At 61.4% G+C, this 57,671-nt stretch carries 51 protein-coding genes and 1 pseudogene (1 of these 52 running past the window's edge); 28 read left to right on the plus strand and 24 right to left on the minus strand.

Annotated elements, in window-relative coordinates:
* Positions 1-5: 5 nt before the first annotated feature.
* Positions 6-610, plus strand: a 605-nt coding sequence (locus tag ASE79_RS22085) for an IS110 family transposase (protein ID WP_416354526.1), incomplete at its 3' end; no start/stop codon positions are given.
* Between the two features lie 575 nt (positions 611-1,185).
* On the opposite strand, the gene ASE79_RS19575 is transcribed toward ASE79_RS22085, so the two are convergent.
* The 3 genes from ASE79_RS19575 to ASE79_RS19585 all read right to left on the minus strand — a co-directional run bounded on the left by ASE79_RS19575 (position 1,186) and on the right by ASE79_RS19585 (position 4,285).
* Positions 1,186-3,588, minus strand: a complete 2,403-nt coding sequence (locus ASE79_RS19575) for a TonB-dependent receptor (RefSeq protein ID WP_056420853.1) — start codon at positions 3,586-3,588, stop codon at positions 1,186-1,188.
* A 117-nt stretch (positions 3,589-3,705) separates the two neighbouring features.
* Positions 3,706-4,077, minus strand: coding sequence for a winged helix-turn-helix domain-containing protein (locus ASE79_RS19580; RefSeq protein WP_056420858.1), 372 nt, complete (start codon positions 4,075-4,077; stop codon positions 3,706-3,708).
* Position 4,078: 1 nt separating this feature from the next.
* Positions 4,079-4,285: a TOBE domain-containing protein gene (locus ASE79_RS19585; protein WP_056420994.1), complete on the minus strand. Its 207-nt coding sequence runs from the start codon at positions 4,283-4,285 to the stop codon at positions 4,079-4,081.
* A gap of 503 nt (positions 4,286-4,788) precedes the next feature.
* On the opposite strand from ASE79_RS19585, the gene ASE79_RS19590 reads away from it, so the two are divergent.
* Positions 4,789-6,501 (plus strand): restriction endonuclease, encoded by a 1,713-nt coding sequence (locus tag ASE79_RS19590; protein ID WP_056420862.1) that lies wholly within the window; start codon positions 4,789-4,791, stop codon positions 6,499-6,501.
* 450 nt (positions 6,502-6,951) lie between these two features.
* Here ASE79_RS19590 and ASE79_RS19595 read toward each other — a convergent pair whose 3' ends face one another.
* A complete protein-coding gene (locus ASE79_RS19595; RefSeq protein ID WP_082445477.1) occupies positions 6,952-8,010 on the minus strand; it encodes an alpha/beta fold hydrolase in 1,059 nt (352 codons plus the stop codon).
* Between the two features lie 209 nt (positions 8,011-8,219).
* On the opposite strand from ASE79_RS19595, the gene ASE79_RS20595 reads away from it, so the two are divergent.
* On the plus strand, positions 8,220-8,690 hold the full coding sequence (locus ASE79_RS20595) for a GFA family protein (protein ID WP_082445478.1): 471 nt from the start codon (positions 8,220-8,222) through the stop codon (positions 8,688-8,690).
* 742 nt (positions 8,691-9,432) lie between these two features.
* Here ASE79_RS20595 and ASE79_RS19600 read toward each other — a convergent pair.
* Entirely contained in the window at positions 9,433-10,482 is a 1,050-nt protein-coding gene (locus ASE79_RS19600) for an alpha/beta fold hydrolase (RefSeq protein WP_200910424.1), read from the minus strand.
* 201 nt (positions 10,483-10,683) lie between these two features.
* Between ASE79_RS19600 and ASE79_RS19605 the strand changes: the two genes are divergently transcribed.
* The gene (locus ASE79_RS19605) at positions 10,684-11,652 is read left to right on the plus strand and encodes a LysR family transcriptional regulator (RefSeq protein WP_056420869.1); all 969 of its coding nucleotides are present in this window, start codon (positions 10,684-10,686) and stop codon (positions 11,650-11,652) included.
* 560 nt (positions 11,653-12,212) lie between these two features.
* Here the strand turns inward: ASE79_RS19605 and ASE79_RS19610 are convergent.
* Complete coding sequence (locus tag ASE79_RS19610) at positions 12,213-13,046, minus strand: SDR family oxidoreductase (protein ID WP_056420870.1); 834 nt, start codon at positions 13,044-13,046, stop codon at positions 12,213-12,215.
* Positions 13,047-13,143: 97 nt separating this feature from the next.
* Here ASE79_RS19610 and ASE79_RS19615 point away from each other — a divergent pair, with 97 nt between their 5' ends.
* The gene (locus tag ASE79_RS19615; protein ID WP_056420873.1) at positions 13,144-14,037 is read left to right on the plus strand and encodes a LysR family transcriptional regulator; all 894 of its coding nucleotides are present in this window, start codon (positions 13,144-13,146) and stop codon (positions 14,035-14,037) included.
* A gap of 508 nt (positions 14,038-14,545) precedes the next feature.
* Here the strand turns inward: ASE79_RS19615 and ASE79_RS19620 are convergent.
* The 7 genes from ASE79_RS19620 to ASE79_RS19640 all read right to left on the minus strand — a co-directional run bounded on the left by ASE79_RS19620 (position 14,546) and on the right by ASE79_RS19640 (position 20,362).
* The gene (locus tag ASE79_RS19620) at positions 14,546-15,154 is read right to left on the minus strand and encodes a hypothetical protein (protein ID WP_056420874.1); all 609 of its coding nucleotides are present in this window, start codon (positions 15,152-15,154) and stop codon (positions 14,546-14,548) included.
* Between the two features lie 9 nt (positions 15,155-15,163).
* Positions 15,164-15,316 carry a hypothetical protein gene (locus ASE79_RS21345; RefSeq protein WP_162237078.1) on the minus strand — a complete coding sequence of 51 codons (153 nt, stop codon included), beginning with the start codon at positions 15,314-15,316 and terminating at the stop codon, positions 15,164-15,166.
* A 550-nt stretch (positions 15,317-15,866) separates the two neighbouring features.
* Positions 15,867-16,325, minus strand: coding sequence for a GNAT family N-acetyltransferase (locus ASE79_RS19625; protein WP_056420877.1), 459 nt, complete (start codon positions 16,323-16,325; stop codon positions 15,867-15,869).
* A gap of 571 nt (positions 16,326-16,896) precedes the next feature.
* Positions 16,897-17,433 (minus strand): GAF domain-containing protein, encoded by a 537-nt coding sequence (locus ASE79_RS19630; RefSeq protein WP_056420881.1) that lies wholly within the window; start codon positions 17,431-17,433, stop codon positions 16,897-16,899.
* 189 nt (positions 17,434-17,622) lie between these two features.
* Positions 17,623-17,835: a hypothetical protein gene (locus tag ASE79_RS21825; RefSeq protein ID WP_235517088.1), complete on the minus strand. Its 213-nt coding sequence runs from the start codon at positions 17,833-17,835 to the stop codon at positions 17,623-17,625.
* On the minus strand, positions 17,784-18,023 hold the full coding sequence (locus ASE79_RS21830) for a VOC family protein (RefSeq protein ID WP_235517089.1): 240 nt from the start codon (positions 18,021-18,023) through the stop codon (positions 17,784-17,786). Before ASE79_RS21830 ends, ASE79_RS21825 begins: the two co-directional genes overlap by 52 nt.
* Positions 18,020-20,362, minus strand: coding sequence for a PAS domain S-box protein (locus tag ASE79_RS19640; protein WP_235517090.1), 2,343 nt, complete (start codon positions 20,360-20,362; stop codon positions 18,020-18,022). Before ASE79_RS19640 ends, ASE79_RS21830 begins: the two co-directional genes overlap by 4 nt.
* 409 nt (positions 20,363-20,771) lie before the next feature.
* Here ASE79_RS19640 and ASE79_RS19645 point away from each other — a divergent pair, with 409 nt between their 5' ends.
* Entirely contained in the window at positions 20,772-21,173 is a 402-nt protein-coding gene (locus ASE79_RS19645; protein ID WP_056420887.1) for a BLUF domain-containing protein, read from the plus strand.
* 252 nt (positions 21,174-21,425) lie between these two features.
* Here the strand turns inward: ASE79_RS19645 and ASE79_RS19650 are convergent, their stop codons facing one another.
* Both ASE79_RS19650 and ASE79_RS19655 read right to left on the minus strand, forming a co-directional pair.
* Positions 21,426-22,406, minus strand: coding sequence for a PAS domain-containing protein (locus ASE79_RS19650; RefSeq protein WP_056420889.1), 981 nt, complete (start codon positions 22,404-22,406; stop codon positions 21,426-21,428).
* 132 nt (positions 22,407-22,538) lie between these two features.
* Positions 22,539-22,940, minus strand: a complete 402-nt coding sequence (locus ASE79_RS19655; protein ID WP_056420892.1) for a response regulator — start codon at positions 22,938-22,940, stop codon at positions 22,539-22,541.
* Between the two features lie 558 nt (positions 22,941-23,498).
* On the opposite strand from ASE79_RS19655, the pseudogene ASE79_RS22090 reads away from it, so the two are divergent.
* A pseudogene (locus ASE79_RS22090) lies at positions 23,499-23,630 on the plus strand (DUF6966 domain-containing protein); the annotation flags it as partial.
* A 193-nt stretch (positions 23,631-23,823) separates the two neighbouring features.
* Here ASE79_RS22090 and ASE79_RS19660 read toward each other — a convergent pair.
* A complete protein-coding gene (locus tag ASE79_RS19660; RefSeq protein ID WP_056420903.1) occupies positions 23,824-24,921 on the minus strand; it encodes a biotin carboxylase in 1,098 nt (365 codons plus the stop codon).
* Between the two features lie 151 nt (positions 24,922-25,072).
* On the minus strand, positions 25,073-25,621 hold the full coding sequence (locus ASE79_RS19665) for a TetR/AcrR family transcriptional regulator (RefSeq protein WP_056420904.1): 549 nt from the start codon (positions 25,619-25,621) through the stop codon (positions 25,073-25,075).
* Between the two features lie 71 nt (positions 25,622-25,692).
* On the opposite strand from ASE79_RS19665, the gene ASE79_RS19670 reads away from it, so the two are divergent.
* From ASE79_RS19670 to lysA, 11 genes are all read left to right on the plus strand, one after another.
* The gene (locus tag ASE79_RS19670) at positions 25,693-26,382 is read left to right on the plus strand and encodes a DUF1349 domain-containing protein (RefSeq protein WP_056420908.1); all 690 of its coding nucleotides are present in this window, start codon (positions 25,693-25,695) and stop codon (positions 26,380-26,382) included.
* A 2-nt stretch (positions 26,383-26,384) separates the two neighbouring features.
* Entirely contained in the window at positions 26,385-26,933 is a 549-nt protein-coding gene (locus tag ASE79_RS19675) for a sugar O-acetyltransferase (protein WP_056420915.1), read from the plus strand.
* A gap of 380 nt (positions 26,934-27,313) precedes the next feature.
* Entirely contained in the window at positions 27,314-27,649 is a 336-nt protein-coding gene (locus ASE79_RS19680; RefSeq protein WP_107959139.1) for a hypothetical protein, read from the plus strand.
* A gap of 26 nt (positions 27,650-27,675) precedes the next feature.
* Positions 27,676-28,275 (plus strand): hypothetical protein, encoded by a 600-nt coding sequence (locus ASE79_RS19685; protein WP_056420921.1) that lies wholly within the window; start codon positions 27,676-27,678, stop codon positions 28,273-28,275.
* 167 nt (positions 28,276-28,442) lie between these two features.
* Entirely contained in the window at positions 28,443-29,882 is a 1,440-nt protein-coding gene (locus tag ASE79_RS19690) for a hypothetical protein (protein WP_056420924.1), read from the plus strand.
* Between the two features lie 3 nt (positions 29,883-29,885).
* Positions 29,886-30,098, plus strand: a complete 213-nt coding sequence (locus ASE79_RS19695; RefSeq protein ID WP_056420927.1) for a hypothetical protein — start codon at positions 29,886-29,888, stop codon at positions 30,096-30,098.
* 390 nt (positions 30,099-30,488) lie between these two features.
* A complete protein-coding gene (locus ASE79_RS19700) occupies positions 30,489-31,052 on the plus strand; it encodes a hypothetical protein (RefSeq protein ID WP_056420929.1) in 564 nt (187 codons plus the stop codon).
* A gap of 343 nt (positions 31,053-31,395) precedes the next feature.
* A complete protein-coding gene (locus ASE79_RS19705; protein WP_056420932.1) occupies positions 31,396-31,659 on the plus strand; it encodes a hypothetical protein in 264 nt (87 codons plus the stop codon).
* Between the two features lie 14 nt (positions 31,660-31,673).
* Positions 31,674-32,189 carry a methyltransferase domain-containing protein gene (locus ASE79_RS19710; RefSeq protein WP_156359793.1) on the plus strand — a complete coding sequence of 172 codons (516 nt, stop codon included), beginning with the start codon at positions 31,674-31,676 and terminating at the stop codon, positions 32,187-32,189.
* Positions 32,186-32,449, plus strand: coding sequence for a hypothetical protein (locus ASE79_RS19715; RefSeq protein WP_056420934.1), 264 nt, complete (start codon positions 32,186-32,188; stop codon positions 32,447-32,449). Before ASE79_RS19710 ends, ASE79_RS19715 begins: the two co-directional genes overlap by 4 nt.
* Before the next feature lie 20 nt (positions 32,450-32,469).
* Positions 32,470-33,702: a diaminopimelate decarboxylase gene (gene lysA, locus ASE79_RS19720; protein ID WP_056420936.1), complete on the plus strand. Its 1,233-nt coding sequence runs from the start codon at positions 32,470-32,472 to the stop codon at positions 33,700-33,702.
* A 189-nt stretch (positions 33,703-33,891) separates the two neighbouring features.
* Here the strand turns inward: lysA and ASE79_RS19725 are convergent, their stop codons facing one another.
* The 3 genes from ASE79_RS19725 to ASE79_RS19735 form a co-directional block, all read right to left on the minus strand.
* Complete coding sequence (locus tag ASE79_RS19725) at positions 33,892-36,156, minus strand: sialidase family protein (RefSeq protein ID WP_235517091.1); 2,265 nt, start codon at positions 36,154-36,156, stop codon at positions 33,892-33,894.
* A 241-nt stretch (positions 36,157-36,397) separates the two neighbouring features.
* Positions 36,398-37,102, minus strand: a complete 705-nt coding sequence (locus ASE79_RS19730) for a hypothetical protein (RefSeq protein WP_156359794.1) — start codon at positions 37,100-37,102, stop codon at positions 36,398-36,400.
* 32 nt (positions 37,103-37,134) lie between these two features.
* On the minus strand, positions 37,135-38,232 hold the full coding sequence (locus ASE79_RS19735; RefSeq protein ID WP_056420946.1) for an alpha/beta fold hydrolase: 1,098 nt from the start codon (positions 38,230-38,232) through the stop codon (positions 37,135-37,137).
* Between the two features lie 261 nt (positions 38,233-38,493).
* Here ASE79_RS19735 and ASE79_RS19740 point away from each other — a divergent pair, with 261 nt between their 5' ends.
* Both ASE79_RS19740 and ASE79_RS19745 read left to right on the plus strand, forming a co-directional pair.
* Positions 38,494-38,868, plus strand: a complete 375-nt coding sequence (locus ASE79_RS19740; RefSeq protein WP_056420949.1) for a hypothetical protein — start codon at positions 38,494-38,496, stop codon at positions 38,866-38,868.
* A 172-nt stretch (positions 38,869-39,040) separates the two neighbouring features.
* Positions 39,041-39,631 carry a hypothetical protein gene (locus ASE79_RS19745; RefSeq protein ID WP_056420952.1) on the plus strand — a complete coding sequence of 197 codons (591 nt, stop codon included), beginning with the start codon at positions 39,041-39,043 and terminating at the stop codon, positions 39,629-39,631.
* Positions 39,632-39,797: 166 nt separating this feature from the next.
* On the opposite strand, the gene ASE79_RS19750 is transcribed toward ASE79_RS19745, so the two are convergent.
* Positions 39,798-40,415: a tyrosine-type recombinase/integrase gene (locus ASE79_RS19750; RefSeq protein WP_093401111.1), complete on the minus strand. Its 618-nt coding sequence runs from the start codon at positions 40,413-40,415 to the stop codon at positions 39,798-39,800.
* Between the two features lie 516 nt (positions 40,416-40,931).
* On the opposite strand from ASE79_RS19750, the gene ASE79_RS19755 reads away from it, so the two are divergent.
* The 5 genes from ASE79_RS19755 to ASE79_RS19775 are packed head-to-tail and all read left to right on the plus strand — an operon-like array spanning position 40,932 to position 48,357.
* Positions 40,932-43,160, plus strand: coding sequence for a polysaccharide lyase 6 family protein (locus ASE79_RS19755; RefSeq protein WP_082445481.1), 2,229 nt, complete (start codon positions 40,932-40,934; stop codon positions 43,158-43,160).
* A gap of 26 nt (positions 43,161-43,186) precedes the next feature.
* Positions 43,187-45,379: an alginate lyase family protein gene (locus tag ASE79_RS19760; protein WP_200910426.1), complete on the plus strand. Its 2,193-nt coding sequence runs from the start codon at positions 43,187-43,189 to the stop codon at positions 45,377-45,379.
* A gap of 1 nt (position 45,380) precedes the next feature.
* The gene (locus ASE79_RS19765; protein WP_055876797.1) at positions 45,381-46,721 is read left to right on the plus strand and encodes an MFS transporter; all 1,341 of its coding nucleotides are present in this window, start codon (positions 45,381-45,383) and stop codon (positions 46,719-46,721) included.
* Complete coding sequence (locus tag ASE79_RS19770) at positions 46,718-47,470, plus strand: SDR family NAD(P)-dependent oxidoreductase (RefSeq protein WP_056420966.1); 753 nt, start codon at positions 46,718-46,720, stop codon at positions 47,468-47,470. Before ASE79_RS19765 ends, ASE79_RS19770 begins: the two co-directional genes overlap by 4 nt.
* A 32-nt stretch (positions 47,471-47,502) precedes the next feature.
* Positions 47,503-48,357, plus strand: coding sequence for a rhamnogalacturonan acetylesterase (locus ASE79_RS19775; protein WP_056421009.1), 855 nt, complete (start codon positions 47,503-47,505; stop codon positions 48,355-48,357).
* Between the two features lie 5 nt (positions 48,358-48,362).
* Here the strand turns inward: ASE79_RS19775 and ASE79_RS19780 are convergent, their stop codons facing one another.
* Positions 48,363-49,403 carry a sugar kinase gene (locus ASE79_RS19780; protein WP_056420969.1) on the minus strand — a complete coding sequence of 347 codons (1,041 nt, stop codon included), beginning with the start codon at positions 49,401-49,403 and terminating at the stop codon, positions 48,363-48,365.
* A gap of 381 nt (positions 49,404-49,784) precedes the next feature.
* On the opposite strand from ASE79_RS19780, the gene ASE79_RS19785 reads away from it, so the two are divergent.
* Positions 49,785-52,493, plus strand: coding sequence for a TonB-dependent receptor (locus ASE79_RS19785; protein WP_200910427.1), 2,709 nt, complete (start codon positions 49,785-49,787; stop codon positions 52,491-52,493).
* 87 nt (positions 52,494-52,580) lie between these two features.
* Positions 52,581-53,327: a FadR/GntR family transcriptional regulator gene (locus tag ASE79_RS19790; protein ID WP_055876779.1), complete on the plus strand. Its 747-nt coding sequence runs from the start codon at positions 52,581-52,583 to the stop codon at positions 53,325-53,327.
* Positions 53,328-53,615: 288 nt separating this feature from the next.
* On the opposite strand, the gene ASE79_RS20600 is transcribed toward ASE79_RS19790, so the two are convergent.
* On the minus strand, positions 53,616-54,758 hold the full coding sequence (locus ASE79_RS20600) for an alpha/beta fold hydrolase (protein ID WP_162237080.1): 1,143 nt from the start codon (positions 54,756-54,758) through the stop codon (positions 53,616-53,618).
* A gap of 394 nt (positions 54,759-55,152) precedes the next feature.
* Positions 55,153-56,265 carry an alpha/beta hydrolase gene (locus ASE79_RS19795; protein WP_156359795.1) on the minus strand — a complete coding sequence of 371 codons (1,113 nt, stop codon included), beginning with the start codon at positions 56,263-56,265 and terminating at the stop codon, positions 55,153-55,155.
* Positions 56,266-56,700: 435 nt separating this feature from the next.
* Between ASE79_RS19795 and ASE79_RS19800 the strand changes: the two genes are divergently transcribed.
* Positions 56,701-57,671: the 5' portion of a hypothetical protein gene (locus ASE79_RS19800; protein WP_056420975.1), read on the plus strand. The gene runs 10 nt beyond the window's last position; the window shows 971 of its 981 coding nt (coding positions 1-971); the start codon lies at positions 56,701-56,703; the stop codon falls past the right edge of the window.

A 57,671-nucleotide genomic window follows, 5' to 3' on the forward strand; every position in this document is an offset into this window, starting at 1 on the left:
ACGCGATGCGGGCGCACTTGGCCGAATTCGGGATTGCAGCGCCGATTGGCAGAAACGGCATCGAGCAGCTCCTCGACGTGATCGCTGATCCTACCGATGAACGCGTACCGGCCGATGCGCGGTTCTGCCTGGAGATGCTGGCAGCCCAGTTGCGCATCGTAAAGGAGCAGATCCTCGAGAACGATCGTCGCATCCTGGCGAGCGCACGCGAGACCGAGCTTGGTCGCCGACTGATGGAGATACCCGGTGTGGGCCCGCTGCTCGCCAGCGCCATCGTCGCCACGGTTCCTGACCCCGCGATCTTCTGCTCGGGCCGCAACCTGGCTGCCTGGATAGGCTTGGTGCCGCGGCAGAACTCGAGCGGCGGAAAGGAGCGGCTGGGCAGCATCACGAAGGCGGGCCACCAATATCTGCGTCAGATGCTGATCGTCGGCGCTATGGCAGTCGTGCGCTATGCCGAGCGGCACGGGGCTAAGCGGCCCTGGCTTGTGCAACTGCTTGCCAGGCGGAAGACCAAGGTCGCCGCGGTCGCGCTCGCTAACAAGAACGCCCGCATGATCTGGGCGATGATGTCGCCGAGATCAAGGATCGCCACGAAATCACCCGCGGCNACGGGGCTAAGCGGCCCTGGCTTGTGCAACTGCTTGCCAGGCGGAAGACCAAGGTCGCCGCGGTCGCGCTCGCTAACAAGAACGCCCGCATGATCTGGGCGATGATGGCCAGCGGCGAGCGCTATCGCGAGCCGCAGATCGCGTAACAGGATACGGTGCGGGCGACCGCACCGGACGAGGTTGGGAAGGGCGGATAGGAGCTAATGCATCAAGCCGGTTGAACCGCCGGATCGGGAAAACCCACAAAGACCCAAGCACCTCGAGTGCGTGTTTGTGATCGGGACCCGAACCGCGCGAATGGCATTATGGCCAGCGGCGCTATGAGCCGCACTAACAGGTCGGACACATGGCCGCACCAACCAGCATTGCAACGCTACTGTTCAAGCTTGCCAACGGAGGGCCGTCCACACATGGGTCTGGCCGGAAGCCGTACGGCAGGGGGTGATCGCCCAATGTCCGACGCTCAGCTTGGCTTGTTGAGAGCCCAAAAGCAGTCATTCATTAATAGGGGGTGTTCCAGCTTTTTATCCCCGACTGGCAATTCAGAAAAAGCAATCGGAAACCGGGAGAACGATTATATCCGAAAGCGAACCGTTCCCCCGATCGTGCGCGGATCGCTCGGGGAGCCGAGAATGAGGCCAGAGTTGCCCGCTTGGATCGTCAGGTTCTGAATGTAATCGGCGTCGAGCAGATTGCGCGCCCAAATGATCACCTCAAGGCCATCGGCAAAGCGGTAGCCAATGTTGGCGTTGGTGAGATTATACCCGCGGATGTAGGTGAAGCGTGACAGGCTCGGATCACCGTTAAAGCCGCTGCGCGATGCGGTATCGACATGGACGAACGCCTCACCGTTCCCGACCGGTCGTATGTAATCTAGTCCAGCCGTGAGCGCGAAGCGCGGCAGCGAGGCGAGCCGGCGACCGGTGAGGCTGCACTGCGTCGTGGCCGCCGTTTGCACCTCAAGCGGACAAGGGCCGGCGGGATAATCGCTATATTTCCCGTCCGAATAGGCGAAGCTGGTGCGCGCGCTCAGCCCCGGCAGGAGGATCGCGGAGATATCAGCCTCGATCCCCTTTACGGTCACCTCGGAAATGTTCGAAAGATAGCCGCGCAGCTGCACCGTCTGGGTCAGCGAATTTTCGACAACGGTAGCCTGGAAGTCGTGAACCTTGGTGTAGAAGCCGTCGATGTTGAAGATTAGGCGGCGGTCGAACAGCGTGTTCTTGATGCCGATCTCATAGGTCTCGTTGCGTTCCGGTCGTACCACGGCGGTCGCCAACACCGGACGATTGGCGTTGTCGAGCGGGAGGCCGGACATGTTGATCCCGCCCGACTTGAAGCCACGCGCATAGCTCGCATAGGCCATCGTGTTCTCGGTCGCCTGCCACGCGATGTTGCCGCGCCCCGACAGGCTGCCGTCGCTATCGTGCGCCTCGTAGCTTTGCGGTCGGAGTACGCCGAACCGCGCGGTAACGAGCGCGGCGTTGGTCGTCGCGGGACCGCCGGAGACGGTGGTGTTGTAATAGCCGTCCTTTTCTTCCTGCGTATAGCGCAGGCCGAGCGTGGCGGTGACGGTCGGCACGATCCGCCAGTTGACCTCGCCGAACGCGGCGTAACTGAGGCTTCGGAAGTCTGTACGGCCGTCCTGCCCGTAACCGTCAAGCAGGTTGGATGGCACCGGCGTAGCGTTTGCGCCCGTCGTCGTGCCGATTAGATAGCGCGCCGCGGCCGGCCCATAGATGCTGATCGGGCGTCCGACGAGCCTCTGTCGGAAACCATACAGGCCCGCGACATAGGAGATCGGCCCGGAGCCATTCGAGGCCAGACGCAGTTCCTGGCTATACTGGTCCTGTCGCGAGGGAATGTGCTGCGATAGCTGGACGGGGATACCGGTATAGTCGCGGTCATTTTCCGCATCCCAGTTCCAGAACCGCCACGCGCTGACCGAGGTCAACGTCGCAAAGCCCAGGTTCCAATCGGTGATCGCGCTAACGCCGCCCTCGTTCGTATCGACGCCGAGCGGCCCATCGATGTCGGTGACGCGATCATACGGATTGGTGCTGGCCGGTGCATAGCCGAATTGGGCGGCAAGTCCGGCCGGCCCACCGAACTGGCGGTTGGCAGCGCGGAGACTTTGCCCGGCGCGCAGATAGACCTGCCCGCAGCAATAGGCCTGAAAGTTGGCGAAATCGGCAATCACCCGCATCTGGATCGTGTCGTCGGGCTTGAACAGCAACTGGCCGCGTACCGCCTGCGTGCCAAGCGTGTTGGTATCGCGACCGGTGCGAATGTTGTCGATAACCCCATCGCGCCGCGTCGATACGCCCGAGATGCGATAGGCGATGGTATCGGTGATAGGGCCGGAGACCCATCCTTTCGCCTGCACGAAATTGAGCTCGCCATAGGACAGTTCGGCAAAGCCTTCCTGTGTGAAAGTCGGTGCGCGCGTCGTGATGTTCAGCGCGCCGGCCGTCGTGTTCTTGCCGAACAGCGTGCCTTGTGGCCCACGCAGCTCCTCGACCTGCTCGATGTCAGCGAAGTCGAACGCTGCAGTTGCCGGCCGCGCATGATAGACCTGATCAACATAGAAGCCGACGCCTGGCTCCAGCCCGTCGTTCGCCTGGCTAACCGCGACCACACTCGAACCTAGGCCGCGGATCGTGAACGCGGTGTTGCGGGGATTGGCGGAGCTGTAATTGAGGCTCGGGATAAGCGTCGTCAGGCTCTGCGTGTTGAACGTATAGCTCTGATCGATGAGGTCGCCGCCCACCACGGACAGCGACGCGGGCACCGTTTGGGCGTTTTCAGTCCGGCGACGCGCGGTGACGATGACGTCAGGCAAGCCGTCGACGGTCGCGCTCTCAACAGGTTTGCCTTGGGCTGTATCGATCGGCGCCGTCGCCGACTGCGCAAGCGCTGGCGTGACGGAGACAGGCATTGCGGCAGCACAGAGCAAAACTGTGATACGCTTGGACATCGATGAAACCCCCTTCGCGCGGGGCTTGCCCGCTCATTATGTCCGGGCGTATATCGAGGCTGTATTCGCTCGTATATAGAGCGGTTTAAGAATTTGAGCTCCGTGGCGTAAAGTTGTTCAGGCGGGTGGGAGCGGCTGCGGCCGCAGGAAAGAACGCAGGCGTGCATAGGCCGGCTGCTCATTGATCGCAGCGGCGTGCTGCTCCATCTCGCGATAGGCGGCAATGACCTCGGCACCGGTTGGCGTCACCCGCGCACCACGCTCCCGCCCACCGCCGCGAAGAGTTTCGACGAGCGGCGGATCGAAGCACCGGTTCATCTCGTCCACAAGCACCCAGGCGCGGCGATAGCTCATGCCTAGAGCGTGGCCCGCAGCAGTGATTGATTCATGGGCGACGATCGCCTCGAGCAGATCCACCTTACCCGGACCAATGGCTGGCGTGTCGCCGCAGGCGATCTGTACCTTCAGCCAAAGCTGGCCGAGTTTCATCTTACTTGCCGATCATCACGTCACTGGCCTTGACGATAACCGTGACCGTCTCGCCTTCCGCGAGCCCGAGCTCCTTGATTGCCTCTTCGGTAATGTTGGCCGTGACGATCGTCCCGCTGCCAATGTCGACCTTGATTGATCCGTTGACGGCGCCGGGCGTGATACCGACGATGGTGCCGGAGATCTGGTTGCGAGCGCTAATCTTCATCGGTTGTCCCTCATGCAGGTGCGTCGACCACGACGCGTTGTCAGTCCTGTACCCGCTACCGTCATTGATCGCCAAGGTGCGTTCATATCGCGAGGATGAACGAGCGTCCGATGTTGGGAAGCCAGGGAAAGGGCATGAGCGTCCGCTTCTGGGTCTCACTGCGGGAGGGGGCCAGGTGAGTAGCTGCCAAAAGGCCAGACCGCCTCGTCGATGCTCTCGGGAAAGGTGATGGACCGGTGGCGTGCTGCCGACCACCACCTGCTCGACCAACTGCAGATGCGGCTGGCCGATCGATCATCAGGCAACGCATTGTCAGTCTGCTGTGAGGCTGACTCACGGTGAGCAGCACGGCAAGCACCGAGGTAACTTAGGGGCAGCGTAGCGTGGGGGCCGACCGAAATGAACGGCCTTTCCGCTCATTAATTGCGAGCCGACTTGCCGCCGACCGCGCGTCGTGCTCGACTCTCAAGGACAGCGCGGAGACGCCGAGGGGAACTGCCGAAATGACCGACATCACATTGCATTCGCCGAACCTAGATAAGCTCGAAATCGGCAATCTCAGCGCCAAGTTTAGCGCTCGCGGCGACCGGATCCTGCGCTACTATATCGACATTCGGCACAAGACGATGAACCTGCACCGCGAGCTTGGTGCGCCGGAGCTGTTCATTCTCCAGAGCAAAGTTGACGCCCTGTTAGCCGACTGGGACGAGAAGCTGGTCGCGTTCGAGACGAAAAGGCTTTTCCAGACCGGCAAGGGCGCGGCCGACGACATGACCGCCGATGCCATCCGCGACCAGGAACGCATAAGCCGCATCCTCGCTCACACGCTGACCATCGATGACGCCATTGACTGGGAGACGCTGAAGGACCGCAGCGAATACCCGATGCCGTCCCGCTTCCCGGAACCGCAGCCTACCACAGTACCCCGCCCGGAACCCGCCTACGAGGCGTTGCAGATCGGCTTGGTTGATCGGTTGCTCGGCAAGCGCCGCCATCTCGAGGAGCAGGCCGAGACGCGCAACGCCCGCGCCGGCGAGGAGTGGCGGCGGTCGGAAACGGAGCGCGAGGCGCTGCACGCGGTCGCGATGACGAACTGGGAAGCGCGGGAGGCCGCTTTCTGGGCCGAGCACCACGGCGCCAAGGCCGAGCACCTATCCGCGCAGGCCGCTTCCCACTCCAAGGTCGACGCGCTGCGCGACGCGGTCGCCGACCGCGATCCCGATGCTGTCATCGAACACGCATCGCTGGTGTTGGAGAACTCGGACTACGGTGGCCTGTTCGAGAAGTCCTACGAGGTTCAATATCGGTCGGACGACCGCCTGCTGCTGCTGGCCTACGACCTTCCCGCCCCAGACCGGCTGCCGCAAACGAAGTCGGTTAAATTCGTGAAGGCCACCGGCGAGCTGGTCGAGACGAAGATCGCCGAGCGCGACCGCAAGGCCAACTTCGACAGCGCCTGCCACCAGATATGTCTCAGAACCATCCACGAGCTGTTCGAGGCCGACGTCGACGGCAATGTCGATGCGGTTCTTTTCAACGGCATGGTCGAGTCCGTGGATCCGGCCACCGGGCTCCAGCGGCGATCATGCATCCTGTCGGTCCTCGCCAAGCGCGACGATTTCTGCCGCATCGACCTCGCCCGCGTCGATCCCAAGGCGTGCTTCAAGGCGCTTAAGGGCGTCTCTGCCGCCAGCCTCTCCGCGCTCGCGCCCGTCCCACCTGTCATTGAGATGGACCGCGAGGACCGCCGCTTCATCGAAGCCCGCGAGGTCGGCTCCACCCTCAACCAGGGAACCAATCTCGCCTCCATATCGTGGGATGACTTCGAGCACCTCGTCCGCGAGCTGTTCGAGAAGGAATTTCTGAGCCGCGGCGGCGAGGTGAAGGTCACCCAGTCCTCCAGCGACGGCGGCGTCGACGCCATCGCCTTCGACCCCGACCCGATCAGCGGCGGCAAGATCGTCATCCAGGCCAAGCGCTACACCCGCACGGTTGGCGTCGCCGCGGTCCGCGACCTCTACGGCACGGTGATGAACGAGGGCGCGTCGCGCGGCATCTTGGTCACCACCTCCGATTATGGCCCCGATGCCTACCGCTTCGCCAGCGACAAGCCGCTGGCACTGCTTAACGGCGCTAACGTGCTGCACCTGCTTGAGAAGCACGGCTATCAGGCCAGCATCGACGTTGCCGGCGCACGCGCCGCGCGGTTTCAATGAGGTAGCCGCCGATGGGTGCAGCGAAGGACGACAGATCACACCAGCACCATGCTTGAACACTTCAACGGCGGTCCTTCACAAACCAGCTGTGAAGCAACGTGGGTCCTGCTTCAGCCGATGAACGAACGGCCGTAGCTGGGAGACGAAAAATGCGGCTTGAGTGTCGTCTTGTGGGTCTGGCCGACCGCCGTAGGGCAGGGGACTGTTCGCCCAATGCTAGCCGCCAAGGCAATTCCCGTTTTCCCGTGCCTGGTAGGCAATTTCGGAAAACTAAATCGGGAACAGATTTCGAGAAAATGGCTCGTTCAGCGGTTGTGGCAACAACATCAATCTCCGTTTTCCCGTTCTACCTTCCTTTTCGGTAAGCTCACATGGCATTTAGAAACACGACTATTGTCGGACTATCATGCGTGCGCGAGGCATGTTGCCGAGTACGTATCTATTTCGCCTTTACTGTTTGAGAAGGCGTTGGGGGAGCCAATCGTTTATTAGATCAAGAGTGGCAGGATCAGATATAGGCCATCCTTGATAGTCCCTCTTTCCGGATGCCGTTAAAACAAGCGGTTTGAAACCGTGTTCGACGTTGGGCATCTCGACGATCGTAGCATCGTTGTTCTTGCTCAAGGCGCGCCTCGCCTCCGGTATGCTAAGCGCGCTGGATACGACCGTGTCGTCTGCCGCATAAATCGCCAGAACTGGGGCACGAACCTGCGAAAGAATCTGACTGGCGGCAACGGTGTATAGGGATGACGTTGCCGGATCGGCCAATGTTTTCACCGCACCTTCGGCCTGATCCCGCTTCCATCCACCGGCGACAAACGACTGGACCAACGACATACGACCACCAGCGATAGTTTCACGGGACGCAGTTGTCGTAAGTGCATTGAGATAGAAGCGCGTAGCACCGACGACGTCCTCGACAGCCTTCGATTCCATCCCAGAAGTCGCCAGTTTTAGCCGCATCGCATCGAGGAACATCACCCCGCGCTCTCCCGCCGGGGCGGCCAGCGCGACAACAGCGGCAATAGGCGGGTTCTCGACAGCAAGCGCCGGCCCGATCACTGCCCCTTGGCTCAACCCCAATATCGCAATGCGATCTTTGTCGATGAGGTCACCGCGCGATCGCAGATAGGCAAGCGCCGCACGGGCATCGCGTTGCGCGGGTTCCATAGCATCATCGAATGTACCCGTAGATTGCCCTACACCTCGTTTGTCGAAGCTGAGCGTCACTATCCCCTTCGCATGTAGCCTTGCTTCCAACAGCGGATAAATGCCGTGAGGTGAAGCGCCGCCTCCGCCTAGCAGCAACACCGCAGGCTTGCGCGTCTCGCCAGAACGCGGGACATGCAATTCGCCAGCAAGCATGACCCCCGGTTCGGATTTGATACGCACCTGCTCCGCTTGTATTAAAGCCGCTGGGGAAGCATCGGCGTGTGCGTGTACCGGCCCGGAAAGAATCAGGTATAAACTTGCAGAAACGAAGATGTGCGCGCGTCCTTTACTAGTCATGATGGCTCCTCTCCTATTCTATTATGGTCGCCATGATACGACCCGATCGGCATCCCGGAAACACCATCGTTTTTGCCAAAGGCGGTGCCACGCTATGTCGGCTATCGCCATCGCCGTTCCCGTAAGCGGACATTCCGCTTTCCTGCCCATCTCGGCCGTTCCGCTGCTGCACCGTTGCGAATGTTTAGCTAATATGAAATCATCAAGCCATGATGATCAGTACCGGCGGATGTCAGTGCGGAGCGGTGCGGTTCCGGGTTGAGGGCGAACTCGAAGAAGCCTCCATCTGCCATTGTCGAATGTGCCAGAAGGCAACTGGCGGACTGTTCGGACCCTACGTCGGAGCTCCCTTCAGTGCAGTGAGCTGGACCCGTGGCCGGCCCGGTTATTTTCAGAGTTCAAATAAGGTGCGTCGTGGATTTTGCCGGGATTGTGGCACGCCCCTCACCTTCGAGTACGGTGAGGGGAACATCAGTTTCGCGCTCGGTGCCATGGATAAACCGAACTTAGTCAAGCTGTGCGAGCAGCTTGCTTCTCCTGAGCGCATCGCGGACTTTGAGGCGTTGGCAAATCTTCCGGAACACCCAATAGATGAGCCGCGAGCCGCCGCGCACTTGGCCGGAATTATATCATTCCAGCACCCTGATTTTGATACCGCAGATTGGCCGCCAAAGAGATAAGCGGGGGTCCGCTTTCCTCGGATCCGGTCCCTAAAGCGGACGGTCCGCTTTCCTTCCCTTACCGGACACTAAGTCGTTCGGTCATGTGCGATTGCTGCGATCGCACGTGCGGCATTGCGGTAGTGGACGATCGCTCGGTCAATCAGCTCCGCCGAGAGCCCCGGCGACGTAACGCAGGCGAGCATAATACAGTCGCAGGCCAACCGTGTCGCGGAGGTGGCTCGTTCACGATACGCGTCAGATATGGACAGCGCGGGGGGATCGGTGGCGACTGATCCGGCCGACGGGACGGTTGGATACCTTAGCATGGCCGCGATATCGGCGTTTACGCTTAAGGAAGTGCTGATACCATCCGCCAAACGGTTAAAAACGCGCAATAATTAATGGCGAACAACATAAAGAGCCCAAGAGCGGTGCTTCCGTTTCCCTCCCAATTATCGCCGTTCAGCGGTCCGATATGTAAAACCCCAGTTGAATCACGACTGCACGACAAACAGGTGTTTTCCGATGGCAACATCTCGATCGCCGGAAAACCCGTCGCCAATCCCGATTGGCGACTATCGCGTGCTTTCGACAGGGGCCAGCGGCAAAACGGCCATTCTCTAAGCGCGATCTCTTGCGTTTCTCCGTCTCCGATTGGCCAGTTCGGGAAAGAGCAATTGGGAACAGATTACGGGAAAGCTGGTGCCACAGACAGCTCTCGGTACCATCGGCCGGGCGAATGATCAGCGGCCTACCGACATCAGAGCTTCTTGTCTTGAAGCCAGGTACGGATTGCCTGGGCAAGTTCGACTTTGCTCTCGACCGGGAGCCAGTGCGCGCCTTTCAGACTGGTCACGCTAAGGTCGGCGCAGGCGGCGCGCATCGGGTCGCCCGAGCGGTTGCCGTGGATGGTATTGATCGCGTCCCAATTGCCGTTGACGAACAGCACCGGTTTCGAGATGCGACCCGCATTGGGTGACCGGCGTGCATAGGCCACGTTCGCAGCGTCGTTCATGTACCACGCACAGGGCGCGCGAAAGCCGTGCGCCTCATACGTCTTCACGAGCATCTCGAAATCGGCTGTCGGCCAGAGTGCAGGATCGGGCTTGGTCGGCGGGGCACGGTGCGCAGTCCCGAACCGCCCGCCCTTTTGCGTGACCATGGCATTCGGCGTCGGCTTGCCGATGCTGGCGGGATCGCCGCGCCGGTAGATCGATGCCAGCGAGGCAGTCTTGTCCGCATCGAGGTCGGCGACGGCGGAGTCGAAATGCTTCGTGTAGTAGCGATAATAGTCCCACTGGCCGTCGGGGTATGTGTCGGTCGGATAGATCGTCCGATCGACCAGCGGGACGAGGGTCGGCAGAGCGTTGGTGGTGGGGAAATAGGGTACGGAAATCAGCACCAAGCCGCGGCTACGGTCAGGCTGATGCGCGACCAGCTCGCCAGCGACGACGCTGCCCCAGTCGTGACCGACCCAGATCGCGGGCTTGCCGCCGAGATGGTCATGCAACTCCGCCATGTCCGCCACGATCGCTTCCAGTGTATAGGCGTGGTTGGCAGCGGGCGCAGACGAGCCGCCATATCCGCGCATGTCGGGCGCGACGCAGTGCCAGCCTTCGGCAGCGAACGCCGCCATCTGGGCGCGCCAGATCAGGCTGAGTTCCGGCCATCCGTGGAGAAACATCATCAGCGGTCCGTTCGCCGGCCCGGACTCGAGATAGTGCGTCGTATGACGGGGTGTACGGAACGTGCGCGACGCCAGCGTCGGCACCGGGGCGGGCGTTCCCCAGGCGGTGCCCGGAACCGACACGGCGCTCAACATAGAGGCCGCGCCCATTCCCGCGAGAATGGAGCGCCGACTAATCGGTGGCGCATCAGCGGACGCTGGGGAGTGGAGCGGGGTGGCGGCGGTGTTCGGGATCAAGGTCATGCCGCATCATACGGGAATCGCTTTCACTTCATTATCCTGATAATCGCGGATGAGGCTTCAAGCGAAACTTACAGGTGCGGGATGCGGCAGAAGGACATCGTCGACGGCGTGGCCGTGTTCGTGGCGGCAGCGGAAGCCGGCAGCTTTTCCGAGGCCGCGCGGCGTCTCGGCATCTCGCCCTCCGCGGTCAGCCAATCGATCGGTAGCCTCGAGGAACGGCTCGGTACCTCGCTGTTTCGCCGATCGACCCGCAGCCTGAGTCTGACGGATGTCGGCAACGACTATCTGCTCGCCGCCGCGCCCGCCCTGTCGCAACTGCGTCAGGCCGCAGAGGAAGCATCGGGTCGCGCGGGACGGCCTGCGGGTCCCTTGCGCCTCACGATGCCGCGCGCGCCCTTCGATCTGCTGATTGCCGGGGCGCTGGTGGACTTCCAGAACAGCTATCCCGACGTCGAACTCGAGATCGCCGTCGAGGCGCGTCTGATCGACATCGTCAAGCAGGGCTATGATGCGGGGCTGCGCTATGGGAATTGCATCGAGAAGGACATGGTCGCCGTCCAGGTCGCGCCCAGGTCGGAAGCGGTTCTCGTCGCGTCGCCCGAGTATCTTCGCGATCGACCGAAACCGCGTGTTCCCGGCGATCTGCTCGACCACCGCGCGGTGATGTGCCGCAGTCAGATCACGGGCCTTGTCCTGCCGTGGAACCTGGAGTCGGGCGGCGATAGCGTGCAGATCGCCCCGCCTGCGCCAACGATCGTCCACGACCTCGCGTCTCAAATCGACCTCACCGTCAGAGGGCTCGGGATCGTCAACGCGCCGGCGGCGTACGTGTCCAGCCTCGTCGGTGCCGGCAAGCTGGAGCGTGTGCTTCCCTCATGGTCTTCCCCGATGGAACCGGTTTTCCTCTATTTCCCGAGCCGCCGTCATCAATCAGCGGCGTTGCGGGCCTTCGTCGCGTTCTTGAAAGGCTGTTCTGTCCCTTCGTTGAATGGAAGTGGCCAAGCCAAACCCACCGTTCATGACCTGGCACAAGGCGTTATGGCGGGATAAGGATATGCGAGGACGACATGATCGCTCCTGCGCAGGCTGTGTCTGAGTGCTAACGCCCCTAGATGTCCTGGCAATTGGTACTGGCGTTGGCGTGCCGTCCGACCCTTCAGTTTTCGCCCGAGTCTGTCGCAAAAGCCGGGGTCGGCATCGGGCAAGCCCATGGTTTCGAACAGTTGGGCCCAGGCGATGCCTCAGGCGGGTGCCATCTGCGTCGGCATTGGGATCAGCTTGGCCATTTTGCGGAGGTGCTGGGCGGCAGCAACGAATTCCCAAGCTTAGTCAGCGCGGAGATGAACTGGCGTCCGAAGTTGGGTAGCGGGGAAGGGCGGGCAAGCGTCCGGGTTTGGGTTCTAGCACCCGCCACGGCTACGCTAGAAGTCGACCACCCCAAGCCATTGACCGACAGACATGTGAATCGTCGCTCCAGCCGAAATTCGCCGTTCCCCGTATATCGAGCCGCCGGGCAGCGACGCGCAAGGAAATTGGGCCGTAGATCTTAGGGTGGCATTCCCGGAAGCCATCTCACCCCCTTCGAGATCGACGGTTCCGGGTCTGCGAACTCAGTCCCCGCTTCGATCGGCAGACATCGCCACCTCGCGCTGCTGCTCGATCTTCTGAAGCCGATCCGCCAGAGCGGTGGTAATCGAAGCGTAAGCGGTGCTGCCCAACGCAAGCCGGAGTGCTGGCCGTTCGGCATCGGCGGCGGCGATCATGGCATCGGCGCATTTCGCGGCGTCGCCCTTGATCGCGAAGCTGCCGTCAAAAACGCCGCGCCGAACGGCGCCAGCGGGCGTATCGTCGTAAATCTGCATTGGCACGGCATCATCCATCGTGCTGGCGAAGCTCGTAGCAGTGGGGCCCGGTTCGACCAGGATGAAGTCGATCCCGAACGGAGTCACTTCTTGGGCCACCGCTTCGACAAAGCCCTCGATACCCCATTTCGTTGCGTGATAGACGCTGAAATTGGGATAGGCGATCTGTCCACCTTCCGACGAAACCTGCATAATGCGGCCCCCGCCCTGGTCGCGCAGGTGGGGCAGGCTTGCGCGGATAACTTGGATCGATCCGGTAAGATTGGTGGCAATTTGTCGATCGATCTGGGCGTCGCTGACCTCCTCTGCTGCTCCAAACAAGCCATAACCGGCATTGCTGACGATGACGTCGATCCGTCCCATCGCACGGAACGCGCCTTCGATCGTAGCCCGCACCGCAGCGGTGTCGGTCACGTCGAGTGTCACGATCCGCAGATGATCGCCGTAGCGCTCCACGAGATCGTTAAGCGCCCCGGCGCGGCGCAACGTGCCGACCACACGGTCGCCCCGCTCGAGCAATTTTTCCGTCATTAAACGGCCAAGACCGGCCGAAGCGCCTGTAATGAACCATGTCCTCTGCATCTAAGTAACTCCTGAGCAACTGCGGGCAGAGATAGGCCAGCGTGATTGATCCGAGTAGCGAGGCCAATCGGCATGCCCTAGTGAAAGATCTGCACCAATGCCCAAGCCAAACCTGGCCGACCTTACGGCCTTCGCCAGCATCGCCGAGCATCGCAGTTTTCGCCGCGCTGCCGATGCGCTGGGCGTGTCGCGATCATCGCTCAGCCACTTAATGCGCACGCTCGAGGGTACCCTAGGTGTGCGGCTGCTTCATCGTACGACTCGCAGCGTCGCGCCGACCGAAGCGGGGGAGCGTCTGTTGAAACGCCTTGCGCCGGTTCTTCGGGACCTCGACGAGGCGCTGGATGGCGTGTCTGACGACAGCGGTCAGCCGAGCGGTACGCTCCGCATCAATGGCAACGAGACCGCGGCCCGCCTGCTGCTTGGAACGGTTGTTCCGCTCTTTCTCGCGCGCTACCCGCAGATGTCGATCGATTTGGTAAGCGAAGGGCGCTTGATCGATATCGTTGAGCAAAAGTTCGATGCGGGCATACGGCTCGGAGAATCAGTGCCGCAGGACATGATCGCAGTGCGCATTGGTGGCGACATGCGCTTTGTCGCGGTAGCGTCGCCTGCCTATCTCGCGGCGAACTCGCCTCCGGTCCACCCTGACGATCTTCGTCAGCACCGCTGCATCCGGCAGCGATTACCGAGCGGTAAGCTCTATCGCTGGGAGTTCGCCAGACATGCCCAGGAGATTACAATCGACGTGCCGGGGGTGCTGACGCTCGATCACAGCGGCCTGATGGTGGAGGCGGCGATCGACGGCCTCGGCATCGCGTTTGTCCCCGAACACGTTGCACGTGCGGGGCTGGACAGCAAAAAGTTGGCGATCGTGCTGGAGGATTGGTCCCCCGCGATCCCTGGTCTGTGCCTCTATTATCCGGGCAACCGGCATATTCCGGCTGGTCTTCGCGCATTCATCGACATGATAAAGGCCTTCATTTTCTGATCCGGGTGCCGCTGGCTTTTGACGGAACAGCGGGGGGTAGGCGGCTAGCGGCCAGTGACACTCGTTTAGCGGCGCGATTTGGACATAATCATCAGAAGCTGCCGTACGATCCGCCTGATGGAATAGCCGTAAAGTCCCACTTATTGCCGTTTTAAGCTTCGCCAGTTGTCCCTCCGACCTCGATGATCTGACGTGAATGAACGTCCGCAATTGGGTAGAGCAGGGGAGTGCTGAATGGCGGCTAATGGATCCTATCGGCCCACGCTGCCGGGCAGTTCCGCGCACACCCGGACGTTCGGGCTGACGATCCAGGCTCCCGATAACGGCCATTCGTTAAGCGCGATCGTTCTCATTTTTCCATCTCCGACAGGCCATTTCGCGAATGAGCAATCGGGAACAGATTTTGGGAGACGGGGTGCCGCGGACGGATCTCGGCGCGATCGCCCGGACTGCTGTCCCGCTCCACGTTCCCAATCGAGAAAGCCGACTCAACACACAGCAACGCGGATTATTTTGACTGCGGCAGGCGTGCGACCATCGCATCGAAGGCTGCAAGGTCATGGCGTTGTCCGGCCGCCCTCCCGACAGGCAGATTCGCCGGCAGACCGAACTGGACGCGGCCGGGCAGTACCACGTCGAGCACCGTGTACCATTCGAGTAGTGCGGGACGCAGCCGCGCATGAAGATCAAAATTGCGCCTGCGCCGGCTAGCGTCGGTCATCGCCTGTCGTCGTGCCGTCTCCACATCGGTATCTGCGACGAGATAGCGGTCAGCGAACCCGATCCGGCCATCGGCAATCGTTTGGCGGGTTGCGGCCAGTTCGAGCGACCAGTGGCGTTCGGACGCCTCAGCGATCCGCCATAGGCACCAGACATAATGCAGCTTGAGAGGGTCGGTGTCGCACAGGGCATGGCCCGTCGCACGCTCCACGGCCAAGGCCGCCTGCCATCGATCGACGTTGCGCTCCGCCCAAAATGCAGCTGCGCCTGTTGAATTGGCGACGCGATCGGGCGCTCCGGCAATTCTGCCGTTCTCTGGAACGACATGCGAACCGCCATGCCGGGCGCACCAGGTGCTTTTACCGCTCGCACTGATACCTTCGACGACAACGATCATGACAGCATCCTATCGCCGGATGCGGCGACCGCTGCCAAGCAGTGATTCCCGCTTGGGCATCGATTCCGAGAACGCCGTTCCGGCTCGCTGGCCGTTCATATTTGGGAAGACCGGAATCAGTAGAAGTCCCCAATAGCGGACAGTGGTGATGTCGATATTCATGAGTTATGAACGCCACAGGTTCGCAAGCTTCATGATCTCGTCGCTCCCGCCAGGCCAGAATGGGCCAATGAACATTCGCTTAGCTTCTGCGGATCGTTGCGAGCGAACGTGAAGTATCACCTTCATGCTACCCGAAGCGCGGTCAAATTGATCCCACGTCCAATGCCGGTCGACCAATATTCCTCTGAAACGAACCCCCTTAGTCGAGAAAGTAAGCGTGCGCGGACGAAAGAGTGGAATAACCGTGCTCAGCCATAGAGCACAAAAAGCAGCGGCGACGACTAAAAGGGCACCGACCATAGAAATCCCCCAACCGCGAATCACGGCCACAAAGGCGAGGCAAGGGAAGAATAGGCCGGGTGTTGCCAAAACGATGGCTAGAGGCAAAAACGGCCAACGAGAGGTTCTGATCTGCATATTCTGTACTCAAAGCCCCTGATCGGATGTTCGCAGCAAGCTGTTAATGGACGCTTACTTCCTCAATCCGGACGCTCCCGAAATTCGATCGGGAAATGGGAACGGCCCACGGCAAGCGGCAGGATCGATTAGACTACAGGTCCCAGACCTTTTGCACGATCCCATCGGGCGTTCGGTAGGTGCGAAAACCCATTGCTTCATAATAGTTCAAACCCGACGGATTGTCCGCGCCGATGTAGGCGTCGATCTTATCTAGACCTGCTTGGCGGGCGGCTTTCGTAGTCGCTAAAAACAAGAGCTTTCCAACACCCTGCCGATGCACCCTTGGGCTGATATGGGTTCCAATGATGCCCCATCCTTCCGGCGTGTCATACGGGTTGCCGGCAGTAGCCTTCTTTAAAGACTGAAATCCGGCAATGCGCCCCGATTTATCAACGGCGACGGTACAGCGTATGCTTGTCGGATCAGCAATATAGCGGCCGATGACAAATTCAGCGTCGCTCGGCCGCTGGTGGCCGGTATGTTCGATGATTTCCCGAAGCACCTGCGCCATTCCCTCAGCATCATCTGTCAAAGCTGCTCGCGTTTCCATTACTGTCGCCTCACGCGAGATTTGCCGATCTGGCGCGGACGATGCAGCGGCTCTCGTCCGACTGCAAGCGAGCGGTCCAGACCTTCTCGGAATCAATCCCTTTTGTGAAAGGGCGGCGGCGTCAGGGACGTCCGCTAACGCCGTTTGACTTCCCAATAGCGGACGGTCCGCTTTCCTTCCCCACAGCGGACATTGACCATTCTCCATCTACCCGGCAGCTTGCCGAGATGACCGCCGTATCGTGCTCATCATTTTGCTGGCGCTAATTGTCGGTATGGCGGCTGGCTGGGCAGGTCGGGGGTTAGTTGCGAACGATCGTTGCCTAGATGCCCAAAGCGGCCGGTCCGCTTTCCTTCCCCTTCACGACATCCATGACGGCCGATCATGCGCCAAGGGCATTCAGCGCGGAGATGAACGAATGTCTGAAGTTGGGGAGCGGGGGAGGGGGCGCGAATGTCCGGGTTTGGGTCGATCCCGCCTGCCGCGTCCGACTATCAGGTGCTACAGGCCATAGAGTGCTGGTGGCCGTCGAACGACGTAACCGAACGGCTCGCCGATACCGTCTGAGGTCTTACGTTAATGGAGTAACTACCGCCTTCATTCGGCTGGCAAGTTCGCGTTCGACTTCGCGAGCCATTATGACAAGAAGGGACTGATCAAAGTCCCCCGCCAGCGGCTCACTGTCCGCAACGCATATCGCGCCAAGCGCCAGTCCCGCGGGATCAGTAATAGGCGCGCCAGCATAGAAGCGGACGAATGGATCATTTATAACACTGTCGAACTCTTCGAAACGCGGATCGCTGCGCGCATCGGGGATGACCAGCATCTGCCCGCCCTGCCGAACCGTGACGGCGCAGAAGGCCGTGTTTCGCGGGGTTTCGGTGACACCCAGTCCACGTTCCGCCAACAAAGTTTGCATGCGTTTGTCGATGATTGAGATCGCCGCATACTGCGTCCGATAGTAATCGCGAACGACGTCCACAATGCGCTCAAGCTCCTCGCTGCCGCGCATTGCTAACGCTCCGCTCTGATCTACGGCAAGCTGTCGCTTCTTCTCATTAGAAAAAACGTCCAACCATGAACCGACGTGTGCCCCGTACACATCCATCTCCACACATTACCGTCGCACAGATATAGAATGGTTTCATAAAGCACGTGCAAGGAAATTATCATGTACTAGAAACGTAAATGCATAACTATAGCGTAATTACAGGGTAGAGCTAACGCCAAACATGCTTTATAGACGGTTGTTATTGGCCATATTGGTTATTTAGCGATATGTTAACTGACGGTCCCGTCATAGTTGGTACGACGAGACCTTTATAAGGTTGTCGTCGGGATCACGCACATAGACCGAACATATCGGCCCCCGCGCGCCCTTTTTGATGCCGGGGCCGGTTTCGATCGCAATGCCGAGGTTGCGGAAGTGGCCAGCGACTTCGGCGGGGGGCGTATCGGTCAGGAAGCAAAGATCATCGCTGCCGAGGTCGGCGTACGCGCGGTAAACCACGCCTCCTGCGAGGCGGATATCGGGCGAAGGTTGATCTTGTTGGGGCCAAATATCATGCTCATGCGAATTGGACCGTCATCCGAGGATGAAACATGCCGCTCCATGTCGAGCGCCTTCTCGTACCACTCCGCTGAAGCATCCACGTCGCGCACGTTGAACACGACGTGATCGATCGCCTTCACTTTCATCGACTGCCCTCTCGGTCGCTGCGTCGGGGTGAAGCGGTTGATGTACGATCCGACCTCTGGGTGGTGGTCTTCATCATGTCCGCCACCTTCAATGCCAACGCCTGCATGGTGAACGGCTTCGTCAACAGCTCCATGCCAGGTTCGAGATGACCATTACCGACCGCGGCATTCTCTGCGTATCCTGTGATGAAGAGCACTTTCAGCCCCGGTCGCAGGGTCCGTGCCGCGTCGGCGACCTGTCGTCCGTTCATACCGTTCGGCAAGCCGACATCGGTAATCAGCAGCTCTATCTTGGCACCGGACTGAAGAACCTTGATCCCGGACGCGCCGTCCGCGGCACCTATGACCGTGTAACCGATCTCGTCGAGGACCTCGTCGATGAGATGGCGGATGCTTGCTTCATCATCGACGACCAGAATGGTTTCGCCGCTTGCGGATGCCGCTGCCGCCAGAGCCTCTTCCTCTTCGGGAAGTAGGGCCTCCCCCATGTAGCGTGGCAGATAGACACAGATCGTCGTTCCTTCGCCCACCTCTGAGTAGATGCGGACCTGTCCGTTCGACTGACGGGCAAAGCCATAGATCATCGACAGACCAAGGCCGGTTCCCTGGCCGATCGGCTTTGTCGTGTAGAAAGGCTCGAACGCCCTTTCGATCGTCTCGGGTGTCATACCTGTCCCCGTGTCGGTCACGCAGATCGAGAGGTACTGGCCAGCGGGAAGGTCCCGCTCGCGCGCAGCATGGTCATCAAGCCATTTGTTGCCAGTTTCGATCGTCAGCCGGCCTCCATCCGGCATCGCATCACGGGCGTTGATGCACAGGTTCAGTATGGCGCTTTCGAGCTGCGTGGCGTCGATCATGGCGGTCCACAAACCAGCGGCTCCGATAACCTCGATGTTGTTTGTAGGGCCGACCGTTCGGCGCAGCAGATCCTCCATACCGACGATCAAACGGTTTACGTCAGTGGCCTTGGGATCGAGCGTCTGACGGCGGGAGAAGGCAAGCAGCCTCTGGGTGAGCGATGCCGCACGTCGGCCGGCCCCTTGCGCCGCGAGGATGAAACGTTCCGCGTCGTCGAGCCTGCCCCGTGCAAGGCGTAGCTGGAGCAATTCCAGATTGCCCATCATACCGGTCAGCAGATTGTTGAAATCGTGCGCCAGCCCACCGGTGAGCTGGCCAACCGCTTCCATTTTTTGTGCTTGCCGAAGCTGGTCCTCGGCGACCGTAAGCGCTTTTGCGGCAGCGCGTTCTTCGGTGGAGTCGCGGCCTACCGCGATAATCTTTTCATCCCCCGGCCCAGCGGCCCAGACGATATCACGATAGCTGCCATTCTTGTGTCGGTAGCGGTTCTCGAACCGGGCATAGGTCTGCCCGCTCGCGATGCCGGAGGCGCCGGTGATCGTGTGATCGAGATCCTCTGGATGAATGAGGGAAAATAGCGAGACACCGATCAACTCGGCTTCCGACCATCCGAGAATACGCGTCCATGCAGGATTTACGGCTTCGATGTCGCCGTCGAAGCTCGCTACCAGCATCAAATCGGACGAAAGCTGCCAGAGCCGGTTTCGATCAGCTGTCCGTTCGGCGACCTGTTGTTCCAGGGTGGCGTTCCACCGCTCAAGATCCTGCCGGGCCTTCTGGCGCTCTGTCTCATCACGAGCGATTTTGATGAAGCCCTGGTCATGGCCCTGAACGTCCGCGATGAGTGGATGCATCGATCCGCTTAGGAAAACAGGATGGCCATTTTTCTTTATATGCCAGCGTTCATCGGTAGCGGAGCCGTCCCGCGCGGCGCCAGCAAGCTCGCGAACATCGGCACCGCTAGCACGATCCTCATCGGTGAAGATCATTGAGATTGATTGTCCAACGGCTTCGTCGCCAGACCAGCCAAGCACGGCAGTCGCACCGGCTGACCAGGAGGTAATGATACCGCCAGTATCAACGGTCACGATCACATGATCCTTGGCGCCTTCGATAACGAGGCGAAGGCGTTCTTCACTTTGGCGTAGGGCAGCATCGCCAAGGACACGATCAGTCGTTTCGTTGGTGAGGATGAAGAGGCCGGCGACCTCGCCCTCTGCATCAAGGATGCGTGAATAGGAGAAGGTAAACCACGTATCCGCGGGCCCTCGGTCGGTCGCGAGCTTCCATGGCAGGTCCGTAAAGCGTTGGCTCTTGCCCTCGAAGGCATCGTCGATGATCGGCTTAGCCTGCGTCCAGGCGTCCGCCCACACATCCCTGAAAGGCGCCCCCATCGACCACGGAAGCCTAGGCCCGAGAAGCGGGAAATAGGTTTCGTTGAAAAAGAAGGTCAGCTCTTCGCGACCCCAGGCCAGAATCATAGATTCTGGTGAGTTGAGCACTGTACTTAGGGTCGACTTCAGAATGTCGGGCCAGCCCTCGGGAGGACCCAGAGGGTGGTTCGACCAGTCGCGATCAACGATGAGACGACTGGCTTCGCCGCCCCCCGCAAGAAACTGCAGCCCTGCTGGGAGGGAGGCGGGGGTACGAAACACGTCAGAAATCATGTCGATCCAGTGGATGGCGCCGGCGCTAGCAGGTCAAACCTACAGGCTGTGCCTACGATCCGGCAAGTCGGCGAAAAGCTTTAGGCAAACCCCTACTGCTGAGCAGGCCGATGCTACTGCGTATGGAGACGCCAGATTGGGACGCCGCAGGCGTCCCTGATCAATATGGTACCCCGATTGCCTTGGCCTGGGAACGCGATCCAAACCAGACGGTTACGATTAGATGCACCGACTAATCTATATCAGCAAATCGTTGATCGGGACCGATCGTAGCGATCTTGACGCGATTGTGAAAACCTCAGCCGTTCGCAACGCCTGCGCCGGCATCACCGGGGTGTTGTGGTTCGACAAGAATAACTTCGCACAAGTTCTCGAGGGTGATCGAGCAGCAATTATCGAAACTATGGACCGGATTAACGCCGATGAGCGCCACACGGATATCGAGATCATTTGCGACCGCGAAATAAAGCAGCCAATGTTCGGGAACTGGTCGATGACGCTTCCACGCGAAACCCCGGAGGGCATCGAGGCCACAGCTTTTCTGATCGGCTTTGCACAGAACGAACAAAGCGCCTCAGCAAGGAAGCTGTACGAGATCGCCATCGTCGCCGACGATCTTGGGTGATCAGCGATCGGTACCGCGCCTCTGAAAACAAGTTCTTAGTGCCGTGTGCCTTCCTGATTGTTCATCCCGACCGGGACGCAGGTTCCGCAGGAAAACTTGGTTTCGGACTACAGCACAGGCCGAACTCGATTGACGCATTGTCCAAGGCGCTGCGGGAGGTTTGATGCCTAGGATCGTGACGTGTTCTCGGCCCACCAGACGTCCGCGCGGCGACTGAAACAGGTCCCTTCCACGACCTTAAGACTTCGCTCGTCAGCGCCGGAAGGTCAGCCTGACCGACAAGCCGCTGTCATCCCAGTCGTAGGCAATGATCCCGCGACGGGCGCGCACGATCCGTTCCATCAATCGCAAGCCCTGTCCGCCGGTCCGATCACGCGCTAGGACCGGCTGGTTAGAACGCTCGACCCATAGGATCGTCAAGCTTTCGAGCTCTTCAACTGCGCTCACATGCACATTCCCGCCATGATGCAAGGCGCCGTGCTTGGCGCTGTTTACCGCCAGTTCGCCTATTACCAACGCAATGGCGTTCGCTTGGCCCTGGTCGACGATGGATGAGGAAAGCCGCTCGATCGTCACAGGACACGCCGGTTGATCGAATGGCGTCACAAGTGCGGGTATGAGGCGATCCAACTCCAGCGGCACCTCATCAGAAACAAATAGCGCCTGCGCGGTACTGAGCGCACCCATTCGCTCGGCCATCTCGTGCGCGAAGGCTTCGTTGTCCGCATTGCCCTTGGCGAACCCGATCAACAGGCTGCCGATCATGGAATAGGTATTCTTCAACCGATGTTTCATCTCAGCTGCCGCGATCTCGAGTGCCTCGCGCGCGGTCTCCGTCTCGGTGATATCGCGAGACACAGAGAGGTAGCCGGCGTGGTCGCCGGCATTGTCCGTCACCGGTGAGACAGTTACGTCCCACCACCTGGGCGATCCCTTTGCGGTCGGGCAAAATGCCCTGAACCGTACGGTTTGCCCGGTCGCTGCCTGCGGATACGATCCGATTATCGCCTGTCGCGCTTCGTCCGGCCACAGATCTGCCCATGGCTGACCTTCGACGGCGCAAAAATCGTCGATCTCCATCGCGCAAATGCCGTTGCCGTTCATGTACCGGATGTTGCCGTCGAGACCGATCAGCTTCACGCAATCCACGCTCTGATCGAGGACCGATGCGAGCGCGACGGACGAAAGACCGCTGACAGCGTGTGGCGCGACAATGAGTGCTTCGTTTTTCAAACCATGAACCCGACAAGAGCCCCGTGTGGTCAAGCTGACCGCCGCATCCGTCCATCTCGGCGAACGACTTCTTCTAACGTAATCCGATAGTTCGCGCCAATGCCTTGCCAAAACTGGTGAGCCGTCCCCGCTCTACCTGTGGTCCGTCGGCGATCCAGCGTCCCGCCTCGCCAATTGCTCTTGCACCAGTTTAACGAGCTGATCCGTCGCATACGGCTTGGGCAAAAACTTACCGGAATCTGGAACTTCGGCCGAGTCCAAGCGAACCCCACCAGAGGTGACGATGATCTCGATGTGCGGCCAGCGCTTTGTCACCTCCTCTGCCAGATCAAGTCCGTCGAGATCACCCGGCATGTTGATGTCGGTAAAAATCAGGGCGATCTCCGACGAACGCTCCAGTATCTCCAACGCCTCGCGTGCGTCACCGGCTTCGATGATGGAGAACCCCCGGTCCTCCAGAGCATCAGCGGCGATCATCCGGATGAACATCTCGTCTTCGACGATGAGAAGCGGTTGCTGCGGGGTGTCGGTCATTGAGGTCTAACGCATCAGCGCGATAACCGCTTATCGCGCCTTAAATTTCTTTGATATTCGGCGACTTCGCTTCGCCACGTCGGTAACCTGTCACTAGCGATCGTTTAAGCTATAACGATTTCAATTGCCCATGCTTTCTGGGAAAGGCGGCATATGTTCAAAGTCGCCTATCGCCACCCACCTTTTTAAAAGCGGAAGGTCCGCTCTCCGATCCCATCACGACATTTGCGAGCGGATAGCTGGGCGTCAAAATCGATCATTCGCGAAGATGAACCAGCGTCCGAATTTAGGAAGCGAGGGAAGGGGCGTAAGCGTCCGGATGTGGGTCTGACGGAAGCCGTAGGGCAGGGCGTGTTCGCCCACTTGCGATCATTCCGATTGAACCGATAAGTTAGTGAAATGACATTGCATCCTGATGTTGCTCGGCTTGCTGAAACACTCGAGGCAATGACGACATTGCTGAAGCTGCACGGTGACAACAGATGGGCCGAGCAAGTCGAGCGATGTAGATCTAGTATCGCACAATCCGACTATCACGGGGTCGACTGATTTTTTTGTCTTTACGGTGGAATGGGATCGCTAAACGACGTGATTCTGCAATCCGGTGGAGTTACCCCGGCAGAAGACAACGAGCGGTTTGACGCGCTTCGAACTGATGCTTGGAAACAGGCGAATGCACTGGCGCGATAGGCAGTTCGCGGTAACGGCCGCTAACCTCTCCATCACGACCTTCGCGAGCGGATAGCCAGCCTTCAAAATCGGTCATTCGCAAAGATGAACCAGCGTCCGAAGTTGGGAAGCGAGGGAAGTGGCGTGAGCGTCAGACTATGGGTCGGACCGGCAGCATGGGCAGGTACTCCTGCCCCGTAGCTGACGTTCTTGGCTAAGCTCCCTCCAGCGGCTCGAGCCTCCATTTGGCAGCAAGCATCGACTGCAAAAGGTCAACGTAGCTCCAACCCTTGCCGCGGGCGGCGATCGCTGAGAGACAATCCTGATCTTCGCGCCCCGGGCGGCCTGGCCCCGTCATGTTGGGTTTCATGTTGAGGTCGAACAATTTGAACAGACCATGACGATCGGCGCGGCAATCGATCCGGATCGCGGTGCGGGCGTCGACCAGCGCGGCCGCCGAGACGCAACTGTCGATCATCGCTACGATGGAGGGATCGAGCAGCCGCTCGGGAGCGATTGCGATGCTGTTGGCGGTGACGGGAACGTCGCCGTTATACGGAGCTACACCGCTGCGCTGATCGAAGCGGTACACGGGCGGCAACGCCCAGTGCGTCGGTGCCCGCGAACCGTCTGGGCGCGGGGACGCGGGCGGCATGAGGGTGACGGTCATCTCGTCACCGCCGAGAAACTCCTCCACCATCAGCATGTCGCCGAAGGTTGCGGCTGCGATCAACGTCGTCGCGGCATCGCGCAGGGCACCGAGGCTTTCTACCAGGGTGACGCCTTGGCTGCCACGTCCGCGCACCGGTTTGACGATCATCGGAAAGGACATGCCGCGCAAAGCACCCGCGTCCTCGACATCGGCCAGCGCGCAGACGTTCTCCTTCGCCGTGCCGGACAGCAGAAACGACCGCGCTACCGGCAGGCCAGCCTCGGCCAGGAGTTGGTTGGTCTCGAACTTGTCGTCGAACGCCTGCATCGCCGCGGGAAGCTGCCCGACGATCTCGAAATCGGCCATTGCCGTCTCGAGCGGATGTCCTTCGAACAGGACCGTGTTCGCCCACAGGACCGTAGCGCCGGCTGCGCCTGCGCCACGGATGCCCTCGGCCGTGTCCGGGAATACCCAGTCGAGTGCCTTGGAAGGGTCTGGCAAGGCGGTCGGAGTGACCACATTCACGCCTGCTGTCCGCAATGCGAAAGCGATGTCGGCGCCGCCATCTGAATATCCGCCCGGCTTCGCATCCTTTCGCAGTCCGGCGATCAACGGTGGCGGAAGCGCTTGATAGAGAAGGGCGACAGGCGCTGTTTTCATAAATAATCTCCTGCGCACCGCGCCTTAGCCGGGCGCGGCGCGCGCATGAAAGGGGCATAGATTGCGGTAATGCGGCAGTGATACCTCATGCATCGGCTTGACCCTGACCGTCGCGCCATTTGCGCTGGGGTACCCTGATGGATCGGACCGGCTAACACCCGGCAATCCGCTCGACGATGGTCTTGATCGCATCGCGCTCGAGGGGGGCGCGATCGATCGAATTGTGGATGCCGATGCCCTCGATCAGCGCGTCAAGCGCGCGCGCCGTTAGCGGGTCGAAGAAGCGGCCCAGGGCGCCTCGGCTGCTGTCCATCCAATTTTGCATGACCGCGCTGACCGGTGGGTGCCGGGCCGCGAAGGCGTAGAGTTCGTAGCTCAACAACAACGTGCGCGGTTCCGCCCAGACCTGGTTCGCGATGATGTCGATGACTGCCGTACACGCCTCTGCGCGGTCCGTTGCGGCCTCTAGGCGCGCGCGGAAGGCAGTGGAGGAGTCCGCCGCCAGTTGCAGGAAGGCCGCCTTGAGCAAGTCCTCCAGGGTCGCGAAATAATAGGTCACGGAGCCGAGCGGCACCTGCGCCGCCTCGGCGATGCGACGATGGGTCGTTGCCGCGGTTCCGTGATCGGCAATGACCGCCAGAGTCGCATCGATGATGCGCTGTCGCCGTGCCGGATCGTTGCGCCGGGACTGTTGGGTCATCGCCTCTTTACCTCGATCTTGACATGTGTACATATGTACACAACATCGAAGGTAATTGGAAGGCAGCGGCTATGACGGACGATCGGGTGAGCAGGCGGGCGGTGATCGGTGGTGCTGCGGCGCTTGCGATCGCGGGAAATGCCGGCGCCGCGACCGCGCAGCGCCCGGCTATCTCGGCGCTTGGGCGCCGTGACGGTCGCTGGCTGAATGCGCCCAAGGCCTGGAAGGCCGCACCCGGCGGAGACCTGACGCTCGTCACCGACAAGGGCAGCGATTTCTGGCGCGAGACGCATTACGGCTTCACCCGGGACAGCGGTCATTTCCTCGGCTTCACCGCGCCTGCCGCGTTTACCGCCCAACTGCGCATTCGCGGCCAGTATCAGAAACTCTACGATCAGGCCGGCATAATGGTGCGGGTCGACGAACGACGCTGGGTCAAGGCGGGGATCGAATTGTCCGACGGGCGCGCCATGCTGAGCAGCGTGCTGACCGATGGAAAGTCCGATTGGGCAACCGGCCCCTACGAGCATGACGCGCAGGATTTCTGGATGCGCGCGACCGTCGCCAAGGGCGTCCTGCGTTTGCAGGTCTCGGCGGACGGCAAGACCTGGCCGCTGGTCAGGCTCGCGCCTTTTCCGATCGCGTCCTCCTATCAGGTCGGGCCGATGGCCTGCACGCCCGAACGCGCCGGACTGGAAGTACTGTTCTCCGACCTCAGCATCACCGCGCCGCTCGGTAAGGACCTTCACGACTTGAGTTGATCATGATGACCCAGAAGGAACGGATGCTGGCGGGCGAGCTCTACATCGCCGACGACCCGGAACTCGTCGAGGATGCGGCGCGCGCCGCTGCGTGGTGCGATCGCTACAACCGCGCCGCGACCGCCACCGCGCAGGAGCGCCATGCACTTTTGGTAGAAGGTCTCGGGCACGCCGGATGCGGTGCGACGATCCGGCCGCCCTTCCACTGCGACTATGGCTTCAACATCGATCTGGGCGAGGGCGCGTTCCTCAATTTCGGATGCACGGTACTCGATGTCGTGTCAGTGCGGATCGGTGCGGGCACGCAAGTCGGTCCGGGTGTGCAAATTCTAACGGCCGATCATCCGCGCGATCCGGTCCAGCGTGACCGGATGCTTGAGTTCGGTCGGCCGGTCATCATCGGACGCAATGTCTGGATAGGCGGTGGTGCGCTGATCCTGCCCGGCATCACCGTCGGCGACAATGCGATCGTCGGCGCAGGCAGTGTCGTGACGCGCGATGTTCGCGCTGGTGCGACCGTGGCGGGAAATCCTGCTCGCCTGCTGAGATAGTGGCAGATCACTCAAATACGCCGGACTTCGGATGGACATGAATGAATGTCCGAAGTTCGGAAGGTCGAAAGCGGCCGCGAACGTCCGCAACTGGGTCAGGCCGGAAGAGGGGCACGCATGGCAGCTTGCGACCAGATCAGGACGTTCGCCGATCACAGCGTGAACGGCCGCATTTGTTCGAACCGGTCATTTGCTTGCCATCGAGGAGTTCGACAGCTGTGCGCCCGTTTTTGGTCGTTCGGGGTTCGTCAAAGCTTTCACGAAACGGACGTTGGTTCAGAGAAGAAGTCACCACGATCGGATGCTGGAGATCTGCTTGCAGCAAGCCACCGCCTCATCCGACGGGTGGAATGCGCTATCGAATACGGAACAACATCAGCATGCAGATTCTGGTCGATTTGGAACATTGGGAGGGGTCTCCGGTGGTGCGCATGGCTGGCCGCGACTATGCGCGCAAGCCCGCCGCCGCGTTTCGCGACGAGGCGGCAGGGCTCACCGATCGCCAAGCGGTCTTTTATCGCAACCTTATCTCGATCGCCTCGGCACTAAAAAGCGGCGACATTCCGGTCGACTTCGAGACTCGCGACGGGACCCGCTGCTATCTCGACCGCGGCTGCATCAAGATCGCCGAGCATGCTGGCTTCATTTCGGCCCTTGCCGATGACGCAAACGGCACGGTTTCGACGATCCGGCTCGCTTGGGCCGTTGGGGGCTGATACGCAGGCGGAGGGGAAGAGGCGAAATGGCATTCGAAACCGAGCAACATGGACGGTTTGAGATCAAGTCTGGCCCGCTCGGCGGGACCTGGGCGGCGAATGCCTTTTGCCGCAAACTCCTCGTCGCTAAGGCTGTCGGCGCTTCGCGCGAAGACGCGATCGCGGCGGTAAAGGCCAATCTCGACCGCCTTGGTCGCGCTGAGAGTGCTGTACGCGACGAAGAAGGCGCACCGTCCGCGTCGGTGTACGAGGCGGCCTTTGCGCTCCTTATACCCGATATGCCAGACAGCTACATGGCAATGCTGCGCGCGCATCTCGCGGCGACCGATCACTTGATTTCGGCAACCCGCCTCGCCCAAGCCGCAGGCTACACCGGCCATGAGGGCGCCAATCTGCACTACGGCAAGCTCGGCCAGCGAATTGCCGATGAGATCGACTTCGATCCGCCCCGGCGCGAGGATGGCACAAAGATCTGGACCTGCGCGATTGCGCGCGACCCATCGCTCGACACCGACTATCCCGACACCTCGATGCTCGACGCGCTCGCGGGCAACTTCGACGACCTCCATTTCGAGTGGCAGATGCGCCCCCAAGTCGTCACGGCGCTGCGAGCCCTTGGTTTGTAAGGCCGACGATACGGACTCGTCACAAGCAAAGATAAGACGGGCCGACACACTCGCGCCATCGATGTGTCGCTTGCTCGCCCGCGATTGGGAATCGCTCGCCTTACGCTCCGACTGGATGCTAGGCTGGTACGCGCCAGCCCGCTCGCAATTTAGGATAAAGGTCGTTTATGAGCGAGTCCGGGAAATCTTTCAAAAGCACGGAATTATACGACCTTCTCGAGACCTGCACCAATGACGAATTGACCCCCATCGTCGAAGCGCTCACCAAATCGGGGGCAAGCACGCTGAGGGTCAGTCGGACGTTTGAGCGCCATTCTCCCGATCACTACCAATATACCGACCAAATTGGAGACGAAATTTACCGACTGAGCTTTGTCGCGCTCGGACGCGGCGATGGGGAACGCGCTGCCTATGAGAGGATCGTCGCCGGCCTCTGCAAGAAACTTGGGATCGCGGCGGCGAAGGAGGTCGACGCAGCGGAGGCCAACCTACTCAACCTCTTCTCGAAGCGCACACTGCTTTCGGTCCCTATTCAAGATCAGCAATCGGCTGTCGATGATGCGCGCACCGCCGCGTCGGCGGCAGTTGGCGGATTTTGGACCTCGGACGCCTGGCCGCCGCTAGCGTCGTGCATTCTGCAGATCGGCTATCTGAGGGACAAATTAACCGCCGACGGGCGGATAACCGGACGCTCGCTTTCCGAACCGACGTTGGCCGATCCCGCAGCATTGAGCGAAGGAGAAAGTGCCCTCACCATCAGCACCAAAAGCGGCAGTCCGGTCCTCACACTTGCGACGCTTCAAGCAAGCGAGGGCGATAATTGGCGCGATGTCCGCAACGATAGGTCGTCGAGCGACCTGCTCACGCCGATCCTCAAAGCGGCGCAGCCCCTGCTCTCGGCCGAGCGATTGCTGAGCAGCGGCAATTATGCGCGAATCACCCTGCCACCCGGCGCCGACCTCGTCTTCAGCGACAAGTTCAACTCGTTCATCGGCGTCGCTCGCGGGGCCGATAACAAGTTCGCGACCATACTCCTCGATCCGGTCAATCTAGCGAGCATCGCGACGCCGGCCGTGCTGCTGACCTTCGCCACTGCGATGGCCGAGCAGAAGAAACTTGAGGAGATCAATCGCAAGCTCACCGAGATAAAGCTCGCGGTCGAGCGCGTCGCGATGTTTCAGACCGACGAGCGCCGTTCCGTCCTCACCGGGTCGATCCGCTACTTCCAGCAGATCGCCGAAGCGGTTCTGACCGGCGAGTATTCGGACGAGGTGCTGCATGTCATCGAGCAGCACGAGGCCGCGTTAATAAAACTCCAGGAACACATCGCCAAGGATATCGGAGTCCAGGTCGAGGCCATCCGAGCCTTGAAGGACGAGGCTTGGTTCAGTTCGGGCAAGTTCGCGCAGACGATCCAGGACCATCAGAAATTGCTCGAAGCACTCTATCGCGACGTGATGCTGTGCATCCGGGCTCGAGCTTGTGGCTGGCAGCTGCTCCACGCCTATCCGGGTCGCGAGAGGCGCAAGGAATCGAGGCTCAACGACATAAACGCTGCGCTCGATAGGTTTGCGCCGATCGGCGACCTTACCGCAGCGATGGACTGACTGATGCGCGAAAAGATCCAAGGCATCTCTGCGGCCACGACCAAACTTCCGCTGCTCCAAAGCGAGCAGAGCTTCTGCAAGAGATTGGCCGACGAAGCGCAGCAGATCCGAACTGATTTGCGGGATGTCGAGCGCCTAACGACTAGGCGCGAGCAGTCGATCTCGATGGACCTGCGCCTCGAAAATGGTGAGATAGTCGCGTCGCGGATGCTCTGATCGCGCCGTCGAGCGCCGATGCCTGCTCATTGGAGCCAGCGTCCGGGGCGCCGGCCGGGCGTCGTCCGCTCCTGCCGCAAGCTGCCCTTCGCCACAGCCGTCGGGAACGGCCGCTTAGTCCCGCATCTCGCCGTTCGGAGTAAAATATCTGGTCGCTGTGAGCACCGAAGGATCACATTAACAGCTGTCCGCTTCCGGGGAGCCAGGCTGGCGGTCTGAATGTCGCGTTCTGGGTCAAGCTACCGGAGCAATTACTATCGGTATCCCACCAAAGGTCTTTGCTCAGCCATGGGTTTTCCGACAGGAAGGAGGCTAACGTTGCATGAATTGACCGGTTGCCATATCGATTGTCGCGCTGGGTAGATTTCCGGCTTAACGAGGGGGTGTTGCGTGGCTTCCGATGAGGATCTTCTCGGCCAGGAATACTTTCATCTTCAGAAGGTCATAGAGGACTATGACACCAAGACACTTACGGTGAAGGCATGGAGCGTGACCTTCAGCGCCACGGCCATCGGCTTCGCCTACGATAAGCACGAGCGTGTCATTCTAGTGGTAGCCTTGGCATCCTCGCTCGCATTTTGGGTGATGGAAGCACTTCTGAAGGCGAACCAGCAAGCGTATTACCATCGTATCGGCGAGATCGAGACCCACTTCTCGGGAGGTGAGCGGCGAAAGCCGTTGCAGATCGGAGCGGCTTGGGAAGCCGCTTTCAAAGCCGCGGGCGGCTATAATCGGATTTCATCGCTGATGCGGTGGCCGCACGTTTTCATGCCCCATTTGGCGATCGGATTGCTCGCTTTGGTGCTACTGCTCGTTATCCCGCCAGCGCCCCTCCAAGTTCCGCCGCGGGTAGCAGTTAATCAGGTTGGCTTCGCCAAACCGGCGTCCCCTCTTCAGCCAATCGAGCGCGTTGGTCGCATTAGCGCTCTGCCTGACCGAGCATCGCCGCATTAAGCCATGTGCAACTTAAGGTCAGGTGGGGTGATCATTAATGGCGGGCAATCATGCATCAAAAATTGTCCGCGCGGAGATGAACGAATGTCTGCAGTTGAGAAGCGCGGAAGGGCGCGCGAATGTCCGGGTTTGGGTCCGTTGCGTTTCTCTGCTTAACGCTTTGGGCGGTGAACGCTAGTATCGCGAGAAGCGAGGCCTTTGAGTGTCGAAAAGGCGGTGAATCAAGCGCAATACTATGCGCGCACTATGCGATCCGCTTGCATCGATCTCGAAGCACTATGCCGTGACCCGTACATACCGGGGGCGGGCGGGACGCTCGTGATACGAAAGGCACTCAGGCGAAATGTCGTCCGAACCCATCTCGGAGCCCGATCCTACCGGGCTCGTCATCTATGTCGGTCAGGACCGCGCAGGCCATTGGCTGGTCCAGGACAGCCGGCGCACTCTCGAAGGCCGCTTCATTTCCTACGCTGCCGCGATGGGATATGCGCAGGCCGAGCGGGACATCTACCACGCCAGCGTCGAGATCGCCGAACTGCCGCTAACGCCACTCGTGTCCTTTGCGCCCGTCGGTCGCGACGAGCGCGCCTTGCCGCGCGCGGCGTGACGGGAGGAATGGCGATGAACATCCACACTCTATCTATCTCGTCGCGTACTGTCGTCGGCGCGGTCAAGCGGACCTGTACTGCGCAACCCGGCTCGGAAGCGGCGGTCCATGATCCGCGCTGGCCCCGTATCGAGGCCGCCTTGTTGGCATTACGGTCCAGCGGACGGCATGCGGTCCGCATCGTCGATGCCGACTGCGGTGCCGGAACGCTACTGCTGCATGCGCTGGGACATGCGAGGCAGCTGGGATTCACCGCCGTCGAGGGACACGGGATCGATCGATCGTGGTTGTCGATCGGCCGCGCGCGATCGGCAGCGAGGCGTGCTGCCGACCCGGCGCTCGGCGTGGACTTCGAGGTGGCGGACATCGTCGGCGCCTTGCGCGACGAGCAGGACCTGCCGGCCGATATCGTGATCTGCCACGATGTCACACGGGATCAGCGGCCGGAGGCAGCGCGGGCAGTCCGGAACGCCGGGCGGATCGTCATCGCCGATGATGCCGCATGCCATGTCCAGGGAATCGCTGCATGACCCGGCGCGATATCCTCTGGCGCGGCATAGGCGTGGTGCTGGCCATCGGAGCCTGTGGCGTGGCCGCGGCGGTGAACGGGTCGGCGATGGCGATGCTCGTGTTTCCGATCGCGCTGCTGGGCCTGACGCTGATGATCAACGGCAAGCGCGTGGTGGTCGTGCTGCGGGCCGAACGTCATGGTCACGGGCATACCGCCGAAGCGATCCACGCCGTGCGCCTCCGTCGCTCCCGCCGGCGCGTCGATCCGCCCTATTCCTGATTACCGGACACGGAACGCTCATGACCTATTTCAGTTCGCGGGCCGGCGTCCTGTGCGCCGAAGGCGTGCCGCTGCCCGTCATCGCCGAGGCGGTGGGAACGCCCGTCCACGTCTATTCCGCCGCCGCGCTGCGCGATGCCGCGCACCGTTTCAAGTCGGCGCTGGCGGTTCTCCCAAGGGTACGCGTCGCGTTTGCCGTCAAGGCGAACCCGAACGGCGCGGTGCTGCACCTGCTAGCCGGGTGCGGCTTCGGCGCCGACATCGTCTCGGGCGGCGAGATGGGGCGCGCGCTCGACGCGGGGATCGCGGCGTCGGACATCGTCTTCTCGGGCGTCGGCAAGACCGACCGCGAACTCGCCGACGCGCTCGCTGCCGGTATCGGCCAGTTCAACCTCGAGCTGGAAGAGGAGGGCCAAGTGCTCGCTTCGCTGGCGCGCGCGCGGGGCAGGCGAGCGACCGCGGTGCTGCGCGTCAATCCCGACGTCGATGGCCGCACGCATGCCAAGATTTCGACCGGACGGCGCGGCAACAAGTTCGGGGTTGCGATCGCCGATGTCCCCGCGATGTACGATCGACTGTCGCGGCTCGAGGGTCTCGACCTGGTCGGGGTCGCGTTGCACATCGGCAGTCAGTTGCGCGATCTCGCGCCGCTGGAAGAGGCCTATGATCGGATCGGCTGCCTCGTGGCGGACTTGCGCGCGCGCGGCCATGTCATCAGCCGCGTCGACCTCGGCGGCGGTCTCGGCATACCCTACCATGCCGATGACGTGGTTCCGACGCTCGACGCCTATGCGGCGATGGTCGGCAGGGTCACACGCGACTGGGATGTCGAACTCACGTTCGAGCCGGGGCGGGTGGTCGCGGGGCTCGCCGGCGTGCTGATGACGCGAGTGATCTGGGTGAAACCGGGTGCGGACCATCCGTTCGTGATCGTCGATGCCGCGATGAACGACCTAGCGCGGCCGGCTCTGTACGATGCCTTTCATCGCTTCGAGGCGGTCGCGCCGGACGGCGAGCGGATGGTCGCAAATATTGCCGGTCCGGTCTGCGAAAGCGGCGACGTGTTCGCGGTCGCGCGCGACATCGACCGGGTCCGCCGCGGCGACCTCGCTGTGCTGCACGCCACCGGCGCGTATGGCGCGGCGATGGCCTCGACCTACAATTGCCGCGCGTTCAGCCCGCAGATTCTGGTCGATGGCGACCGGTTCGAGATCGTCGCCGATCGCTATCTACCCGAGGAGTTCGCGGCGTAGGGAGGGGCCAGTCAGCTACGCGTGAACGATTTCGAATAGCTCCTCGACCGCGACCGTGCGCCGATCGTCACGCAATGGGCCACCGTTGGTGACAAGACAGCTCGATCGCGTTTTGTCTAATGCACGACGACGTGAACGAATGTCCTAACCTGGGAAATGCAAATAGCCATGCGGATCTCCGGAACTGGGTCAATGCACACCGGCACCCATGGGCTGCGGCAAAGGATCTCCGTAGAAGATGCCCCGGCCATCGGTCGCCAAGTAGATACGGCCGAAGAGGCGAGGATCGCCCGTGATGACTCGGTATCTAAGACCCCATTGGTGCGCGTCGTCGTTAATCCGGAGCCAGCGCGCGCCCGCGTCGGTCGAGCGCCACAGCCCGCCGAATGTCTTCGTGACCCCGAAGGCGTAGAGAGTCGGCACGTGCACGTCGGGTGCCGCCTTGCCGAGACCGAAGCTCACGAAATACATACGACGCAATACCGGATCAACTGGCGTGGACGCCACGAACGTGCGGGCATCGTCGCTGGTGTGGAAGAAGCGGCCTTTCAGGATCAGCCAAAGCTCGCCGGCCGTCCCCGGCGTTGCCGCCGCCATCGGCTGGAACTCACGTGCCGCCGGGCGGGAGTTGGCGATGTTGGCCGGCAATCCCTGCGCGAGTGCCTGCGTGAACGTCTTCGCTCCATCACGGCTGACGAAGATACGCGCACCGGCATAGTCGATCGCGTACCAGGCGAGGGGGGCGACCTTGTCGGCGACCGCATAGGTGCGTCCCGGCAAACCCTTGGGTCGCCACCATATCCGCCCCCTATCGGCCGTGGCGAGCGTCACTAGCCCAGACACCAGAAAGGTGTTCCCATCCGCCGAAACAGTGATCGGTGCCTGGCCATCGGCGTCGATCCGGCGTGGCGCGGCGGACCCGATCGTGATTGGCGGCGCCAGCATCTCGTGCCAGCTGCGGCCTCCATCCTCCGACCAGCCGAGCGCCCCCCCCTCAGGGTTGGGGGTATAGCCTGATGCGCTTCGCACCATGATTCTAGGCGCCACACCGGCATAATCGACATTGTTAGTCTGCGGCAGGTCGGGATCGGCAAAGGCCCGCTCGGGGGCGCGGTCGAGCCGATCGTGGACGAAGCCATGCGTGTCGCCGATGCCGGAAATCAGGTGGGGTCCCTCAGGCGGGCTGACGAGGCTGAGCGGTACCGCCTCTTCGATCCCGGCGACCCAGGGCCGCCAAACCATGTCGGCCTTGTCCGCGTGCTCGGTCCGGAACACCGTCAGCCCGGTGGTATAGGCAAGCGTGGCACCATCGAACGGATCGAACGCCAGACCCGCGATCCAGCCGCCGAACCCGCCCTTATCGAGCAGGAGCCAAGGTGCGCGCGCGAGATTGCGTGAACTCCGCTCCCGTAGGCTCGTCCAGTGCGCGCCCCCATCGGACGACAGCCAGACGGTATCGCGATGGTTCCAGCGATCGACCGTCGACACCGCCAGCCGGCCGGGATGGAGCCGATCGAGGCTGAGCCCCATGTAGCCGCCCTCGGCCTCGTCACCGCGCGCAGGCGTGATGTTCGTCCATCCGTCCGATCTCGGGTCGAGCTTCCAAACCTCGCCTTGTGCGATCCCGTTCGGACCGATGTCGGAGCAGTAATCGATGTAGAGCACGCCCTGTTGGTCTACTGCCGCCTTGACGGGCAGCATGGGCGCGGCTGGACCGCCGGTGACGGCGGTCCAGTTCCGGCCGGCGTCGTTCGAGCGGTACAGGTGTTGCGCCGCGGCGTCTGAAACGCTGGCATACATGGCGCGCGACCGGCCAAGGGCAGTTTCGCTCGGCGGGCCGAAGACCACGAAGGAGACGCCGCCATGGGTGTGGTTCGCGGCGGGACGGCCAAGCCCCTTCCACGGGAAGCTCTCGACCTTGTGCCACGTCCGGCCGCTGTCCTCACTGTCCCAAAGACCGTCGTGCCGCGATCCAAAGAACAGGTGCGTCCGCCGATCCGGGTTGATCGCGAGGCGCTCGCCCAGACCGCGACCGTCCTCGTTGCCGCCCATGCTGAAGGGAACGGGCGTTATCTGCCAGGAAGCGCCGCGATCGGCGCTCCGCATGATCGCCGCAGGCTGGCCGAAGTACATGCCTGCGGCGAGGTAAATGATGTCTGGGTCTACCGGGTCCGGCGCGATGCTTTCGACGCCCATGTAGCTGTTCTGCGCTTGGCCGTCCTGAAGCGCAATCCAGCGCTGCGTAAGGGCATCCCAGCGATAGGCGCCACCCACATCGGTGCGCAAATATGCGAGGTTCCTTTCGGCGACGCTGAACACGATGGCGGGCGAGAATCCGCCGCCACCGATTACGACATTGTTCCATTGGTACGGCAGTTGGGAGGGAACAGGCAAAGTGGGAGCCGCAGCGAGCGAAGCTGCCGCGAGTCCGAGCAGCGGGATAATGAGTTTCACGCGGTCACCCCTCTCCGATGTGTCCAAGTTAGCGAAGTAGAATCGGGACGGATAGTCTAGTCGTCTCAAATAGCGGCCAAAACGCTACAATCGGTTCAGGTGCTGGTTCGTGGCTCGAAAACTCTGTGAACTGGTTCGTATCGTCGGATTAATGTCCGTCCGCTTTCGGGCACGGTACGGTCGATCGCGAACGAACGTATGTGGGTCGTTCAACTTGGGTTCCCCTAGGCGCGGATTTGCCTCAGTAACCCACCTCCAGCGTTACGACCGTAAGGCGGCCGTCGACCCTACCGACCAGAGTGACATTCCCGCCCGGATAGTCCGGTCCGTTCATCGCCATGATTGCGATAGTTGCCATCTTCGCGGTGAATAGAGGTTTGAAGGAGTCCGTGTACGGAGCCGTAACAATCGTCATCCCTGCTTGCTTGTCCGACCATGCCGCGTAGCTCCAAGCGCTATCAATGAATGCTAGGCCGCTACCACCAGCAGGAGAAGGAGGAAGTGCCTCACTTGCTACCTGCCGCTCGTTGCAGTCGATCGGGGACATACGGCCGTTCAAGAGTGTGCCCCCGAAATAGTCCGCCTGTAGAGAATAGCACTCGCCATCATCGAACGAGAGCGTGATTGGGAGAAAGCCACTAGACCATGCCGCGATAAGATGTCCCTTATCCGTCTCCTGGATCTCAAAGGCTCCTACGACCTTGACGTGGCCCGTGCTTGCTCCGCGCTTGTAACCTGGCACGATGGCGAAGCGATCAGCCAACGCATTGTTCGGAAGGCGCGTCAGCGCTGGCGCCGTAGAATCGGTCGGAGTGGCAACTCCAGGCCTGTCTCCCTGTCCGCTAAAGCCTGACGGGGGTACGAACTGCGCATGCCCTCCATTCGCCGCCAGCAGCACAGTCGATGCTATGACGATCCATGCTTTGACTGAACCAATCAGCCTCATATGATCTCCTCCCACCAGTAGGCGGATGAAGTCTATTCCGTGCGACGGAGCAGGTCGACCAGGTCCTGCTTCCAAAACCGGGCAGAGGTGTGCGTGCCGTGACCGCGAGTGTCAGCCGTCTCGGGGACGAGGCGAAATCTGGCATCTCTCATGCGCGCCACCGCACGCTGAGGGTAGTCGAGGTTGCGCGGGTTGATGAAGTCGTCGGCCGAGTTCACCCAAGTCGTGGGCGCCGTGATCGCCTCTAGCTCTGGCCAGGGGTTGTAGGTGCGCGATGCGTCCACTTGGTAGATTAGGTCGTTCGCGTCCGTGCCCTTGATGGACGCTGTAACCCGCTCCCGGGCAAACGCCTCGGCCGCTTCGCGCTCGGCGTATTGCGCTTGGAAGTAAAGGGGTGCGGCACCGGCGACGAAGAGCAGGCTGGCGGCGGTGCGAAGTCCTTGCGTGGGTGGCGTGCGGTACTCTCCACCCGCCCATGCCGGGTCCGCTTCGATCCCATCGATCGCGAGCTTGCGCCACATCCGGTTGAGGCCGGCGATCTCGACCGGCTCGCAGGCTAGCGGCATCAGCGCACGGGAAAAGTCGGGGTGCGTCTCGCCCCAGATTAGGCTGTGCATGCAGCCCATTGAGGTTCCCATGATAAGGCGCATGCGCCTGATGCCAAGCCCATCGTTCAGCAAGCGGTATTGCGCCTCGACCATGTCGTCGTAGTCATAGTGCGGAAAGCGCATGTGCAGGCCGTCGGAAGGTTTGGAAGACTTGCCGTGGCCGATCCCGTCCGGGAGAATGATCCAGTAGCGCTTGATGTCGAGCGGCTGGCCAGGGCCGTAGAGCTCGTCGGCGAACTGTGGGGCGAGGAACTGGCGGCCGGTGCCGCCGGTGCCGTGTAGGACCATCACAGCATTATCAATCTCACCCTTGGCGTTCCGGTGAGGCGATCCGAGCGTCGTGTAATTGATGCGCAACTCGGGAATAGTTTCACCGGAACGAAGGCGGAAATCACGGACCGTGAACTGCGCGTCGCGCGCCGGCCACTTGGAAACCGATGGCGCAGACTTGCTCGCCGGAGTGAGCGGCGGGGTCTGGGTGGTCGCGGCTTGGAGGAGCAGAAGTGGCAGGAGATACAGCATGGCGCATCGTCGCGCCTGATCGACTACGGTGCAAGCGGGCATTCCGAACCGCCATACGCGTGCCTTTCATGCGTTCGAGCTGGATGGCTTCGTGATCGGGCACTCGACTTTCGGGCATCTGACTTCGGGCATGAACGAATGGCCAATTTCGGGAAGTGCCTTTTCAAGCTTCAACGACTGCTTCTGGGTCTCGCCGGCCCCAAGCGGCCGGGCAGTTCCGCCTAATTGCGGACATTGCTTCTCTGATCCAGAGTGCAGGACATGGAGACTAACCACACTGCCAACGATACCCGCTTCGGCGTAGTAAGCCGAAAAGTTGGTGCGGTCATCGGCCTGACCTCTGGCGCTGTATTCCTCGCGTTTGCGCTGGCGGGCTATGAAAGCGCGGGCTCTTGCGCTGCCGCGTCGCTGCTGGTCGTTCTTCTAGGAATGCGAATGAGTTGGCCAATGCGTCATGAACGTTGGTTTTGGCCTCTATTCGCCGGGGTAGCCGTCCTTCATGCCTTCGCCGTGATACAGGCGCCCGAAATCGAGGCTCGACCCTCTTACGAGTATGTGCCCTACGTGCTCGCCGATCTAGCAGTGGTTATGGCGGTCGTGTGGGTCGCCACCAAGGCGTTCGCGAAGGGCAGCTAACCACCAAAAGCGGCCATTCCGCTTACGCCCATCTCCAGACGTTCATGCCGGCGATCCGGGTTCCCGATATAAGCCATTCGTTCATTTGACTCGGCAAATGGAGTAAACCCTCATCCATCAGCAAGGTCCTCAAGAGAAGGTTTCGGCAACCACTATTAGGTAGGGGTCGCTCATGAGCGCCGAAAACCGCACCGTGACACTGAGGGCAAGCAGGCTGAAGATTCTGCCGCAAGCGATTGTGCTTGCAGCATTTTTGCTTCCATTCTTGCTCCTAGCTATTATTTCCGGTTACGCCCTGGCCGGTAAACATCACGTAGAACTAGCCGATATTGCTATTTTTGCGATTATGGTAGCTATACCGCTCATCTTCACGTGCCTTTTAGTGCGCACGCTTCGTCGGTTAGCTGATCCTGATTTGCTCAGCGTGACTATAGACGGGGTGGAACTGACCGTGAATGGCACGAGGCTTTACCATTCTTGGTCCGCCTTGGGAAAACCCGTATTGCAACTTTCGAATAGTAAAAGTGCGGCGCGCTCGATAGTATTACCTCAACACAGTGGCGGCAAGCTAGTCATATTGGCCGAGGACTATGAGTGTGATCCCCGTGATATACTGATAATCTTAGAACAAGCTAAGGCCGGGTTTTTAACAGAATCGGTCAGAAAGCCCTCGAACGCACTATATGCGTTTTTGGCAATTCCGGCTTCGTGCATCACGCTTAGCGCTTCCATTATCGGCGTGATGTGGATCGCTTTGAGATAACCAATCAATCCGGACGTAGTTATCCAACCCATGGTGCCGGAAGCGGCCGGTCCGCTTTCCTTCCCATAACGAACGATCATTCGCCAAGCTCAGTCAACGCGGGGATGAACGAATGTCTGGAGTTGGGAAGCGGGGAAGGGCGCGCGAATGTCCGGGTATGGGTCTCTCAAACCTCGGTGCGTTCTGCCAATTCCAAAGCGTCCTCCACGTCAACGCCCAAGTAGCGCACCGTGCTGTCGATCTTGGCATGGCCGAGAAGGATCTGAACAGCGCGGAGGTTACCAGTCGCCTTGTAGATGATCGATGCTTTCGTGCGCCGTAGCGAATGCGTCCCATAATCCTGCGCTGGAAGGCCGATGCCGACCACCCACTCGCGCACAAGGCGGGCATATTGCCGCGTGCTCATGTGGTCCATGTAGTCGTTGCGGCTCGGGAAAACGAAGTCGTTCAGTGTCCCCCCACGTCGCTCCAACCATGCCCGCATCGTCTTTCGCGCCGTGTCCATTATCTCGAACTGAACCGGACGTTTGGTTTTTTGCTGAACCACGACGGCGCGATCACGGACGCGCCCGCCGGAAACTACATCGCCGATCCGCACCCTGACAACGTCACAGCCGCGCAGCTTGCTGTCGATGGCGAAGTCGAACAGCGCTCGGTCGCGCAGTCGCCTCTGCTGGTCGAGCCAGAAGCGAATGGCCCAGACCTGTTGCTGTTTCAGCGCCCGCTTCGCACCAATCAGCCGGCCTTCGTTCCAAGGCCGAAGTTCGTGAAAGGCGGGGTCCATTGACGAGTGACCCATCGATCATCTCCATCGGCCCACATCGGTCGATCGAGTAGACGCATGCGCAGTAAACCGTCGGTTTAGAAATGTGGTTGATCAGCCGTCGATGATGCTGAACGAGCTGTCGGTTTCGGGCGGCGCCGCGCAGTCTCTGTGCGGCCGGAAGTGGGTCTGGAAGCAGATGCCGTGCTTTGGCAGCCCTCAAAGCGTTAGGGATGCTTCATTCACCATCTAACACGACGTTGACATTGGCTGATGCACGTATGGCCCTCCGCTCGCTTTGATGGCTTACCCAAGCCTTGGTGCGTTCACAGCGACGGCATCGAACGGTGATCGTCCGGCCGCGACGGACGATCTACCTTCTGTCCGCTTCGGTCCTCAAAGCCCCAATTGGCAGCATTCAGTGCAAACGTCGCAAAACCCAATAAGCTAATTGGTATAGACAGGGGTTTGATTCTGGTTTGTAAATAGGTATGCTCATGATCAATTAGCCGTCAGGCAATTGCGATGGGAGCGGGAATGAGGGGTTGTGGGGTGCTGTTGGCGATCGTGACTGCCGCGGCGGCCCCGATCAGCGTTAACGCCAAGATCGTAACGGCCAACGCCGCAGGGTCCCTCGCTGCCGCTATTCGCAATGCGAAGCCCGGCGACACGATAGTCATGGCAAATGGTACTTGGTCCGATATCGCCATCGTGATGGCGGGACGGGGGACTGCAGGACATCCCATCACATTGCGCGCCGAACATCCTGGCAAAGTTGTTATCACAGGCCGCTCGAGCCTTAAGATCGCCGGCCGTCATATGGTCGTGGCGGGCTTGGTATTCCGAGATGGCTATGCGCCGAACGGTGAGGTGATCGCTTTCCGCAACGGCTCCAAGGAATGGGCGGAACATTCCCGGCTGACCGATGTCGTCGTCGATCGGTTCAATCACCCCGATCGCCGCAAGGAGGACCATTGGGTTGCACTATACGGCCGCGATAACCGCGTTGATCACGCGCACTTCGAGGGCAAGGCGAACGGCGGGGCGATGATGGTCGTGGTACGCGATGCTGCGCGGCCGCTCGATAATCGTCACCGGATCGACCATAACTATTTCGGACCGCGACCCGTGCTGGGATCGAACGGCGGCGAGACGATCCGCATCGGTACGAGCACGGAATCGGCAAGCGCCTCGCATACCATCGTCGAAGACAATATCTTCGAGCGCTGCGACGGGGAGGTCGAGATCGTCTCGGTAAAGTCGGGTGGCAACATAGTCCGGCGTAACGTGTTCCTCCAGTCGCAGGGTTCGGTGGTCTTGCGCCACGGCGATGGCAATCTGGTCGAGGACAACGTCTTTCTTGGCGGCGGCATCGCACATACCGGCGGCGTACGCGTGATTAATCGCGGCCAGATTGTCCGGGGTAATTACATGGAGGGGCTCGCCGGAACTGAGTTCACCAGCGCGGTCACGGTGATGAACGGCGTACCGAACTCGCCGATCAACCGCTACGTACCCGTCAGCGACGCGCTGATCGAGCGCAACAGCGTCATCGATGGTTCGCGGATCACGTTTGGCGCAGGCGCGAGCGACGAGCGATCCGTGGCGCCGACGGCAACGCAGTTCACGGACAACCTCATCGTCAATACCGGCGGGGCCGATCCTTTTCGCGCGGAGGCGTCCATCGCCGGTATTCGGTTCGAGGGGAATGTCCGCACGACGACCGGTTCGCTGGCGCTTCCGATCGATCGCAGGGCGGTAAACCTCGCGCGTGCCGCCAATGGCCTGTTGTATCCGACCGACAAGGCCTTTGCCGAACTTGGTGCATCGCGCGCGCTGAAACCCATCGCGAAGTCTGACGTGGGCGTGGCCTGGTACCCAAAGCCGGCGAGCATGGTGGTCGCGTTCGGGAGCGGGCACGTGCGGCCCGTGGTGCGTAACGCCGTCGAGCTGGCCAAGGCGGTGGCGACGGCCGAGACCGGTGACACGATCGCGCTGTCGCCCGGACGTTATCGGCTTACCGCGCCGCTGGTGGTGGATCGGACGTTGACGCTTGCCGGGCCGGTCGGCCGCACGGCGGTGATCAGCTACACGCCGGCAACGCTGTTCGTCGTCCGCGACGGTGGGCGGTTGCGGCTCGACCGTCTTGCGATCTCCGGGGTCGCGACCCCAAGCTTGTCGGGCAATGCGGTCATCCGCGCAGCGCCTATGCTGTCCAATTACGCGATCGAGATCGACGACAGCGGCTTTTCCGGCATGGCACAGGCGTCCGGTTTCGATGTCGTCGCGACCGCCGAGGCGTCGCTTGCCGAACGGATCGCAATCCGCGGCAGCGACTTCGCGGACATATCGGGGGCCGTGATCGCGGCGCATGCGGAGACAGGCACGAAGGGCCTTTACAGCGCTGAGCACGTGCTGATCGCCAACTCCCGGTTCACGCGCGTCGGGACGATCGCAGACGTGTTCCGCGGGGGTGCCGATGAGAGCACCTATGGTCCCCATTTTCGGCTGACGGGGTCGACCATCACGGACAGCGGCAAGCCGGCGGGATCGATCCTGCTGTCGGGCGTGCAGGAGACGGACATCAGCGACAACCGGTTCGCGCGCAGCGGTGGAATCGTCGCGGCGCATAGCGTCGGGTCGCCGCTGACCCGGGTCGCCGACAACGTCTTCGTCGACACCGCGACGCCCGTCGTCCGCGAACTGTTCCACAAGGGGCCGCCACGAGCCCTGATCGCCGCAAACACCGTGAGAGGATCCCAGTAATGCGCGTATCGCGCCTTTTCCCCAGTATGGCCGCCGGCCTCGCCATCGTCGCATCGATGGCCTCTGCACAGTCGGTGGTCGCCCCCGATCCGGTCGCTGCGCCCGTACTATTCAAGCCTGCCGCGATGGCGACCATGACCGGATCGGGCGCCAAGTCTCCGCTGTTCGGCGAAGAGCTGCGCCGGGTTCGCCGCACGGTCGATGCCGCGATCAAGGCGGGGATCAACGTTCCGGTGCCCAAGGACCCCGGCGGCGGGGCGACCCACGAGCAGCACAAGCGCAACTACATCGCGCTCTATGGGGCTGGGATCCTGTACCGGATCACCGGGGACCGCATCTACGCCGATTACGCGCGGCGCATGCTGCTCGAATATGCCCGGCTATATCCAACGCTCGGGGCGCATCCGGCGGCCGCGAACGAGGCGGCGGGGCGGCTGTTCTGGCAAAGCCTCAATGACAGCGTCTGGCTGGTCTATGCGGTGCAGGGCTATGATGCGATCCGCGACACGCTGTCGGCAGCGGACCGCAAGACGATCGACGATAATGTGTTCCGGCGCATGGCGACGTTCCTCTCGGAGGGCCAGCCGAAGATCTTCAACCTGATCCACAACCACGCCACCTGGGCGGTCGCGGCGGTCGGTATGACCGGGTACGTGCTGCGCGACCGGGCGCTGGTCGACAAGGCGCTGAAGGGATCGGACCTCAGCGGCAAATCGGGCTTCATCGCGCAGGTCGACCAGCTGTTCTCGCCCGCCGGCTATTACACCGAAGGGCCCTATTACCAGCGCTATGCGATGCTGCCGTTCGTGCTGTTCGCCAAGGCGATCGAGACCAACGATCCTGGCCAGCGCATCTTCGCGCACCGCGACGGCGTGCTGGTGAAGGCGATCCGTACATCGATCCAATTGACCTATGACGGCTATTTCTTTCCGCTGAACGACGCGATGCCGGACAAGAGCCTGAAAACCGACGAGCTCTATCAGGCGGTGGCGATCGGGTATGGCGTGACCAGGGACCCGACGTTCCTGTCGATCGCGCAGTGGCAGGGGCAGACCGTGCTGACCCCCGACGGACTGCTCGTGTCGCAGGATCTGGCGGCAGGCAAGGCCCAGCCGTTCGTCTATACCTCGCAGCTATTCAGCGACGGACCCGACGGCAAGCAGGGCGGCATCGCGGTCATGCGTGCCGGACCCGGCGACCGAGACGAAGTGGTGGTCGCGAAAAACACCGCGATGGGCCTAGGGCATGGCCATTTCGACAAGCTGAACTGGCTGTTCTACGAAAATGGCAACGCGGTCGTGACCGATTACGGCGCCGCGCGCTTCCTGAACGTCGAGAGCAAGGACGGCGGGCGATACCTCAAGGAAAACGAGAGCTGGGCAAAGCAGACCGTCGCGCACAACACCTTGGTGGTCGACCAAGCCAGTCATTTCGGCGGCAAGTGGAAGGTCGGCCAGACGCTGGCGCCGAAGCAGATCTATTTCTCCGGCGACGGCGCGACCAAGGTCAGCATCGCGGAAATGACCGGTGCCTATCCCGGCGTCGTCTTCCGCCGGACGCTGGTGCAACTGCCGATCCCCGGCGGTGCGACGCCGGTGGTGGTCGACCTGCTCCATGCGGCCGGCGGCACGCCGGCCACCTATGACCTGCCGTTGCATTATAGCGGCCATATCACCGACGTCGGATTCCCGGTGCAGTCGAACGGCAAGGCGCGGCCAGTGCTTGGGACGGCGAACGGGTATCAGCACATCTGGGTCGATGCCGTCGGTACGCCAGATCCGACCAACGCGACTGTCACATGGCTCAAGGGTGGCCGGTTCTACACCTATCGCGTGCTGCCTCCGCAGGGAGCGACGATGATCCTCGGCGAGAGCGGCGCCAACGATCCGCGGTTCAACCTGCGTCGCGAGCCGATGCTGATCCAGCGCGTGACGGGCGCGACCACGACGGACTTCGTCGGCGTACTCGAGCCGCATGGCGCCTATGATCCATCCGCCGAAACGACGGTGGGCGCGAAGTCACGGATCGTTGCCCTGCACCATGTCCGCGGCAAAGACGGCGATGTCGTGGTGCTCGATCTCGGTAACGGCGGCGCCGTCACGCTCGGCATCGCCGAGAACGCCGATCCGGCGGCCGCACACAGCGTCGCGATCGAGGGGCGGGCGGTCAGCTGGAAGGGGCCGTTCGCACGCTTCGACACGCCCAAGGCGGTGAAATAACATGGTCGCGACGTCGAAGACTCCTCAGGTCGACGGGCCGGGGCGGAAAATCCAGGGGCTGCGGTGGTGCGTGATCGGGCTGATCGGGCTGGCGACCGTCATCAACTATATCGATCGCAACGCGCTGGCGGTGATGTGGCCCGCAGTGTCGAAGGACATCGGTGCGGACAAGGCCGATTACGCGCTGCTCGTGACGGTGTTCATGCTGGCCTATGCGGTCGGGCAGTCGCTGTTCGGGCGCATTCTCGACGTGATCGGCACGCGGCTCGGCTTCGTGGTGTCGATCGCGGTGTGGTCGCTGTCGATCGCCTTGCACGCGGCCGTCCGCTCGCTCGGAATGCTGGCGGTGCTGCGCGTCACGCTGGGGACGAGCGAGGCGGGCAATTGGCCCGGCGCGGTGAAGGCGAACGCGACGTGGTTTCCGCCGCGCGAACGCGCACTGGCACAAGGCATCTTCAATTCCGGCGCGGCGATCGGCGCGATCATCTCGGCGCCGCTCGTGGCATTGCTCTATGTCCAGATCGGCTGGCGCGCCACGTTCCTCATGGTCGGTATCCTCGGCTTCCTCTGGCTGTTGCCGTGGCTGTGGCTGTACCGCGGCGATCCCGACGCGCATCCCTGGCTGACTGAGGCCGAACGGGCTCATATCAACGGCGCGCACGAGGACGGCGCCGCGGCGTCGACCGGTTACGCGCCGACGATGCGCGGGCTGCTGCGGCATCGCCAGAGCTGGGCGATCATCGTCAGCCGCTTCTTCCTCGATCCGGTCTGGTGGCTGTTCGTCTCGTGGCTGCCGATCTATCTCGCGGAGACGTTCGGGTTCGACGTCAAGCAGATCGGGCTGTTCGCCTGGGTGCCCTATGTCGGCGCGATGCTCGGCAGCCTGAGCGGCGGCTGGCTGTCGGGGCGTCTGATTCAGGCGGGCTGGCCGGTGCTGCGTGCGCGTAAGGTGGTCATCACCGGGGGCGGGGCGATCATGCTGCCGGCGCTGCTGCTGACGATGGGCGCGGCGACGCCGCTGGCCGCCGTGCTGCTGATCGCCGTCGTCCTGTTCGGTTTCCAGGTGGCCATCAACAACATCCAGACGCTGCCGAGCGACTATTTCGCCGGCGGTGCGGTCGGCAGTCTTGCCGGGATCAGCGGCACCGCAGCGGTTGCCGGCACGCTGATCACGACTTGGCTTGTGCCGAGCATGACCGCGCAAAGCTACGCACCGATCTTCGCGCTCAGCGCGGCGATCGTTCCGGTTTCCATCGCCGCCCTCTGGCTGCTGGGCGGCTCGCACGCTCCAGTCGCACCCGAGGGCGGCATCACCACCAAGCACAAAGGGTTACGTCCATGAGGTTCACGAACAAAACGGCCATCGTCACGGGTGGCGGGCGCGATATCGGCAAGTCGGTCTCGCTGCGGCTCGCCAGCGAAGGCGCCAAGGTCCTCGTCAACTATCGCAGCGACGAGGCCGCAGCACAGGCGACCGTCGACGAGATTGCCGCCGCGGGCGGCACGGCCGTGCTGTTCCGGGCGGACGTGACGAAGGCGGCCGAGGTCACGGCGATGGTCGAGGCGACGGTGGCGGCATTCGGCGGGACGATCGACATTGTCGTCAACCTCGCCGGTGGGATGATCGCGCGGAAAACCATTGCCGAGATGGACGAGGCGTTCTTCGACACGGTCATGGACCTGAACCTGAAATCGGCATTCCTGGTGACCAAGGCGGCGCTGCCGTACATCCCGAGCGGTGGGTCGATCGTCAACATCGCCTCGCTCGCCGGACGCGATGGCGGGGGGCCGGGCGCAACGATTTATGCGACGTCGAAGGGTGCGCTGATGTCGCTGACGCGCGGTCTGGCGAAGGAGCTGGGCCCGCAGGGTATCCGGGTGAACGCGCTGTGCCCGGGTCTTATCGGCACCAGCTTCCACGATATCTTCTCCAAGCCTGAGGGGCGCAAGGCGACCGCTGGCAACACCCCGTTGCGGCGCGAGGGGCATCCGGACGAAGTCGCCTCCGCGGTCGCGTTCCTGGCGTCCGACGACGCGTCGTTCCTGACCGGCACGAACGTCGATATCAATGGCGGGTTGTTCTTCTCGTAAGACCGGACGTCCGCAAGAAAGGGAGAGGAATGATGCGCAAGACGGCCGTAACGTTCGCAGCGCTTTCACTGGCTAGTGGAGCTTGGGCGCAAGGCGTGCCCAAGCCGCGTACCGACGCGCCGCTGATCCAGGCGTACAAGATTATCCTGGTGGGGGACTCGACGATGGCGCCTGGCAGCGGCTGGGCGTCCGCGTTCTGCGCAAGCCATGTGAAATCGTCGATCGCCTGCCTCAACCTGGGGCGGGGCGGTCGCAGCACGCGCAGCTATCGCGCGGAAGGGTCGTGGGCGATCGCGCTCGATGAGGCGAAGGTGCGCGGCTACAAGGCGACCTATGTGCTGATCCAGTTCGCGCACAACGACCAGTCGGAAAAATCGGAACGGTGGACCGACCGGACGACGGAGTTCCCCGCGAACCTGAAGCGCTATGTCGAGGAGGTTCGGGGGGCGGGGGCCATCCCGGTGCTGGTGACGCCGTTGACGCGACGCGACTTCAAGGACGGCAGCTTGCAGAATACGTTGGCGGAATGGTCCGACGAGGTGCGGAAAGTGGCGACGGTGATGAAGGTGCCTCTGGTCGATCTTAACGCGCATAGCGCCGCGCTGGTGCAGCAACTCGGCGCGGTGGATGCGGCGAAGCTCGCGATGGCCGAACCACTGCCGGCCGAACTGGCGGCGGCACAGTCAGGCACCACGCTCAAGGCGCGGACGGCGGAGGAGGCGAAACTGCCCGAGGCGCCCGCCAAGCCCAACGGTCCACGTGGCCAGTTCGGGCTGAAGTTCGATCACACGCATGTCGGGGCGGCCGGCGCGCAGGTCTTCGCCCGGATGGTGACGCAGGATCTGGCAGCGGCGGTGCCTGCCTTGCAAGGTCAGCTGGTGCCCTGAGGCGCCTATCTGCGGACGTCGAGGCCGCCCGCCAGATACCTGTCGATGTCGTGCTGGTCGAACAGCGCGGCATCGCCGGCGAGGCTGTGCTTGAGGCAGGTCAGTGCGAGGCCGTATTCAATCGCCAGGGCTTCTCGACCGTCCTCGTCATCGTTCCCCATCAGACCGTGCAGGACACCCGCCGCAAAGGCATCGCCTGCACCGATCCGATCGACGATCCCCGCCACTTCGACTTCGCGCGTCTGCCAGGAGTCCGACGGGGTATCGAGCCGGGCGGTGATCCGGTGGCAGTCGACATGCGCGATGACGCGCGCGGTGGATGCGATCCAGCGGAGATTGGGGAAGGCGGCGAAGGCGGCCTCGGCCGCTTCGCGGCGCCGTTCGGGCCCATCGCCTGAAAACGGCGCATCCAGCAGCAGCGCCATGTCGCGGTGATTGGCAAAGAAAAGATCGGCGTGTGCCACGAGTTCGCGCAGGATGGCGCGGGGATCGCTGTCCCAACTTTCCCACAGGCGAGCGCGGTAGTTCGCGTCGAAAGATATCCGCATGCCGCGAGCGCGCGCTGTCCGCATCGCTGTCATCGTCGCGTCGGCCATCTCTGGGCCGAGCGCAGGCGTGATGCCCGAGACGTGCAACCAGCGGGCGCCGTCCAGCATCGCATCCCAGTCGACTGCGCGCCAATCTGTCGTGGCGAACGCGCTGCCGGCACGGTCGTAGGTTACGTCGCTCGCGCGTAACGACGCTCCTTGCGTCAAGAAATACAGCCCGAGCCGCCCCGGCGCTTCGGCGATCCGCGTCGTGTCCACGCTGGCGCCACGGAGAAACGTCCGCGCGCGCCTGCCCAGCGGTCCGCTCGGCACGACGCTTGCAACCGCGCTGCGCCACTCGAGCGCAGCCAGGGCGACCGCGACATTGGCCTCCGCCCCTCCGATCCGCACGCCGAGCGTATCCGCCTGAGCCAGTAGCGACCCGACGGGGGCGGTAAGTCGCATCAGCACTTCGCCAAAACACACGATGTCCGCGCGTAAATACCGTTCGGGCTTCATCACATCCGATCTCCTAGTAGAGGACTGCCCTATAGGTATGACAAACTGGTATCCACACATTTATCGAACCTCATTGACACAGTGCCTGATGACTCGGCATTGACCGGCAAAACAAAATAGGAGTCGAGGGTGAGGATATCGTCACGCACCATTAAGGTCGCAGCCGCGCGCAAGCGGCGGGCCGCCCTGTTGGCAGGCGCCGCACTAGCGGTACTCGTCGTCGGTACGCCTGCGGTTGGACAAGTGCTTCCGGGCGCGCAGACACCTGCGCCGGATCCGCAGTCGGCAGTCCCATCGGTTCCTGCACCCGCTGAATCTGATAGCGCGACAGCCGACCCCGCTGTTCCGCCATCCGCACCCTCGAGCGATGCCGACATAGTCGTGACCGGCATTCGGCAGACATTGCAGAACTCGATCAACGTGAAGCGCAACGAGACTGCGATCGTCGATGCGCTATCGTCGCAGGATATCGGCGACCTGCCGGCCTTGTCGATCGGCGAGGCGATCCAGACGATTACCGGCGCGACGACGCACCGCGAGAAGGGCGGCGCGTCCGAAATCTCGCTGCGAGGGCTTGGTAGCTTCCTGAGCAACACGACGTTCAACGGACGTGAAGCGACGAACGGCAGCGGCGACCGCGCGGTGAATTTCAACCAGTTCCCGTCCGAACTGGTCAACGGCATCAAGATCTACAAATCGCAGCAGGCGAACCTGCTCGAAGGCGGCGTCGCCGGTTCGATCGAACTCCAGACGATCCGGCCGCTCGACTATGGCAAACGCGCGCTGCAAGTCGAGGCAAAGGCTAACTACAACCCCTATCAGGACCGTATTCGCGGCGAGAGCGCCTGGGGCTGGCGTGGTACCGCAAGTTACATCGATCAATATGATCTCGGCTCACTCGGCAGGGTCGGCATCGCTCTCGGCTTCCAGCGCAACTCGGTGAACAATCCCGAGGAGACTTACGCCGGCAGCAGTACTTGGGTCGCGTGCAATCCCAACGTCGTCGTTGCGGCAGGCAACTGCTCTGAGGTGACCCGCGAGCAGGGGGCTGGGGGAACACCGTTCTATCTTACGCCGAACTCGACGATTTTCCGACAGATCACGGAGAAGGATAAGCGCAACGCCTTCATCGGTTCGCTCCAGTGGCAGCCCTCCGATACGCTCGATATCAACTTGGATTTCCAGTACTCGAAGCGGGATTACAGCGAGGACCGTCATGATCTGACCCTGTCCGAGACGCGCTACGGCTTGAAGAACGTCCAGTATGACGACCAACATCGCCTGCTCTATGCCGAGGGCCTGACCTCCGTGGAGTCGACCGGCAACCTGCTGACGCGCGACGAGAAATATATCGGCGGGGGCGGCAATATCGCCTGGACACCTACTGACCGGCTGACGATCACGGCGGATGCCTCCTATTCGCGCACGGAACGGCGGACGCTCGAACGTAGCGTGCGCCTGCGGACCGATCCGCTGGACGTCAACGGCGTACGGACGCCGCTGAACAACCAGCGTGTGCCGTACATCTATGACGCGCGGAACGGGTTCGCCCCCACCGTCACGCTCGATCCACGGTTCAACGTGAACGACTGGAAGCTGTTCAGCGACGACGCCCGCATTCGTCGCGCGGACGAGTACAAGACTGACGAAATCCTCGCCGGCCGTTTCGACGTCGCGTACACGTTCGACGGATTTCTAAGCCGGATCGACGCAGGTGCCCGCTATTCGCATCGGCGCTATACCGCCTATGACGATCTGGTCGAAACGCTGCAGGATGATCGCACAGTGGATCGTGCCGTCAGCGAAAAATGCCGTACGGCCTTCCCGCAACAAGGCTTCCTTTCCGATGCGCCGACGCAGTCCATCACCAGTTGGGCTACATTCGATACGCTTTGCCAATTCCAGAATTATCTCGGCACCGAAGATCCGGGCGGCAATGCGGACACTCGCTCGGTCGCCAATGCGGATGTGAAGGAAACGGTTTGGTCGGGATATTTGATGGGATCGTACAAGGGTAATCTCGGCGACCTGCCGGTCCGCGGCAATTTCGGCGTCCGCCTCGTCGATACGAGGCTAACGTCCGTCGGATTGCGAAGCGGCCTTGACGTCGTGACGGGCGCCGATGGTTCGATCTCGCTTGTCGGCACCGGTGCGTTCGACGAGGTGTCGATCAAGAACAGCTATTTCCGCGCATTGCCCAGCGTCAACGCCAATTTCGACCTGGCGAGCGACGTCATACTGCGCCTTGCGGCGTACCGTGCGATGTCGCGACCAGCGCCGAGCGATCTAGCAGGCGGGCGGACCGTGCGGCTCGAAGATGGCACGGGGTTCGGGTCGATCGAGGATGCGCTCGGCCAGATAATCGCCAACGGCAGCCCGCGGTTGAAACCGATCATGTCGTGGAACGGCGATGTGGCGCTCGAATGGTATCCGAACCGCGACACGATCGTCTCGGGGACGGTCTACTACAAGCAATTCGCGGGCGGCTTTGTGCCGGTGACGATAGATGAAGAGTTCGAGATCGACGGGCAAACGGTGACCGTGCCGGTGACGCAACGTCAGAACAGCGACGAGAAAAGCCGCGTCTATGGACTGGAAGTGACGCTTTCCAATCGATTTTCGTGGCTGCCCAAACCGTTCGATGGCCTGGGCGGTAAGGTGAGCTACAATTACTCGGATTCGAATTTCAAGAATTACGATATCCGTCTGGGTGACGTAACTGATCCGTCGACCGGGGTCGTCACGCCCGGGATCGTTCCTCCTGCAAATCTCAGCGGCTATTCCAAACATGTCGTCTCGGGCCAGCTCTATTATCAGCTGGGTCCGGTTTCGCTCCAGGGCATCTACAATTACCGATCGAAATATTATCAGGATTTCGTCGGTGGCAATTCGCAACTTCGATATGTCCGGGGTTCCGATACGCTCGATCTGCGTGCCTCCTACAACATCAATCGCAATGTCTCCTTGAGGCTGGAAGCGCTGAACGTGTTGAACGAGCCCAAGGTGACCGACATGCCGGTCGAGGGAAGCAGTCGCCAGTATCACTATTACGGCGCCAAATATTTTGTAGGGGTGCGCGTCCGACTTTGAGGGGCGCTTAGGCTCGGCGACTGGCGGCTTTTCATTGGCGTGTGAAATTGGTAGGACAACCGAAGGATTAAAGGATTTTGCAGCGCCATGGCCGAGCGTCGTCTGTTTCAGGAAGTTGCGGATCGCATTGCAGGGATGATCGCGGAGGGCGTTTTCCCGCCAGGTACGCGTCTTCCTGGCGAACGCGAACTCGCCGAGCAATTCGACGTCAGTCGCGTCACGATCCGCGAAGCGGAGATTGCGCTGCAGGCGACCGGGGTCATCCGCATCAAGACCGGATCGGGCGTTTACGTGTCGGATACGCCAGCGGCAAAGCCCGGCGAGCTTCCTGCGGTCAGCGCGTTCGAATTGACCGAGGCACGCTCGCTGTTCGAGTCCGAGGCGGCGGCTTTGGCGGCGCCGATCATCTCCGACGACCAGATCGAAGTGCTGGACGCGTTGTTGAAGGACATGGCCGAGGAAGGTGCGGATGATGATCGCATCACCGAAATCGACCGTGCGTTCCATCTGACCATAGCCTCGGCATCAGGCAACCGGGCGATCACGCACACGGTGGAGACTTTATGGCGCATGCGGACCGAAATTCAGGATGTCCGCGATACGCACAAATCGGTGTGCCATCATGACGCAAGCGTACGTCACCGGGAGCATGCTGCGATCGTAGACGCCCTGCGGCGACGGGACTCTGTCGCAGCGCGCGCGGCGATGCGCCAGCATTTCAGTCGCTTGTTAGAGGCGATGCTGGATGCGACCGAACAGCGCGAAGCCCAGGCGCTCAAGCTGAAGTCCGCCGCGAGCCGCGCAAGGTTCCTGATGAGCGCCCAGTTGGTATAAATCGCTTATGTCGCAAGGCGGCGGCTGACTGCGCTCTTGTTAGGACATCAGGCAGATGAGCCTTGCCGTCTATTCATCTCAAACGGTTCAACACGTCCGCGGGTAGCTTCCTCGGAACTACAGCTCCGGCAGTCGCAATTCATTGAAATGAACGAATGTCTGAAGTTGGGACGCGCATTCCGGCTGCGGAATGACTGGAAGTGGGTCTCGCCAGTCGCGAGCATTCTAACAGCGAACGCCAATTTGCGGACGGTCCTCTTGCTGATGCAGATACCCGAAAGGGGACGTTCAGTTGCTCCGACCCTTATGGCTTGAGAGGGAAAAAGTAGACCACATCATGGTTGCTACGCGCTCGGCGGCGGCAGCGTTGATCGCATGTCCGCTATGATCGAGCTTTAGGAGATGGATATTGCCTGGGAGCGATGTTGCGGCCTGAAGAGCCTCGATGCCAACACGCTCGTCGGTCGCACCATAAGCAATAAGAGTAGGAGGGCGGGTCTTTCCGGTCAGGTAGGCCAACAGCCCGGTTGTACGAGCCTCGGGTGGAAAATAGCCCTCAAACAGATCCATACTTGAAACAGCCCTGTACTCGCTGACGCGCAGGCGCGTTGATCTATCGACTGGCTGCACAGGGCTACGTGAAGGGTCTGAACGTATCCAAAGGGGCGTGAACTGCTTTCCGGAAACGCGAGCCAGGCGCCTAAAATTTTCAATCGCTTGGTCCGGACTATAAACGAGGGGAACAATCAGCGATAATCCGTCCACGGGAATGTCGTCCTGTGAAGAAACTGCCTTCGCAGCGATGTATCCACCCAAGCTTTCTCCCATGACTATGAGCCTGGAGTGCGGATTTGCTCTTCGCAACTGCCTGACGATCTCCACGACCTCCCGCACGGCACCGTCAAGGTCGGGAGCGGGATAGCGCGATCGATGCCGCGTGCCAGCGTAAGCGGGCTTTACGACGATAGCGCCACGTTGAGCCAGCGCTTCTTGCATGGAGTCGTTCAAGCCGGGAGATATGTCACCGGCCGGCCCTCCAACAAGGTCAAGAACAAGCACAGATGGTGTAATTGGCCGGAATAGCTTCTTCGCATACGCGATCACGGGAACGCGAATGCCATCAACATTCATCGATCCAAGAAAGCTATTGATCTTGGCCGTGGATGAACTGTCCCACACCACGCAACCGCTCCCCGGTGCCTCGACCAGCGCCACCGCATTGATCGGCCTGCCGGCACGGCGAGGGACACTATAGTCGCAGGGGTTGAGGCCGAGCTGCGTTCCTATCTCGTCGAGGTAACCAGCCGGCAGCTTTGTCGCTGCCGTGACGGGCGTCGGGGGCTCTGGCGGCGGCGAGGGAGCTACGAAGTCGGGTGGCCGGGGCGGACTGTCCTGCGCGATTGCCACGGCCGCGCTGGCAAGGAGCAGCACCGCGACTGCGCGGCCTATCCGTGTTGATCGCACAAGCATGCCTCTCGATACGCCATGCAGCTAGCAGTCGCCAGATTGGGAAGCGGCAGCTTTTAGCTCGGTGTGGCGAAAAGTTGCCCGTCGCGGTCGAGAAGGCCGCCTTGCCGTCGGGCGGGAAGGAGATGCTGCATTGCCTTCCGCGAACATGAATGGATGACTGAAGTTGGAGAGCCGAGGATTCCCCGCCAGTGTCTGGAAGTGGGTCATCGCAGACGAAGTCGGGCCGGACGCTCAACAGAGAACGCATGCCGGGAGCTAGTCGCCGGGATCGGAACCCTGATCGCCGATGCGCGCGGCAACTCCTGCAATTGTTCGGAGTGCCGCGCAGCCGGATCGCCTTTCGGGCATTCCGACGTCATCGTGATAAGGTGCAGCCCGGTGAAGGACCGGCAACTAGCTTTCCCGCCCAAAGGAGGCAGTTGGCACTGTCCTGCAGGGCTATATAGTCCCGCCAGTCGTGCGACCTGCGATCGAAGCGTACAACCTGAAAAGAGTCTCTGAGCTTCTCCTTTTCAAACAGTTCGTCAACATGCCGGACATAGCCCTCGTTGCCACCTAGCCGCGTGTCGCCGCCGAACCGGTCCGGGATGTTGATGCCGAAATATTTTTTAGTCACCGCCGGATCGTTAGGATTGTAACCAACGTAGAACCGGTCGAGCTGGGCGAAGATGTCGGCACGCGCTTCGTCCACGCCTGCGCGTACGTGGCCATCTCCGATAGCGGGCGCGAACGCTACCAGCCGTACATCGCCCAACTGTTTAGGAAGGGAATGACCCGGCATGGACGACTGACAGGCGTTGGTTATCCCCTCGTCGTATTTCGGATCGGAGATAGCTGCCAAGGCCACGGCGGCGCCCCTACTGTGCGTCAGGAAGGTCACATCGGTACCTGGCGGCAGCCGCCGCAGAACGTCCCGCAAGCCGCAGTCCCCCGCGTGGTTTGAATAGGTCAGCGAGTCGGCGAAGTAGGCTAGAGGAGCCGGGAATGTCCGCCGCCCCCTGTGGATAGCGTCCCAATAGACCTGCACAAAGTAGAGCGGTTCCGGTTGGTTGGCCAAGATGACTTCGTCGCGGATCCAAGCGTACTCGTTTTCGAATTCAGCGTAGCTGTTGTTGAAGCCCTTGATCAGGAATACCACCCGCCGCGCCTTCGATGCCCGCATATTGGTTACGATTCGGTCAGCGGCCTTATCGAGCAGCGCCTCCCTGTCATAGGGCGGTTGCGAAGTTGCGTAGAAGGTGCGCAGCGCGAAGGCGACATTTCTGTTGGGCGGCTGTGGAGGCAGCTCCAATCCATCCGCACCGTTTGACCGGGGATACGGATCTCCGTCCTGATCGAAGGCTATGCGTTCCACCTTGGCCGGTGCCGCCTGCGAATAGGAGCTCGGCGGAAGGGTGTGGAATCCGGCACATCCTGGCAACGCGAACACCAACAAAATGGACGTCAGTCCAAGATGCAATACTCGCATACAATACCCTTCCCCAAATTGAAATACGAATATGCCCTCCCAGTTCCATGACCGGGAAGATTTTGATAATTGCATGGTTACCGGAACGGAGTCGACGCCAAATGCACCGACCTTGAAACTAAGAAGGTCCGCGCTGCGGCTTGTCTTCCGGAACCGGCCGGCGCGATTGATAAGAGAACTCTTCCGGCAGCAGCGTTGTTATCAGGCGGCGGGGCAGATCGACCCATTTAGCCGGAGCCGTTGAACGCCGGGTAAGGAGCCAACCTCGGAATTGCTATTCACCCGTCTAGCGTGGGATTGACCCGAATGGGCGTGACCGCCCGTGCCGCGAAGGGTGTGGTATGTCCACCTCAAATTGGTATGTGCATCAAGTCGGCAAGTTGACTTATCAGGACAAAGGTGAAACCTTCAGTAACCAAGACGTGGGGGCGTGCGATGGGGCGGATAATCTTCTGGGCGGTGGTGATGTTCTTGTCCGGCGCAAGCGCGGGCCCGGTCCTAGCCCAGAATGACACCGGGCGGGTGTTCACTCCGGCGAAGCAGTTTCCCGGAATTCCAAGTATTTCAGGCGTACCTGTGCCGCGGGAGGGCCTTCCCGGCTTCGATCTGCCGAATGCTCCTCGGGACGGCCGAACGTTGGACGTAGATTGGTTCCCGCACAAGGATGGCGAGACGCCGCTTGCGGCCTGGATCCGAAAGAACCAGCAGGTTCAGCGGCCTTCCCAGCCAGAGGTGATCGCGGCGACCCTTGAGGCACGCGCCAAGGAGCTTTCGATCAGTTGCACATCCTCGACGCTGCTAGCCTGCAAGCAGCGGGACGCCCTGTTCGGGGCAGCAGCCTCCCTGCTCGCCGGGATCGTCGCCGCCCCCGACTGCGACACTGCCGCAAAGGCGTTCGCGCCGCACTATCGATCCGCGGATCCTCCCGAAGCGATATCCCGAAACTACGACATGGCATGCCTTGGTAGCATCCAGCCACGGCGCGAGGGAGCAGGGGTCGAGAAACCTAAGACGGCGCCACCCATCATATCCGCCGGCCTCCGCGATCCAGCTAACGGCATCATGGCCATGATTGGTATCCTGGAACGGGACGGAAATCCGATCTGTGGCTCGCTGATCCGGCCTGACCGCACCATTGTCACGGCCCGTCACTGCTACGACAAGCACCGCTCTGCGTTTGAAGCGCATTCGGTGACGGTCAGACCCGCGTCCGGCCTCGCGGGTCCGTGGAGCATCGTCGGGGTGAAGTCCAAACCGGCAGTCGATACCGATGCCGCAGCCGACGACTGGGTCGTCCTTAATGTAGCATCCGCACCGGACTTCGCCGTGCCCGCTTCGACATTCGCCGCAATGCCGTTCGCCGGAGCGGTGACGGTCGTCGGTCACTTCGCGCATTTCAAAAATGT

The sequence above is a fragment of the Sphingomonas sp. Leaf28 genome, assembly GCF_001421685.1.
Taxonomy (GTDB): Bacteria; Pseudomonadota; Alphaproteobacteria; order Sphingomonadales; family Sphingomonadaceae; genus Sphingomonas; species Sphingomonas aurantiaca.

Bases quoted from the DNA above. Each gene is read 5' to 3' on its own strand.
- ASE79_RS19575 (WP_056420853.1), bottom strand. From the start codon at position 3,588: ATGTCCAAGCGTATCACAGTTTTGCTCTGTGCTGCCGCAATGCCTGTC.
- ASE79_RS19580 (WP_056420858.1), bottom strand. From the start codon at position 4,077: ATGAAACTCGGCCAGCTTTGGCTGAAGGTACAGATCGCCTGCGGCGAC.
- ASE79_RS19585 (WP_056420994.1), bottom strand. From the start codon at position 4,285: ATGAAGATTAGCGCTCGCAACCAGATCTCCGGCACCATCGTCGGTATC.
- ASE79_RS19590 (WP_056420862.1), top strand. From the start codon at position 4,789: ATGACCGACATCACATTGCATTCGCCGAACCTAGATAAGCTCGAAATC.
- ASE79_RS19595 (WP_082445477.1), bottom strand. From the start codon at position 8,010: ATGACTAGTAAAGGACGCGCGCACATCTTCGTTTCTGCAAGTTTATAC.
- ASE79_RS20595 (WP_082445478.1), top strand. From the start codon at position 8,220: ATGATGATCAGTACCGGCGGATGTCAGTGCGGAGCGGTGCGGTTCCGG.
- ASE79_RS19605 (WP_056420869.1), top strand. From the start codon at position 10,684: ATGCGGCAGAAGGACATCGTCGACGGCGTGGCCGTGTTCGTGGCGGCA.
- ASE79_RS19610 (WP_056420870.1), bottom strand. From the start codon at position 13,046: ATGCAGAGGACATGGTTCATTACAGGCGCTTCGGCCGGTCTTGGCCGT.
- ASE79_RS19615 (WP_056420873.1), top strand. From the start codon at position 13,144: ATGCCCAAGCCAAACCTGGCCGACCTTACGGCCTTCGCCAGCATCGCC.
- ASE79_RS19620 (WP_056420874.1), bottom strand. From the start codon at position 15,154: ATGATCGTTGTCGTCGAAGGTATCAGTGCGAGCGGTAAAAGCACCTGG.
- ASE79_RS21345 (WP_162237078.1), bottom strand. From the start codon at position 15,316: ATGAATATCGACATCACCACTGTCCGCTATTGGGGACTTCTACTGATT.
- ASE79_RS19625 (WP_056420877.1), bottom strand. From the start codon at position 16,325: ATGGAAACGCGAGCAGCTTTGACAGATGATGCTGAGGGAATGGCGCAG.
- ASE79_RS19630 (WP_056420881.1), bottom strand. From the start codon at position 17,433: ATGGATGTGTACGGGGCACACGTCGGTTCATGGTTGGACGTTTTTTCT.
- ASE79_RS21830 (WP_235517089.1), bottom strand. From the start codon at position 18,023: ATGAAAGTGAAGGCGATCGATCACGTCGTGTTCAACGTGCGCGACGTG.
- ASE79_RS19640 (WP_235517090.1), bottom strand. From the start codon at position 20,362: ATGATTCTGGCCTGGGGTCGCGAAGAGCTGACCTTCTTTTTCAACGAA.
- ASE79_RS19645 (WP_056420887.1), top strand. From the start codon at position 20,772: ATGCACCGACTAATCTATATCAGCAAATCGTTGATCGGGACCGATCGT.
- ASE79_RS19655 (WP_056420892.1), bottom strand. From the start codon at position 22,940: ATGACCGACACCCCGCAGCAACCGCTTCTCATCGTCGAAGACGAGATG.
- ASE79_RS19660 (WP_056420903.1), bottom strand. From the start codon at position 24,921: ATGAAAACAGCGCCTGTCGCCCTTCTCTATCAAGCGCTTCCGCCACCG.
- ASE79_RS19665 (WP_056420904.1), bottom strand. From the start codon at position 25,621: ATGACCCAACAGTCCCGGCGCAACGATCCGGCACGGCGACAGCGCATC.
- ASE79_RS19670 (WP_056420908.1), top strand. From the start codon at position 25,693: ATGACGGACGATCGGGTGAGCAGGCGGGCGGTGATCGGTGGTGCTGCG.
- ASE79_RS19675 (WP_056420915.1), top strand. From the start codon at position 26,385: ATGATGACCCAGAAGGAACGGATGCTGGCGGGCGAGCTCTACATCGCC.
- ASE79_RS19680 (WP_107959139.1), top strand. From the start codon at position 27,314: ATGCAGATTCTGGTCGATTTGGAACATTGGGAGGGGTCTCCGGTGGTG.
- ASE79_RS19685 (WP_056420921.1), top strand. From the start codon at position 27,676: ATGGCATTCGAAACCGAGCAACATGGACGGTTTGAGATCAAGTCTGGC.
- ASE79_RS19690 (WP_056420924.1), top strand. From the start codon at position 28,443: ATGAGCGAGTCCGGGAAATCTTTCAAAAGCACGGAATTATACGACCTT.
- ASE79_RS19695 (WP_056420927.1), top strand. From the start codon at position 29,886: ATGCGCGAAAAGATCCAAGGCATCTCTGCGGCCACGACCAAACTTCCG.
- ASE79_RS19705 (WP_056420932.1), top strand. From the start codon at position 31,396: ATGTCGTCCGAACCCATCTCGGAGCCCGATCCTACCGGGCTCGTCATC.
- ASE79_RS19710 (WP_156359793.1), top strand. From the start codon at position 31,674: ATGAACATCCACACTCTATCTATCTCGTCGCGTACTGTCGTCGGCGCG.
- ASE79_RS19715 (WP_056420934.1), top strand. From the start codon at position 32,186: ATGACCCGGCGCGATATCCTCTGGCGCGGCATAGGCGTGGTGCTGGCC.
- lysA (WP_056420936.1), top strand. From the start codon at position 32,470: ATGACCTATTTCAGTTCGCGGGCCGGCGTCCTGTGCGCCGAAGGCGTG.
- ASE79_RS19730 (WP_156359794.1), bottom strand. From the start codon at position 37,102: ATGAGGCTGATTGGTTCAGTCAAAGCATGGATCGTCATAGCATCGACT.
- ASE79_RS19735 (WP_056420946.1), bottom strand. From the start codon at position 38,232: ATGCTGTATCTCCTGCCACTTCTGCTCCTCCAAGCCGCGACCACCCAG.
- ASE79_RS19740 (WP_056420949.1), top strand. From the start codon at position 38,494: ATGGAGACTAACCACACTGCCAACGATACCCGCTTCGGCGTAGTAAGC.
- ASE79_RS19745 (WP_056420952.1), top strand. From the start codon at position 39,041: ATGAGCGCCGAAAACCGCACCGTGACACTGAGGGCAAGCAGGCTGAAG.
- ASE79_RS19750 (WP_093401111.1), bottom strand. From the start codon at position 40,415: ATGGACCCCGCCTTTCACGAACTTCGGCCTTGGAACGAAGGCCGGCTG.
- ASE79_RS19755 (WP_082445481.1), top strand. From the start codon at position 40,932: ATGAGGGGTTGTGGGGTGCTGTTGGCGATCGTGACTGCCGCGGCGGCC.
- ASE79_RS19760 (WP_200910426.1), top strand. From the start codon at position 43,187: ATGGCCGCCGGCCTCGCCATCGTCGCATCGATGGCCTCTGCACAGTCG.
- ASE79_RS19765 (WP_055876797.1), top strand. From the start codon at position 45,381: ATGGTCGCGACGTCGAAGACTCCTCAGGTCGACGGGCCGGGGCGGAAA.
- ASE79_RS19770 (WP_056420966.1), top strand. From the start codon at position 46,718: ATGAGGTTCACGAACAAAACGGCCATCGTCACGGGTGGCGGGCGCGAT.
- ASE79_RS19775 (WP_056421009.1), top strand. From the start codon at position 47,503: ATGCGCAAGACGGCCGTAACGTTCGCAGCGCTTTCACTGGCTAGTGGA.
- ASE79_RS19780 (WP_056420969.1), bottom strand. From the start codon at position 49,403: ATGAAGCCCGAACGGTATTTACGCGCGGACATCGTGTGTTTTGGCGAA.
- ASE79_RS19790 (WP_055876779.1), top strand. From the start codon at position 52,581: ATGGCCGAGCGTCGTCTGTTTCAGGAAGTTGCGGATCGCATTGCAGGG.
- ASE79_RS19795 (WP_156359795.1), bottom strand. From the start codon at position 56,265: ATGCGAGTATTGCATCTTGGACTGACGTCCATTTTGTTGGTGTTCGCG.